Annotated in this window: 52 protein-coding genes (2 of these 52 cut by a window edge); 38 read left to right on the top strand and 14 right to left on the bottom strand. The window is 39.6% G+C overall.

Features of this window, described 5'->3' with window-relative positions:
* From bglX to mnhG, 9 genes are all read left to right on the top strand, one after another.
* Positions 1 to 1,877 carry the 3' portion of a beta-glucosidase BglX gene (gene bglX / locus R2Q84_RS16675; RefSeq protein WP_316817716.1) on the top strand. It extends 442 nt beyond the left edge of the window, so only the last 1,877 of its 2,319 coding nucleotides appear in the window; its start codon lies beyond the left edge, outside the window; it ends in the stop codon at positions 1,875 to 1,877.
* Positions 1,878 to 1,993: 116 nt separating this feature from the next.
* Positions 1,994 to 2,737, top strand: a complete 744-nt coding sequence (locus R2Q84_RS16680) for a prolyl oligopeptidase family serine peptidase (protein WP_316817717.1) — start codon at positions 1,994 to 1,996, stop codon at positions 2,735 to 2,737.
* Positions 2,738 to 2,899: 162 nt separating this feature from the next.
* The gene (locus R2Q84_RS16685) at positions 2,900 to 5,215 is read left to right on the top strand and encodes a putative monovalent cation/H+ antiporter subunit A (protein ID WP_316817718.1); all 2,316 of its coding nucleotides are present in this window, start codon (positions 2,900 to 2,902) and stop codon (positions 5,213 to 5,215) included.
* A gap of 2 nt (positions 5,216 to 5,217) precedes the next feature.
* On the top strand, positions 5,218 to 5,631 hold the full coding sequence (locus R2Q84_RS16690) for a Na+/H+ antiporter subunit B (protein ID WP_316817719.1): 414 nt from the start codon (positions 5,218 to 5,220) through the stop codon (positions 5,629 to 5,631).
* Positions 5,632 to 5,633: 2 nt separating this feature from the next.
* Positions 5,634 to 5,990: a Na+/H+ antiporter subunit C gene (locus R2Q84_RS16695; RefSeq protein ID WP_316817720.1), complete on the top strand. Its 357-nt coding sequence runs from the start codon at positions 5,634 to 5,636 to the stop codon at positions 5,988 to 5,990.
* Positions 5,987 to 7,489, top strand: a complete 1,503-nt coding sequence (locus R2Q84_RS16700; RefSeq protein WP_316817721.1) for a proton-conducting transporter membrane subunit — start codon at positions 5,987 to 5,989, stop codon at positions 7,487 to 7,489. The genes R2Q84_RS16695 and R2Q84_RS16700 overlap by 4 nt, the downstream gene beginning before the upstream one ends.
* 10 nt (positions 7,490 to 7,499) lie before the next feature.
* Entirely contained in the window at positions 7,500 to 7,976 is a 477-nt protein-coding gene (locus tag R2Q84_RS16705; protein ID WP_316817722.1) for a Na+/H+ antiporter subunit E, read from the top strand.
* On the top strand, positions 7,973 to 8,239 hold the full coding sequence (locus R2Q84_RS16710; RefSeq protein WP_316817723.1) for a monovalent cation/H+ antiporter complex subunit F: 267 nt from the start codon (positions 7,973 to 7,975) through the stop codon (positions 8,237 to 8,239). The genes R2Q84_RS16705 and R2Q84_RS16710 overlap by 4 nt, the downstream gene beginning before the upstream one ends.
* 2 nt (positions 8,240 to 8,241) lie before the next feature.
* Positions 8,242 to 8,586 (top strand): monovalent cation/H(+) antiporter subunit G, encoded by a 345-nt coding sequence (gene mnhG / locus R2Q84_RS16715; RefSeq protein WP_316817724.1) that lies wholly within the window; start codon positions 8,242 to 8,244, stop codon positions 8,584 to 8,586.
* 53 nt (positions 8,587 to 8,639) lie between these two features.
* Here mnhG and R2Q84_RS16720 read toward each other — a convergent pair whose 3' ends face one another.
* Together R2Q84_RS16720 and R2Q84_RS16725 are read right to left on the bottom strand one after the other, a co-directional pair.
* Positions 8,640 to 9,368, bottom strand: coding sequence for a YebC/PmpR family DNA-binding transcriptional regulator (locus R2Q84_RS16720; RefSeq protein ID WP_316817725.1), 729 nt, complete (start codon positions 9,366 to 9,368; stop codon positions 8,640 to 8,642).
* Positions 9,369 to 9,535: 167 nt separating this feature from the next.
* Positions 9,536 to 10,480 (bottom strand): NAD-dependent epimerase/dehydratase family protein, encoded by a 945-nt coding sequence (locus R2Q84_RS16725; RefSeq protein ID WP_316817726.1) that lies wholly within the window; start codon positions 10,478 to 10,480, stop codon positions 9,536 to 9,538.
* Between the two features lie 270 nt (positions 10,481 to 10,750).
* On the opposite strand from R2Q84_RS16725, the gene R2Q84_RS16730 reads away from it, so the two are divergent.
* From R2Q84_RS16730 to R2Q84_RS16800, 15 genes are all read left to right on the top strand, one after another.
* Entirely contained in the window at positions 10,751 to 11,386 is a 636-nt protein-coding gene (locus R2Q84_RS16730) for a gluconate 2-dehydrogenase subunit 3 family protein (protein ID WP_316817727.1), read from the top strand.
* Between the two features lie 20 nt (positions 11,387 to 11,406).
* On the top strand, positions 11,407 to 13,110 hold the full coding sequence (locus R2Q84_RS16735) for a GMC family oxidoreductase (RefSeq protein ID WP_316817728.1): 1,704 nt from the start codon (positions 11,407 to 11,409) through the stop codon (positions 13,108 to 13,110).
* Entirely contained in the window at positions 13,110 to 14,270 is a 1,161-nt protein-coding gene (locus tag R2Q84_RS16740; protein WP_316817729.1) for a Gfo/Idh/MocA family oxidoreductase, read from the top strand. The genes R2Q84_RS16735 and R2Q84_RS16740 overlap by 1 nt, the downstream gene beginning before the upstream one ends.
* 6 nt (positions 14,271 to 14,276) lie before the next feature.
* Positions 14,277 to 15,335 carry a sugar phosphate isomerase/epimerase gene (locus tag R2Q84_RS16745; RefSeq protein ID WP_316817730.1) on the top strand — a complete coding sequence of 353 codons (1,059 nt, stop codon included), beginning with the start codon at positions 14,277 to 14,279 and terminating at the stop codon, positions 15,333 to 15,335.
* Between the two features lie 8 nt (positions 15,336 to 15,343).
* Entirely contained in the window at positions 15,344 to 15,763 is a 420-nt protein-coding gene (locus R2Q84_RS16750; RefSeq protein ID WP_316817731.1) for a c-type cytochrome, read from the top strand.
* A 12-nt stretch (positions 15,764 to 15,775) separates the two neighbouring features.
* A complete protein-coding gene (locus R2Q84_RS16755) occupies positions 15,776 to 17,233 on the top strand; it encodes a Gfo/Idh/MocA family oxidoreductase (protein ID WP_316817732.1) in 1,458 nt (485 codons plus the stop codon).
* A gap of 72 nt (positions 17,234 to 17,305) precedes the next feature.
* Complete coding sequence (locus R2Q84_RS16760) at positions 17,306 to 17,998, top strand: DUF1080 domain-containing protein (protein ID WP_316817733.1); 693 nt, start codon at positions 17,306 to 17,308, stop codon at positions 17,996 to 17,998.
* A gap of 33 nt (positions 17,999 to 18,031) precedes the next feature.
* Entirely contained in the window at positions 18,032 to 19,264 is a 1,233-nt protein-coding gene (locus R2Q84_RS16765) for a nucleoside permease (RefSeq protein ID WP_316817734.1), read from the top strand.
* Between the two features lie 11 nt (positions 19,265 to 19,275).
* On the top strand, positions 19,276 to 20,157 hold the full coding sequence (locus tag R2Q84_RS16770; RefSeq protein WP_316817735.1) for a hydroxypyruvate isomerase family protein: 882 nt from the start codon (positions 19,276 to 19,278) through the stop codon (positions 20,155 to 20,157).
* A gap of 10 nt (positions 20,158 to 20,167) precedes the next feature.
* Positions 20,168 to 21,049 carry a sugar phosphate isomerase/epimerase gene (locus R2Q84_RS16775; RefSeq protein WP_316817736.1) on the top strand — a complete coding sequence of 294 codons (882 nt, stop codon included), beginning with the start codon at positions 20,168 to 20,170 and terminating at the stop codon, positions 21,047 to 21,049.
* A gap of 151 nt (positions 21,050 to 21,200) precedes the next feature.
* Positions 21,201 to 22,193 carry an aspartate-semialdehyde dehydrogenase gene (locus tag R2Q84_RS16780; RefSeq protein WP_316817737.1) on the top strand — a complete coding sequence of 331 codons (993 nt, stop codon included), beginning with the start codon at positions 21,201 to 21,203 and terminating at the stop codon, positions 22,191 to 22,193.
* 81 nt (positions 22,194 to 22,274) lie between these two features.
* Positions 22,275 to 23,687 carry a D-alanyl-D-alanine carboxypeptidase/D-alanyl-D-alanine-endopeptidase gene (dacB, locus tag R2Q84_RS16785; RefSeq protein ID WP_316817738.1) on the top strand — a complete coding sequence of 471 codons (1,413 nt, stop codon included), beginning with the start codon at positions 22,275 to 22,277 and terminating at the stop codon, positions 23,685 to 23,687.
* A gap of 52 nt (positions 23,688 to 23,739) precedes the next feature.
* Positions 23,740 to 25,704, top strand: a complete 1,965-nt coding sequence (locus R2Q84_RS16790; RefSeq protein WP_316817739.1) for a beta-N-acetylhexosaminidase — start codon at positions 23,740 to 23,742, stop codon at positions 25,702 to 25,704.
* Positions 25,705 to 25,717: 13 nt separating this feature from the next.
* The gene (gene truA / locus R2Q84_RS16795) at positions 25,718 to 26,527 is read left to right on the top strand and encodes a tRNA pseudouridine(38-40) synthase TruA (protein WP_316817740.1); all 810 of its coding nucleotides are present in this window, start codon (positions 25,718 to 25,720) and stop codon (positions 26,525 to 26,527) included.
* Positions 26,528 to 26,616: 89 nt separating this feature from the next.
* Complete coding sequence (locus R2Q84_RS16800) at positions 26,617 to 27,072, top strand: DoxX family protein (RefSeq protein WP_316817741.1); 456 nt, start codon at positions 26,617 to 26,619, stop codon at positions 27,070 to 27,072.
* A 16-nt stretch (positions 27,073 to 27,088) separates the two neighbouring features.
* On the opposite strand, the gene R2Q84_RS16805 is transcribed toward R2Q84_RS16800, so the two are convergent.
* The 4 genes from R2Q84_RS16805 to R2Q84_RS16820 are packed head-to-tail and all read right to left on the bottom strand — an operon-like array spanning position 27,089 to position 30,350.
* Positions 27,089 to 27,598 (bottom strand): shikimate kinase, encoded by a 510-nt coding sequence (locus R2Q84_RS16805; RefSeq protein WP_316817742.1) that lies wholly within the window; start codon positions 27,596 to 27,598, stop codon positions 27,089 to 27,091.
* Complete coding sequence (locus R2Q84_RS16810) at positions 27,599 to 28,654, bottom strand: ABC transporter permease (protein WP_316817743.1); 1,056 nt, start codon at positions 28,652 to 28,654, stop codon at positions 27,599 to 27,601. It abuts the gene before it with no gap.
* Between the two features lie 2 nt (positions 28,655 to 28,656).
* Entirely contained in the window at positions 28,657 to 29,808 is a 1,152-nt protein-coding gene (locus R2Q84_RS16815) for a BT_3928 family protein (RefSeq protein WP_316817744.1), read from the bottom strand.
* Positions 29,808 to 30,350 (bottom strand): DUF1599 domain-containing protein, encoded by a 543-nt coding sequence (locus R2Q84_RS16820; RefSeq protein ID WP_316817745.1) that lies wholly within the window; start codon positions 30,348 to 30,350, stop codon positions 29,808 to 29,810. The genes R2Q84_RS16815 and R2Q84_RS16820 overlap by 1 nt, the downstream gene beginning before the upstream one ends.
* Positions 30,351 to 30,420: 70 nt before the next feature.
* Between R2Q84_RS16820 and folP the strand changes: the two genes are divergently transcribed.
* From folP to R2Q84_RS16835, 3 genes are all read left to right on the top strand, one after another.
* Positions 30,421 to 31,278 carry a dihydropteroate synthase gene (gene folP, locus R2Q84_RS16825; RefSeq protein WP_316817746.1) on the top strand — a complete coding sequence of 286 codons (858 nt, stop codon included), beginning with the start codon at positions 30,421 to 30,423 and terminating at the stop codon, positions 31,276 to 31,278.
* Positions 31,279 to 31,351: 73 nt separating this feature from the next.
* Positions 31,352 to 32,143: a diadenylate cyclase CdaA gene (gene cdaA / locus R2Q84_RS16830; RefSeq protein WP_316817747.1), complete on the top strand. Its 792-nt coding sequence runs from the start codon at positions 31,352 to 31,354 to the stop codon at positions 32,141 to 32,143.
* A gap of 95 nt (positions 32,144 to 32,238) precedes the next feature.
* A complete protein-coding gene (locus R2Q84_RS16835; protein ID WP_316817748.1) occupies positions 32,239 to 34,602 on the top strand; it encodes an ATP-binding protein in 2,364 nt (787 codons plus the stop codon).
* Between the two features lie 56 nt (positions 34,603 to 34,658).
* Here the strand turns inward: R2Q84_RS16835 and R2Q84_RS16840 are convergent, their stop codons facing one another.
* The 4 genes from R2Q84_RS16840 to R2Q84_RS16855 form a co-directional block, all read right to left on the bottom strand.
* A complete protein-coding gene (locus R2Q84_RS16840; RefSeq protein WP_316817749.1) occupies positions 34,659 to 35,069 on the bottom strand; it encodes a BrxA/BrxB family bacilliredoxin in 411 nt (136 codons plus the stop codon).
* A 122-nt stretch (positions 35,070 to 35,191) separates the two neighbouring features.
* Positions 35,192 to 36,115, bottom strand: a complete 924-nt coding sequence (locus R2Q84_RS16845) for a metallophosphoesterase family protein (RefSeq protein ID WP_316817750.1) — start codon at positions 36,113 to 36,115, stop codon at positions 35,192 to 35,194.
* Positions 36,116 to 36,147: 32 nt separating this feature from the next.
* A complete protein-coding gene (locus R2Q84_RS16850; protein WP_316817751.1) occupies positions 36,148 to 37,938 on the bottom strand; it encodes a RagB/SusD family nutrient uptake outer membrane protein in 1,791 nt (596 codons plus the stop codon).
* Between the two features lie 35 nt (positions 37,939 to 37,973).
* Positions 37,974 to 41,201 (bottom strand): TonB-dependent receptor, encoded by a 3,228-nt coding sequence (locus R2Q84_RS16855; protein WP_316817752.1) that lies wholly within the window; start codon positions 41,199 to 41,201, stop codon positions 37,974 to 37,976.
* A gap of 187 nt (positions 41,202 to 41,388) precedes the next feature.
* Here R2Q84_RS16855 and R2Q84_RS16860 point away from each other — a divergent pair, with 187 nt between their 5' ends.
* Positions 41,389 to 42,015, top strand: coding sequence for a TetR family transcriptional regulator (locus tag R2Q84_RS16860; RefSeq protein WP_316817753.1), 627 nt, complete (start codon positions 41,389 to 41,391; stop codon positions 42,013 to 42,015).
* On the opposite strand, the gene R2Q84_RS25255 is transcribed toward R2Q84_RS16860, so the two are convergent.
* Positions 41,983 to 42,246 (bottom strand): CBU_0592 family membrane protein, encoded by a 264-nt coding sequence (locus tag R2Q84_RS25255; RefSeq protein ID WP_410478429.1) that lies wholly within the window; start codon positions 42,244 to 42,246, stop codon positions 41,983 to 41,985. The genes R2Q84_RS16860 and R2Q84_RS25255 overlap by 33 nt on opposite strands.
* A 91-nt stretch (positions 42,247 to 42,337) precedes the next feature.
* Here R2Q84_RS25255 and R2Q84_RS16865 point away from each other — a divergent pair, with 91 nt between their 5' ends.
* The 3 genes from R2Q84_RS16865 to ahcY all read left to right on the top strand — a co-directional run bounded on the left by R2Q84_RS16865 (position 42,338) and on the right by ahcY (position 44,880).
* On the top strand, positions 42,338 to 42,847 hold the full coding sequence (locus tag R2Q84_RS16865; protein WP_316817754.1) for a hypothetical protein: 510 nt from the start codon (positions 42,338 to 42,340) through the stop codon (positions 42,845 to 42,847).
* Positions 42,848 to 43,058: 211 nt separating this feature from the next.
* Positions 43,059 to 43,241: a hypothetical protein gene (locus R2Q84_RS16870; protein WP_316817755.1), complete on the top strand. Its 183-nt coding sequence runs from the start codon at positions 43,059 to 43,061 to the stop codon at positions 43,239 to 43,241.
* A 322-nt stretch (positions 43,242 to 43,563) separates the two neighbouring features.
* The gene (gene ahcY / locus R2Q84_RS16875; RefSeq protein ID WP_316817756.1) at positions 43,564 to 44,880 is read left to right on the top strand and encodes an adenosylhomocysteinase; all 1,317 of its coding nucleotides are present in this window, start codon (positions 43,564 to 43,566) and stop codon (positions 44,878 to 44,880) included.
* Positions 44,881 to 44,966: 86 nt separating this feature from the next.
* Here the strand turns inward: ahcY and R2Q84_RS16880 are convergent, their stop codons facing one another.
* Entirely contained in the window at positions 44,967 to 46,976 is a 2,010-nt protein-coding gene (locus R2Q84_RS16880) for a hypothetical protein (protein ID WP_316817757.1), read from the bottom strand.
* 319 nt (positions 46,977 to 47,295) lie between these two features.
* A complete protein-coding gene (locus tag R2Q84_RS16885) occupies positions 47,296 to 48,870 on the bottom strand; it encodes a mechanosensitive ion channel family protein (RefSeq protein ID WP_316817758.1) in 1,575 nt (524 codons plus the stop codon).
* Between the two features lie 24 nt (positions 48,871 to 48,894).
* Here R2Q84_RS16885 and R2Q84_RS16890 point away from each other — a divergent pair, with 24 nt between their 5' ends.
* The 5 genes from R2Q84_RS16890 (at position 48,895) to R2Q84_RS16910 (ending at position 54,407) form a co-directional block, all read left to right on the top strand.
* On the top strand, positions 48,895 to 49,614 hold the full coding sequence (locus R2Q84_RS16890; protein ID WP_316817759.1) for a pyridoxine 5'-phosphate synthase: 720 nt from the start codon (positions 48,895 to 48,897) through the stop codon (positions 49,612 to 49,614).
* A 17-nt stretch (positions 49,615 to 49,631) separates the two neighbouring features.
* Positions 49,632 to 50,195 carry a hypothetical protein gene (locus R2Q84_RS16895; RefSeq protein WP_316817760.1) on the top strand — a complete coding sequence of 188 codons (564 nt, stop codon included), beginning with the start codon at positions 49,632 to 49,634 and terminating at the stop codon, positions 50,193 to 50,195.
* A gap of 91 nt (positions 50,196 to 50,286) precedes the next feature.
* Positions 50,287 to 53,163, top strand: coding sequence for an aminomethyl-transferring glycine dehydrogenase (gene gcvP, locus R2Q84_RS16900; protein WP_316817761.1), 2,877 nt, complete (start codon positions 50,287 to 50,289; stop codon positions 53,161 to 53,163).
* A gap of 130 nt (positions 53,164 to 53,293) precedes the next feature.
* A complete protein-coding gene (locus R2Q84_RS16905; protein ID WP_316817762.1) occupies positions 53,294 to 53,881 on the top strand; it encodes a YceI family protein in 588 nt (195 codons plus the stop codon).
* A 133-nt stretch (positions 53,882 to 54,014) separates the two neighbouring features.
* Positions 54,015 to 54,407, top strand: a complete 393-nt coding sequence (locus R2Q84_RS16910; protein WP_316817763.1) for a response regulator — start codon at positions 54,015 to 54,017, stop codon at positions 54,405 to 54,407.
* A gap of 15 nt (positions 54,408 to 54,422) precedes the next feature.
* On the opposite strand, the gene R2Q84_RS16915 is transcribed toward R2Q84_RS16910, so the two are convergent.
* Positions 54,423 to 55,187 carry an MBL fold metallo-hydrolase gene (locus R2Q84_RS16915; RefSeq protein ID WP_316817764.1) on the bottom strand — a complete coding sequence of 255 codons (765 nt, stop codon included), beginning with the start codon at positions 55,185 to 55,187 and terminating at the stop codon, positions 54,423 to 54,425.
* A gap of 144 nt (positions 55,188 to 55,331) precedes the next feature.
* Between R2Q84_RS16915 and recJ the strand changes: the two genes are divergently transcribed.
* Both recJ and lptB read left to right on the top strand, forming a co-directional pair.
* The gene (gene recJ / locus R2Q84_RS16920) at positions 55,332 to 57,041 is read left to right on the top strand and encodes a single-stranded-DNA-specific exonuclease RecJ (RefSeq protein WP_316817765.1); all 1,710 of its coding nucleotides are present in this window, start codon (positions 55,332 to 55,334) and stop codon (positions 57,039 to 57,041) included.
* A protein-coding gene (gene lptB, locus R2Q84_RS16925; RefSeq protein WP_316817766.1) for an LPS export ABC transporter ATP-binding protein crosses the window boundary here: on the top strand, positions 57,042 to 57,671 show its 5' portion. It continues 105 nt past the right edge of the window; only the first 630 of its 735 coding nucleotides appear in the window; its start codon is at positions 57,042 to 57,044; its stop codon lies beyond the right edge, outside the window. It abuts the gene before it with no gap.

The raw sequence follows: 57,671 nt of genomic DNA on the forward strand, positions 1-57,671 counted from the left end.
CTCGCATTGCCGCCACCGAAGCTACTGCCGATGGGTTAAACTGGACATTCTCTCCTATGGTAGATATTTCCAGAGATGCCCGCTGGGGCCGTATCTCTGAAGGATCAGGAGAAGATACTTACCTGGGTTCGCAAATTGCAAAGGCAATGGTTAAAGGCTATCAGGGCGATGATTTGTCGAAATACAATACCATGATGGCCTGTGTAAAACACTTTGCCTTATATGGCGCCGCAGAAGCCGGAAGAGACTACAATACTACAGATATGAGTCTCGACAGAATGTACAATGAATACCTACCTCCTTATAAAGCAGCACTGGAGGCTGGTGCTGGCAGTATCATGACTGCCTTTAATGACATTAACGGTGTTCCGGCAACAGCGAACAAATGGCTGATGACCGACCTGTTGCGCAAGCAATGGAATTTTAAAGGTTTGGTTGTAACCGATTACACAGCTGTAAACGAACTGATAGACCATGGTTTGGGTGATTTGCAGGCAGTATCGGCACTATCATTAAACGCGGGTGTAGACATGGATATGGTAGGTGAAGGCTTTCTAACCACGCTTAAAAAATCTGTACAACAGGGAAAAGTAAAACAACAAAGAGTTGACGATGCTTGTCGACTGGTACTGGAAGCCAAATATAAGCTCGGTCTGTTCGAAGATCCTTTTCGTTACTGCAGCGAAGAAAGAGCTAAAACAGAAATCCTGAAACCAGAACATCTGGATTTTGCACGCAAAGTAGCGGGAGAATCTTTTGTACTTTTAAAAAACGACAACAATACCCTACCCTTAAAAAAAACAGGCACTATTGCTTTAATAGGTCCACTCGCAAATACAGGGACCAACATGCCTGGTACATGGAGCGTAAACAGTGACTTAGCCAATACGGCTTCCCTTTTACAAGGCATGCAGGCCGCAGCAGGCACAGATGTTAAGATTTTACACAGCCTGGGTTCTAATTTACTTGCCGACGCACAGTATCAGGAACGAGCAACCATGTTTGGTCGTGATATTCCGCGCGACAACAGACCGGAAGAAGAAGTTATTAACGAAGCATTAAAACTAGCCAACCAGGCAGATGTAGTGGTTGCAGCATTAGGCGAAAGCTCGGAAATGAGTGGCGAAGCCTCCAGCAGAACAAATATTGAAATCCCTGATGTGCAAAAACGATTGTTAGCAGCCTTGCTTAAAACCGGCAAACCGGTGGTATTGGTTTTATTTACCGGGAGGCCTTTAGCGCTGAAATGGGAAAGCGAAAATGTGCCTGCTATTTTAAATGTTTGGTTTGGCGGCACGAAAACGGCCGACGCCATTCCTGATGTTTTATTCGGCGCTGTAAACCCGTCGGGAAAACTTACAACAACTTTCCCTCAGAATGTTGGTCAGGTTCCGCTATACTATGCGCACAAAAATACGGGCAGACCTTTGGCCGAGGGCAAGTGGTTCAGTAAATTCCGTTCCAACTATCTCGATGTGAGCAACGATCCGCTATATCCTTTCGGCTATGGATTAAGCTACACCAGTTTTGCATACAGCAATTTAATACTCAACAAACAAAGCTTTAAAACCGGAGGATCGATTACGGCAAGTATCGATGTCAGGAATACCGGTTCCGTTGAAGGTAAAGAAGTGGTACAACTATACATTCAAGATCTTGTTGGCAGCTCTACCCGTCCTGTTAAAGAACTGAAAGGTTTTGAAAAGATTAGCTTAAAACCTGGGGAAAGTAAAACGGTCAATTTTAAAATCACAGAAGAGGATTTGAAATTCTACAATATGGCGCTAAAGTTTGTAGCCGAACCGGGAGATTTCAAAGTATATGTTGGCGGTAATTCAAGGGATGTAATGGAAACAACTTTTGCTTTGGTTAAATGATTAAGGTAAGATGCTTAGATTATCCAAATACTTTTCTTTTATTCTCTATAATTCGATAATTTAGCTGAATGAATAAGCTCAAATTGATATGCGCTTTAATCTTACTGTTTCACAGTATGAACGGTTTTACTCAGGATTTAAGTAAATACGAAAAAGGCAGCTTCGTAAAAGGGAATGACAGCATTAACTACAGAGTGCTCTTACCAGAAAACTTTGACGCGACAAAAAAATACCCGATACTTTTTTTTCTACATGGTGCCGGTGAAAGAGGAGACGACAACCTGGCGCAGTTAGGACATGGCGGAAGACTGTTTTTAAAGGAAGATATAAGAAAACGCTTTCCTGCAATTGTGATATTTCCTCAATGCAGTACCAACAGCTACTGGTCAAATGTAAATTTCGTAACAGATGCTAACGGAAAAAGAGAATTCATTTTTCAGGAAAAAGGCAAGCCAACTAAAGCCATGCATGCATTGTTAGGTCTGGTGGATAATTATTTAGAAAAACCTTACGTAGATAAAAAACGTGTGTACGTTGGTGGTTTATCCATGGGTGGTATGGGCACGTATGAATTACTCAGAACTAAACCCAATACATTTGCTGCCGCTTTCGCCATCTGTGGAGGCGATAATGTCGCGAATGTACAGAAGTACCAAAAAGTTCCACTATGGATCTTCCACGGAGAAAAAGACGATGTGGTACCAGTTGTTCTTTCAACTAGGATTGCAGATCAGTTAAAAGTGTTAAACAGACCCGTTAAATTAACTTTGTATCCAGAAGCCGGACACAATAGCTGGGACAATGCTTTTGCAGAACCAGAATTATTACCCTGGTTATTTTCACATCAGAAAAACAGATAAACCCCAATTAACCATATAACTTAAATGCGGTTTTCTGAAAAATGACTTCTTCAGAAAACCATCATTTTTTTAAGAAAATCGCATCTTTTTCAAAGAAAAACTAGCTTTTCTGTATATTCTTGCCTATTTTGGAGACATTGCCTACAAAATAAACAAGATTAAATGCTATTTATTGTACTGTCAGGAATAATCACTTCATCTCTTTTAATTCCTTTTGGAAAATTTTTCCGATCTAAATGGAGTGCCGTATTTTCTATTTTGCCGATACTGTTATTTTGCTATTTCGCAAGTTTCATCCCTGATATCAAAGCGGGAAAAGTACTATTCGAATCCTATGAATGGGTCCCTTCACTACACATCAATTTTGATTTCAGGTTAGATGGGCTCTCACTCCTTTTTAGTTTGATGATCACCGGTATTGGCTCCCTGATCTTTATATATGCCAGCTCCTACCTGAAGGGCCATAAATACCTGGATCGGTTCTATGGCTATTTATGCCTGTTTATGTCGGCCATGCTAGGTGTTGTACTCTCCGACAATATCCTTCTCCTTTTCGTATTTTGGGAACTGACCAGCATCAGCTCGTTCTTCCTGATTGGATTTAATAATGACAATAGCGACTCCAGAAAAAGTGCGATAACTGCGCTGAGTATAACCGGACTTGGCGGTTTTTTTCTATTGGCTGGATTGATACTCCTCAGTCAGATTACAGGAACCTATTCTATACAACAACTGATCCTCCAAACAGACAACATTACCAATCATAGTCTTTACCCCGTAATACTGGGACTCGTTTTTATCGGTGCTTTCACCAAATCCGCCCAGTTTCCCTTCCATTTTTGGTTGCCTGGCGCGATGAAAGCACCCACCCCTGTATCGGCGTACCTCCATTCTGCAACGATGGTGAAAGCAGGAATTTTCCTGCTCGCACGTTTCACCCCAATTTTGGGTGGCACACCAGAATGGTCAAACACCTTAATGATCGTCGGCGGAATTACCATGCTCTATGCAGCCATACATTCCTTATTCCGTACCGATCTGAAGGGTGTACTCGCCTACTCCACCATTTCAGCACTGGGCATATTGACTTTTTTAATCGGACTGGGTACCGAAGCTGCACTGATTGCAGCCGCAACATTTATACTCGTACATGCTTTGTATAAAGCTGCACTGTTTTTGATCACAGGTATCATCGACCATGAAACCGGAACACGGGACCTGACAAAACTATCGGGACTCCGGATCGTACTGCTTCCTGTTTTTATCGCAGGGCTCCTTGCAGCTCTGTCCAGTGCCGGACTGCCCCTTTCTTTTGGCTTTATCGGTAAAGACCTCATTTATGAAGCGACCTTACACGCCGATCAAAAGATCGCATTGTACCTTACCGCAGCAGCCGTATTAACCAATATCTGCCTGGTTGCAGCAGGCTTTCTTGCAGGTATCAAGCCCTTCACCGGAAAGTTAACCCCCGGTTTCGAAAAGGTACACCTGCCCTACAAATCCATGTGGGTTCCTCCTTTAGTGCTGGCCGTTCTTGGCTTTGTATTTGGCTGCTTCCCCGGAATCATTGGAGACTACATCATTTCACCTACAGTCCACACATTAGCAGGAAATGGAGTGAATGTACATCTAAAAATATGGCATGGCTTTAACACTGTACTTATTTTAAGTCTGGTAACGCTTGTCGCAGGTTCAGCGCTATATTTTGCAAACAAACCCAGCAATCAAAAAATGGTGTTCATAGAACGGTTCAACTCCATTTCTCCCCATGCTATTTTTAACAAATTGTCCGATGTTTTTATACTGCTTTCCACCTGGTATTCGGGAATTATGCACAATGGCTTCCTTAGATCTTATCTGCTTAAAATCATCATATTCGCCGAAGCACTACTCATTTATGAACTCATTATTGGTGATCCCATCTATATTGACTACAGCAAATTATCGGCGGTCAGTGTTTATGAAGCCGTAAATGTATTCATCCTTATCGCCGCAGTGTTCCTTACCTTACGGACTTCATCCAGGCTTACAGCTGTAGTAAGCACAAGTGTGATTGGCTATGCAATTTGTTTGATGTTTGTTTTCTATAGTGCACCCGATCTGGCCATCACACAATTTACGATTGATACCCTAACGGTAGTGCTCTTTGTATTTGTACTGTTCAATCTACCTCCTTTCCTGAACTTCCCTACCAATAATAAACTAACCCTCACCCGCGACGCTTTTGTAGCCATCACTTTCGGCGCACTATTGTCGGTTATTGCCATGAAAGTGTTGCAGGTACCCACCGACATAGCAACCAGTGACTTCTACGGGAAGTATGCTTACACGCTGGCAAAAGGTAAAAATGTGGTCAATGTGATCCTGGTAGACTTTAGAGGTTTCGATACCATGTTTGAAATTATTGTATTAAGTATTGCCGCTTTAGGTGTATACAGTTTAATAAAATTGAGGCTAAAACCATCAGAAAAGGAATAATTATGAGAAGTACCATTTTACAGACCGCATCAAATTATCTGCTCCCGATCTTGTTGTTATTTTCCATCTTCCTGCTTCTCCGCGGCCATTATTATCCAGGCGGGGGCTTTGTAGGCGGACTGGTCGCTTCTATTGCTTTTGTACTACATAGTTTTGCTTATGGAACCGACAACACCTTAAAAATACTTCGCTATAAGCCTTTATCGCTGATCCCTACTGGACTGATCATAGCCACACTAAGTATGTTCCTGCCTGTATTATTTGGGTATCCGGTGATGACAGGGCTTTGGATCGAGCAGCCTATTCCGGTCATCGGAATGATCGGCACCGCCTTGTTTTTTGACTTAGGAGTTTACCTGGTGGTCATTGGCGTTGTATTAACCATTTTATTCACTATCTCATTAGAAAGCCACTAATTATGGAACTCATACTCGTCCTGCTTATTGGCGTCCTATACGCCGCCGGAGTATATCTGATCTTAAGAAGAAGTATGGTACGCCTGCTTCTGGGAATCATTCTTTTGGGCAACGGCACCAACATACTCATTTTTTTACTGGGTAATATTACCAAAGGCAAACCACCCATTATTGCCGCAGACCTGAAAACTTTTGCAGATATCTATGCCGACCCCATTCCTCAGGCACTGATCCTTACCGCCATTGTAATCAGCTTCGGCCTCACCTCCTTTGCTATTGTTTTATTAAAACGTGTATACGCCTTATTGGGCTCTGATGACCTGGATGACTTAAACACACCGGAAGAAGAAGATTTATGATTGACAACCAGATTATTGCCACTGTAATTATCCATTTATTTACGGCCTTACTGCAACTTGCATTTTGGCGAAAAACTGTTACGCAGCGTGTACTGAGCATTGCCGGAAGTTTTATCGGATTTTTGTTCTCCATCCATTTATTCTTCAAAGTACTTAACGGAGGTATATTGACCATGAATGCCGCCAACTGGGAAGCTCCTTTTGGGATTGTATTTGTAGCCGATCTGTTTAGCATCACAATGGTACTGCTAACCTCTATTGCCGCTCTTGCCATTTCTTTATTCTCTGCTGAAGGTGTCGGCCGGGCCAGAATGCTCTACGGCTATTTCCCGATTTTTCATTTTCTGATCATGGGCCTCAATGGCGCATTTCTGACAGGTGACATCTTCAATTTGTACGTATGGTTTGAGGTAGTCATCATCTCCTCTTTTGTCCTGCTGACGCTTGGGGGACGCAAGTCTCAATTGGAAGGTGCTGTAAAATATATGGCCATGAATATCCTGGCCTCTACCTTCTTCTTAACAGGGATTGGCATTCTCTATGGGATCACCGGCACTTTAAACATGGCCGACCTATCGCTAAAAATCCCACTGGTAGAAAACCAGAGTATCGTTAACCTGACCTCCATGTTCTTTCTGATCGGATTCGGAATCAAATCGGCCGTTTTCCCACTCTATTTTTGGCTACCGTCTTCTTATCATACTCCTCCTTCTGCTGTTGCAGCTGCCTTTGGCGGACTACTCACCAAAGTAGGGATTTATGCTTTGTTTAGAGTATTTACCTTGATTTTTGCACCCAATGAATTTATAAAAATCTTGTTTATCGCGATGGGAATCATGACCATCCTGACCGGAGCCTTTGGCGCAGTGATCAAGGACAATATCCGACGCCTGTTCTCTTACTTAATTGTTTGCCACATCGGGTTTATTATCGGCGGACTAGGTCTTTATACCAAGCTTGCCTTTATAGGTGCTGTTTTTTACCTGATTCATGATATCATCGTTAAGACCAATCTCTTCCTGATATCGGGACTAATCCGGCAATTGCGTGGTACCATGAACATATCTAAACTTGGCGGTCTGTATAACGAGTATCCAAAGCTCTCCCTATTGATTGCCATCGTGCTCTTTTCACTGGCCGGCATTCCTCCACTGTCAGGCTTTTGGCCTAAGATTTATCTGATCGAAGCTGCCTTTGGAAGCGAAAACTACTTTCTTATTGCAAGTATCATCATCGGTAGTTTTGTTACGCTTATTGTAATCGCTAAAATGTGGTCCGAAGTATTTTGGAAAGATTCGCCTACAGAAACACAGCTTATAGACAGCTTCAAACCACTAAACAAATTAAAAAAAACCATGCTGGTACTCCCTATCGGATTACTGGCCATGACAACCTTGTTTATCGGCCTCAATGCCGAAATGATCATCAGAGTTGCAGAACAAATAGCAAATGAAATGTTGGACACCGGACCTTACATAAAGGCAGTACTGGGAAAATAAAATCGACGATATGATTAAACATTTTTTGATGAACCTATTGCTTTCCTTTATATGGGTCGCGCTAACGGGTTCTATGTATTACTCCAATTTTGTATTTGGTTTCATCCTGGGTTTTTGTATCCTATGGATCATGAACCGAAATGAAACAGACCAGCGTTATTTTTCGCGTGTGCCTAAGACTATCGGGTTCTTACTGTTCTTTCTTTATGAAATGATAGTAGCTAATATACAAGTAGCGTATGATGTAATCACCCCAAAATACTTTTTTAAACCAGGCATTGTACGCTACCCTTTGGATGCTACTTCTGACCTGGAAATTAACTTGTTGTCCACCGTCATCTCGCTTACGCCCGGCACACTCATCCTTGACATCAGCGAGGACAAAAAATCGTTATACATCCACGTGATGTATATGAAAGATAGAGCGCAGTTCATTGCCCAGATCAAAAACGGGTTTGAGAAAAAATTATTAGAGCTATTACGATGACATTAAACATTTACTTAGACTACGTGATTTTACCAATATTGACAATATCTGTCATATTGGTGTTTATCAGATTATTTAAAGGTCCGGAAGTAGTAGATCGCGTGATCGCACTGGATTTGATCATTACCATTGGTATTGCTTTCATCACGGTATACAGCATCCGTACGCTGGAGCCTATTTTTCTGGATGTGGCTATGATTTTGGCCCTGATTGCTTTTCTGGGCACCATTGCTTTTTCATTTTATTTAGACAAGAAAAAATAGTTATGACTGATATTTTAATTGCAGTATTAAGTACCATTGGCGCCCTGGCTATATTATTTGCCTCAATAGGGATCATAAGAATGCCAGATTTCTATTTGCGCCTTTCTGTAACGGTAAAAGCTGCTACCCTGGGTGTAGGGTTGTTTTTAATCTGCGCCGCCATAATATTTCCCGATGTATCGGTCACTACAAAAGCAGTAGCGATTGTGTTTTTCCTGGTGCTAACGGCTCCGGTAGCAGCACACATGATTGCCAGAACCGCTTACCACACAGGAATTCCTACCTGGAAAGATACGGTAATGGACGAGTTTGAAAAAGAACCAAAACAAGAAGAGCAGGAAAAATAAATATCCTGCTCTTTTTTGTTTTGATTTTTCGATCCCAGGAAAACCCAGAGAAACTATTCTGCCATATTGTGATATACAGCCTGTACATCATCGTCTTCTTCTAACTTATCAATCAGCTTCATTACATCAGCAGCTTGCTCTTCTGTCACTTCATGGTACGACAGAGCAATCCGTTCCAGCTTAGCACTCTTTAATTCAATGCCTTTTTCTTCCAATGCTTTTTGCAGGGTTCCAAAGTTTTCAAAAGGTCCTTGTGCTACTGCTATATCATTTCCTTCTTCATCAGCCTCCACATAAAGCTCTTCGAGTCCGGCATCAATCAATTCAAACTCGAGTTCTTCCAAATCCAGATTTTCTGCTGGTACAAACCTAAATATTGATTTTCTGTTAAACACAAAGTCAAGTGAACCTGTTTTACCTAAGGTACCATTTGTTTTATTGAAATAGCTACGCACATTCGCAACAGTCCTGTTGGTGTTATCGGTAGCCGTCTCAACCAATACAGCTACACCATGTGGAGCATATCCTTCATAAACGATCTCTTCATAATTGGCCAAACTTTTATCAGAAGCCCTTTTTATAGCTGCTTCAACACGGTCTTTTGGCATATTTACTGCCTTCGCATTTTGTATTGCCGTACGCAAACGTGAATTCGTTTCCGGATGAGGTCCAGCGTCTTTCACCGCCATCACGATATCTTTACCTATCCTGGTAAACTGTACGGCCATTTTAGCCCAACGTTTAAATTTTCTTTCTTTTCTAAATTCAAATGCTCTTCCCATTTTCTTGTTTTAGTTTATTTCTTTTTGTCGTCATCCTGAATTTATTTCAGGATTTTGGACATCTCAGGCCATCTTTCTCTTCCGGGATCCTGAAATAAATTCAGGATGACGGCTCGATAACTGAATAAGGTTATACAGCATGATTAAGAAGCTGGCGTCAAAACTAGTTATTTTTTTAAATTCTTTAACATATCCGTCGTCAATTTAGCCAGATCAAATTCAGGCTTCCATCCCCAATCTTTAGTTGCATAACTATCGTCAATTGAATGCGGCCAGCCGTTCGCAATATGCTGACGCGGATCATTTTCGGTGTAAGTTAACTTAAATTCTGGAATATGTTTTCTGATTTCTGCAGCGAGTATTTCCGGAGTAAAGCTTACACCAGTTAAATTATAGCTGGAACGGATAGTGATTTTAGCAGCGTCAGCATCCATCAACTCAATGGTCCCGCGTATTGCATCGTCCATATACATCATTGGCAATTCAGTTTCTGCATTTAAAAACGAAGCATAGCTTCCTTTTTTCAATGCGTCATGAAAAATATGAATGGCATAATCCGTTGTTCCTCCTCCTGGAGCAGCTTTCCAGCTGATCAATCCCGGATAACGAATACTACGCACATCCAGGCCATATTTTTGGAAGTAATATTCGCACCAACGTTCCCCAGCCATTTTACTGACACCATATACCGTATTCGGATCCATTACACAAAACTGCGGTGTAAGATCTTTTGGTGAATTCGGTCCAAATACAGCAATGGAACTAGGCCAGTAAACCTTAGCCGTTTTATAAGTAATTGCCAGGTCTAAAATGTTCAGCAGGCCGTTCATATTTAAGTCCCAGGCTAACTTAGGATTTTGTTCCCCTGTAGCCGATAACAAGGCTGCAAGTAAATATACCTGTGTAGGCTTATATTTTTGAAAGATATCGTTTAAGGTATCCTTTTCGAGTACGTTTACAAATTCAAAAGGACCAGAGTTCTTGATATCGTAATCAGGTCTGCGGATATCACAGGCAACTACATTATTTTCACTATAAATTTTGCGTAAGGCGGTTACCAGTTCTGTGCCGATCTGGCCATTAGAACCTAATACTAATATTTTTTCAGTCATAAATAAGTTACGAATTTGGGCAAAGGTAAATAAACGAACAAACCTATTCAAAAATGTTCATAGCGACCAAAAATTACGAACGATTATTATACACTTTTCCGAATTCATTTTTGAATTAGTCAGTTTGTTAAATGTTAAAAAATTGATTTAGTAACAAAAACATTATATATTTACTTTATGGTGTATTTATGACACTAACTACTTTATTTTGCTTAATATTACAAAACGAAACACACTTTAAACATACAATAACAACCTTAATAACCGAATATGAACAGAAGAGAAGCGGTAAAAAACGTCGCCTTTTTAATGGGTGGCGCGCTATCAGCAACTACAATCGGCGTATTTCTGGAAAGTTGCAATTCAACATCCACTAAAGCAAAGGGTAGTTTATTTACCGATGATCAGCAAGAACTGATCACGGAAATTGCTGACATCATTATCCCTACAACAAGTACCCCCGGTGCAAAAGCCGCAGGTGTTGGACCATTCATTTCCATGATGGTAAAAGATTGTTATCCGGATGATGCACAGAAAGCTTTTGTAAAAGGGCTGGATGATCTGGATAAGCAGGCAAAGGACGAATACAAAAAGAGTTTTATCAACCTCAGCGTTGCCGAACGTCAGGAATTACTAGGCAAGCTTAGAGATGAAACTGTCGCTGCTACTAAAGTAGAAAAGGAAAAGCTTGCGGAACAGGACAAACAGAAACCAGTTACAACGTCTATCTTACCAAAAGATAAGCCGAAAATGGAACCTCGTTTCTTCGCTATCATTAGAGATTTGACTTTATTGGGGTATTTCACTTCAGAAATTGGCGCTACACAGGCTTATGAATTCGTAGAAATCCCAGGTCGTTACGACGGCTGTATGGATATGAAGCCAGGTCAAAGAGTTTGGGCATAAACCTTTTATATCAAAAATAAATGAGCAATTTAAATGTTAAAGCAACAGCGCAAAACACTTATGATGCGATTGTTGTAGGGTCTGGAATTAGTGGTGGCTGGGCTGCAAAAGAATTAACAGAAAAAGGTTTAAAAGTTTTACTACTCGAAAGAGGCAGAAACGTTGAGCATATAAAAGACTATACCACGGCGATGAAAAAGCCATGGGAGTTTGAGCACAGAGGTAGATTGACCGAAGCGCAAAAAGAAACTCATCCGGTACAAAAAAGAGATTACCCATATCAGGAATTTAACGAAAGCTTTTGGGTAAATGATCTTGACTGCCCATATACAGAAGTAAAACGTTTTGACTGGTATCGTGGCTTTCATGTTGGTGGTAAATCACTCATGTGGGGCAGACAGAGTTACCGCCTTAGCGACTTGAACTTTGAAGATAACCTTAAAGATGGGCACGGTGTAGACTGGCCGATCAGATATAAAGACATTGCACCATGGTATGATTATGTAGAGAAATTTGCAGGCATCAGCGGACAAGCAGAAAACTGGCCTGCCTGTCCGGATGGTCAGTTCCTTCCCCCAATGGAAATGAACTGTGTGGAGAAAGAAGTTAAAAAACGTATTGAAGCCAAGTGGAATAAATCAAGAATCATGACCATTGGTCGTACAGCCAATTTAACTGTTGAGCATGGCGGCCGTGGAAAATGCCAGTACCGTGACCTTTGTAGCAGAGGTTGCCCCTTTGGCGCTTACTTTAGTACACAATCTTCTACCCTTCCTGCAGCAGTAGCCACAGGTAATTTAACCTTACGCCCTTTCTCGCTCGTAAATTCTATCATTTACGATAAAGAAACTCAAAAAGCCAAAGGCGTAGTGGTAATCGATTCTGAAACAATGGAAAATATCGAGTACTTTGCTAAAATTGTATTCGTAAACGGATCGACTCTGGGCAGTACCTTCGTTTTATTAAATTCAGTTTCTGATGAGCACCCTAATGGTTTAGGTAACGGCAGTGGACAACTAGGCCATAACTTAATGGATCATCATTTCCGTTGCGGTGCAAATGGTAGAATGGAGGGCTTCGATGACAAATACACCTACGGAAGAAGAGCCAATGGTATTTATATTCCAAGGTACCAGAATATGGGCAATGATAAAAGAGATTATCTGAGGGGCTTTGGCTACCAGGGTGGTGGAAGTCGTGGCAACTGGCATGCTGATGTAGCCGAACTGGCCTTTGGTGGTGAATTTAAAGATCAGATGACTGTACCTGGTGCATGGAACATGGGACTTGGTGGATTCGGTGAGGCATTGCCGTATTTTGAAAACAAAGTTTATATCGATAAAAGCAAGAAAGACAAATGGGGACAACCGGTATTGGCTATTGATTGCGAGTTTAAAGATAATGAACGAAAAATGCGTGTGGACATGATGAATGATGCCGCAGAAATGCTGGAGGCTGCAGGTGCTAAAGATGTTAACACTTTTGATGCTGGTTCTGCTCCAGGTATGGCGATCCATGAAATGGGAACTGCACGTATGGGACACGACCCTAAAACATCGGTTTTAAATAAATGGAACCAGATGCATGAAGTAAAAAATGTTTTTGTAACTGATGGTTCATGCATGGCTTCAGCCGCATGTCAGAACCCATCATTAACGTATATGGCTTTAACTGCCAGAGCGTGTGACTTTGCTGTTAGTGAATTAAAAAAAGGTAACCTTTAATGGAAAATAGAAAAATTAGAATGGGCATGATTGGTGGCGGTAAAGATGCATTTATCGGCGCCGTTCATCGTATAGCTGCGAATATTGACGGACAGGTTGAATTCTGTTGCGGAGCATTAAGTATCAATCCGGAAGTAGCCAGGGAATCGGGCAAATTATTGTTTCTTCCCGAAGACAGGACTTACTTAAATTATGAAGAAATGATTACCGCGGAGAGCAAATTACCTGCTGATAAGCGAATCGACTTCGTAACCATTGTAACACCTAACTTTGCGCATTTTGCACCTGCAATGATGGCTTTGGATCATGGTTTTAACGTGGTGATTGAAAAACCAATTGCGCTGTCACTTGATGAAGCGAAACAATTACAGCAAAAAGTTAAAGAAACTGGTTTAACGTTATGTTTAACGCATACATATTCTGGTTATCCAATGGTAAAGCAGGCGAAACACATGGTTGCTGCCGGCGAATTAGGTGCCATCAGAAAGATTATGGTTGAGTATCCGCAAGGATGGTTAAGTACGCTTACTGAACGTGAGGGCAATGCTGGCGCTGCATGGCGTACTGACCCTGCGAAAAGCGGAAAAAGTGGTGCAATGGGTGATATAGGAACACATGCGGCACAATTAGCCGAATACATTTCGGGTTTAAAGATCAGTAAACTTTGTGCCGACCTGAACATTGTTGTTCCCGGAAGAGGATTGGACGATGACGGAAACGTATTGTTGAAATTTGACAATGGTGCAAATGGTATTTTAGTAGCTTCACAAATTGCTGCTGGTGAAGAAAATGCCTTGAAGATTAAAATATATGGTGAAAAAGGCGGTATGGAATGGCACCAGATGGAACCAAATACGCTGATCGTGAAATGGCTAAATCAACCGGCGCAGATTTATCGTGCAGGTCAGGCTTATTTGTCGGACGTAGCCAAACACAATACCCGTGTTCCCGGTGGACACCCTGAAGGTTACCTGGAGGCTTTCGCCAACATTTATAGAAATTTTGTACTTACTTTAAGAACAAAGCTGGAAGGCGGTACCCCTACTGAAGCAATGCTTGACTTCCCAACAGTTGAAGACGGTGTACGTGGAATGGCATTTATTGAAAACGCAGTGGCCTCGAGCCAGTCGGATCAGAAATGGTTTGATTTTAAAATATAACTAAGCATGACAACAATTAAAGGACCAGGCGTTTTTTTAGCCCAGTTTATTGGAGATGAAGCCCCGTTTAACTCTCTTGACTCCATTTGCGAATGGGCAGCAGGGCTAGGATTTAAAGGAATACAAATGCCTACGCTTGATGCAAGGTTTATCGACCTGCAAAAAGCGGCCGAAAGTAAAACCTATGCGGATGAGCTGAAAGGAAAAGTTCAGTCGTACGGATTGGAGATTACAGAGCTATCGACCCATTTACAGGGACAACTGGTTGCTGTAAACCCGGCTTACGACCTCGCTTTTGATGCTTTTGCACCCGATGCATATAAAAACAACCCTAAAGCCAGAACGGAATGGGCGGTACAACAAATGAAGTATGCAGCTAAAGCTTCACAAAATCTAGGCTTAAATGCACATGCTACTTTTAGTGGTTCGCTGTTATGGCACATGTTCCATCCATGGCCTCAACGCCCGGAAGGATTGGTAGATGCAGGATTCACTGAACTTGCAAAAAGATGGATGCCTATATTAAACGAGTTTGACACTTGCGGTGTAGATGTTTGCTATGAAATACATCCCGGTGAAGATTTGTTTGATGGAATCACTTATGAAATGTTCCTGGAAAAAGTGAACAACCACCCACGTGCCTGCTTACTATATGATCCTTCACACTTTGTATTGCAGCAACTGGATTACATTCAATACATAGATTTTTATCATGAGCGCATCAAAGCGTTTCACGTAAAGGACTCTGAGTTTAATGCAACAGGTAAACAAGGAACCTTTGGTGGTTATCAAAGCTGGGCAAACCGTGCCGGAAGATACCGTTCACCAGGTGATGGACAGGTAGATTTTAAAACCATTTTCAGCAAACTGGCACAATACGATTATACCGGATGGGCTGTTATGGAATGGGAATGCTGCATAAAAGACGCACAGGTTGGCGCCAAAGAAGGTGCTGAATTTATTACAAAAAATATTATCAAAGTAACAGACAGGGCTTTTGATGATTTCGCCGCTTCCGGAGGAAATGCTGATTTCAACAATAAGATCCTCGGTCTAAATCAATAAACACAATAATGAAAAAAACACTATTTATTCTGGGTTGTTATGTTTTGGCGATGGCCGCTTGCGCAAGTCCTGAGGAACGTGCCGCTGCTTCAAATAACACTACAACTGAGGCGCCGGCAACAACTACAGAAGCTACAACTACAGCAACTCCTGCTCCTGCCAGTACAGTTAAAAGCGATGGAGAGAAATTAATTGCAAAATCAGACTGCATTGGCTGCCATAATAAAGTGCAGAAAGTAATAGGGCCTGCTTACGTAGACATTGCCGCTAAATATCCGTTAAATGATGAGAATATAAACCATCTTGCCGATAAGGTTATTGCCGGTGGTAAAGGTGTTTGGGGAGAAATCCCGATGACACCTCATGCGTCTTTAAGCAAAGACGATGCGAAATCAATGGTGAAATACATCTTGTCGCTCAAAAAATAACAATACACACAAATGGGAGAAATTAACAAGAATCAGGAAGCGACGTCAAGACGTAACTTCTTAAAAACAACGGCGATCGCAGCCTCGGCTTTTATGATCGTTCCACGCCATGTTTTAGGCGGGCCGGGTTTTTTAGCGCCGAGTGATAGGTTAATTATCGCAGGTATTGGTGTTGGAGGCAAAGGACAATCAGACATTGCCAACCTGGCGAAAAGTGGAAAGGCAGATATCGGTTTCCTTTGCGACGTACACGATAGCAGAGCTGCAAATAGTATAAAAGCATTTCCTAAAGCAAAATACTATCGGGACTATCGGGAAATGCTGGATAAAGAAGCGAAAAACTTCGACGCAGTTTCTATTTCTACGCCAGACCATAGTCACGCTATACAAGCTATTGCAGCCATGCAGTTGGGCAAACATGTATATGTTCAGAAACCATTAACCCATGATATTTATGAAGCGCGTGCATTAACTGCTGCTGCCGACAAATACAAAGTAGTAACCCAAATGGGCAATCAGGGAGCGTCTAACGACGGGCCAAGGTTAATGAAAGAATGGTATGATGCTGGCTTGATTGGTGATGTACATACGGTTTATGCGTGGACAGACCGACCGGTATGGCCGCAGGGTATTCCATGGTCGGCCAATAAAGCCGCTGTACCAGCAGATTTAGATTGGGACCTCTGGTTAGGCACAGCTCCTTATAAAGATTATGTAGACAAACTGGTTCCTTTTAACTGGCGCGGATGGTGGGATTACGGCACTGGCGCATTGGGCGACATGGGCTGTCACCTATTAGAAGCTCCTTTCAGTGTATTGAATTTAAAATATGCAACAGAGGTTCAGGCTAGTGTAGGTAGTGTTTATATAGACGAATTTAAAAGAGGATATTTCCCTGATAGCTGCCCTCCCTCAAGTCACGTGACCTTAAAGTTCCCTAAAACAAATAAAACCAAAGGTGATATTGTGGTACATTGGATGGATGGAGGCATACAGCCTGAAAGACCGGAAGAGTTAGCCGCAAATGATTCGTTTGGGGATGGTGGTAACGGCACCTTGTTTATTGGAACAAAAGGTAAAATGATGGCAAATACTTATGGAAAAAACCCACGTTTACTGCCTTTAAGCAGAAATAAGGACATTAAAGTAGCCAAGAAATTTGCACGCGTTGAAGGAGGAGAGGAAGGTCACTACGGACAATGGGTTGACGCTTGTATTGCCGGTTATGGTAAAAAAGAAGTAAGCTCTCCGTTCTCCATTGCCGGGCCACTTACAGAATCTTTATTAATGGCTAACCTTGCGATCAGAGGAACAGATGTACAACGCAGAAATGCAGAAGGAAAAGTAAAGTATCCTGGAAGAAACATTAAATTACTTTGGGACAACGCCAATATGAAAATCACCAATTTTGATGAGGTGAATCAATTCGTAAAACGCGAATACCGTAAAGGTTGGTCACTGGGAGTTTAGGAAAAAAGAACAAAGAGCAAGGATTAAAAGACCTTGCTCTTTAACTATAGAAAATAATCATAAAAACAGAACATGAAAAAATACATTTCGGCAATTCTATTAACAGCGGTTATGACTGGCGGTGTTGCGACAGCTCAATCGAGTAAAAAAGGTTTCACCAAAATATTTGATGGTAAAACGACCAAAGGCTGGCATACCTACGGCAAAACAACTGCAGGTTCAAAATGGACAGTTGAAGATGGTGCATTGCGTTTTAATCCTGATGGGGATAAAAACGGTGGTGGTGATTTAGTGACGGACAATGAATACAGCAATTTTCATTTAAAGATAGACTGGAAAGTTGCTCCTAAAGCAAACAGCGGAATCATTTATTATGTAAAAGAAGAACCGGCAAAATATCACCAGACTTACAGTACCGGTTTAGAAATGCAGGTACTGGACAACGAAGGTCACCCTGATGGAAAAATCACTAAGCACCGCGCTGCTGATTTGTATGACATCATCAAAAGTACATCTGAACCTGTAAAACCTGTTGGAGAATGGAATACTGCTGAAATCATTTGTAAAGATGGAAAACTGGAACACTACCTTAATGGTGTAAAAGTAGTATCTACAACATTATGGGATGACAACTGGAAATCGCTGGTTGCTGGCAGTAAGTTTGCAAACTGGCAGGATTGGGGTACTTTTAAATCGGGAAAAATAGCACTTCAGGATCATGGAGACAGCGTTTGGTACCGTAACATTATGATTAAAAAGCTTTAAACTAAAAGAAGAAATAAGAAATAAAAACCAAAAATGAATTTAAATAACCGCATCAAATTATCAGTCATGATGTTCCTGGAATTTTTTATCTGGGGCGCATGGTTTGTAACACTGGGAACCTTCCTGGGCAGTAACTTAAAAGCCACAGGCGCTGAAACAGGTTCTGTATTCTCTACACAATCATGGGGTGCAATCATTGCACCGTTTATCATCGGACTGATTGCAGACAGGTATTTCAATGCTGAAAAAATCCTGGGTATTCTCCACATCATTGGTGCGTTTTTAATGTACCAGATGTACAATGCTACAGACATTACAGTATTCTATCCTTATGTGCTGGCTTATATGATCTTGTTCATGCCCACGCTGGCATTGGTCAACTCTGTTTCTTTTAACCAAATGAAAGATCCTGAAAAGGAATTCTCTACGATCAGGGTATTTGGAACAATCGGATGGATTGTTGCAGGTCTTTCGATCAGTTTTGTATTCCACTGGGATTCACCGGAAGGCATATCTGCAGGATTGTTGAAAAACACATTCCTGATGGCTGGCGTTACCTCTCTGATCTTAGGCTTATTTAGCTTCACTCTTCCTGCAACGCCACCAAAGGTGGCTAAAGGTGAGAAAATCAGCATCAACGAGATTTTAGGTTTAGATGCACTTAAACTATTAAAAGATAAAAACTTTGCGATATTCTTTATCTCCTCTATCTTGATCTGTATTCCACTGGCATTCTACTATCAGAATGCAGGTGTTTTCCTTGCGGATATAAAAGTTTCAAACCCTACAGGCAAAATGGCTATCGGACAAATCTCTGAAGCCCTATTCCTGTTAGCTATCCCGGTATTCTTCGCTAAATATGGTTTCAAAAAAACCATTTTAGTGGGCATGATTGCATGGGCTGTAAGGTATGTGCTGTTTGCCTATGGCAACGCAGATAACTTAAGCTTCATGTTGATTATTGGTATTGCTTTACACGGTGTTTGTTATGACTTTTTCTTCGTATCAGGACAAATCTATACCAATTCAAAAGCAGGTGAAAAATTCAAAAGCTCTGCTCAGGGTATGATCACTTTAGCAACCTACGGTGTGGGTATGTTAATCGGATTTAAAGTTGCTGGTTTAGTAACCGACATGTATAAATCTGGCGGTATTACAGACTGGAAAATGATATGGATCATTCCGGCCGTTATTGCAGTAGTGGTTTTCTTACTGTTTACAGTACTCTTTAATGAGAAAAAGAAAATTGAAGCCAGCGCGATTTAATAAGATATAGCATGAATAAAGATGTGAGCAGAAGAACTGCATTAAAAAGTATTGTTGCCGGAACCGCCGCTTTAGGCGTTTCGGCTGCAATACCTGCTTTTGCACTCGAACAACCAACTTCAACAATGTTAAAAGGAAATGTAAACCATTCGGTATGTCGCTGGTGCTTTGGAGATATATCCCTGGATGAGCTATGTATTGAAGCAAAAAAGATTGGCATCAAGGCCATCGATCTGGTAGGTCCTAAGGACTGGCCGGTACTTAAAAAACATGGTCTCTATTCGTCGATGTGTAATGGCGCAGAAATTAACCTGGTAGATGGATGGAATGATCCTAAGTTTCATGCCACACTAATAAAGAACTATACAGAGATGATCCCTAAAGTTGCGGAAGCGGGTTATACCCAATTGATATGCTTTAGCGGAAACAGACGGGGGAAAGACGATGAAACTGGACTTAAAAATTGTGTTGAAGGTCTAAAAAAGGTAATTCCACTAGCCGAAAAACATGGTGTAGTATTGGTAATGGAACTATTGAACAGCAAAGTTGACCATACAGATTACCAGTGTGATCATACTGCATGGGGTGCTGAACTGGCAAAAAGGTTAGGCTCAGAAAACTTTAAACTGCTTTATGACATCTATCACATGCAGATTGACGAAGGTAACCTGATCAGTAATATCCAGGCTTTTCATCCTTACATCTCCCATTATCATACTGCCGGTGTACCGGGAAGAAATGAAATTGACGACACTCAGGAGTTATTTTACCCTGCAATTATGAAAGCAATACTCGCTACCGGCTTTAAAGGTTATGTGGCACAGGAGTTTATTCCTAAATATGCGGATAAAATTAAATCATTAAGAGATGCCGTAAATATTTGCGACGTTTAATTCAAATCATATGAACTCGAGAAGAACTTTTATCAAAAACGCAGGTCTGGCAGCAGCCGGAGCTATGTTGTTACCTTCTTTTGCCTGCACTACAGCTGCAGCAAAAAGAAAAACCGGTATACAGTTGTATACCCTTAGAGAGCAGATTCCTCATGACGTAAAAGGCGTAATTGAGAAAATTGCGAAAACAGGATATAAGGAAGTTGAAACTTATGGTTTCAATGCAGCGAATGGTTATTGGGGAATGGATCCAAAGTCCTTCAAAAATTTACTTACGGCCAATGGACTAACTTCACCTAGTGGGCACTTTGTAATTGACGACTTCATCACCAGCGGTAACAAAGAGCTTTTAAAACCATTGATAGAAGGTTCTGCCGCTATTGACAACCGTTATTTCACCATCGCCTGGATGGGCGAACCATTAAGAAAAACACTTGATGGATATAAAAAAGTTGCAGAACGTTTAAGTGAAGCTGCAGAACTGGTGAAACAATCGGGGATGAAACTAGCCTATCATAACCATGCTTTTGAGCTCGACAAACATGAAGGTGGTGCTACAGGCTATGAAGTAATGCTGAACGGCACAGATAAAAGCATGATTAGTTTTGAAATGGACCTTTACTGGATTGTGCGTTCAGGAAATGACCCTGTTGCTTTTTTCAACAAGTATCCGGGACGCTTCGTGATGTGGCATGTAAAAGATATGGACAAGACCAACAATGCGATCAATACCGAAGTGGGTTCCGGAACCATAGACTTTAAAAATATTTATAAGCATGCGAAACAGGCAGGGCTTGAGCACTTAATTGTGGAGCAGGAGAACTTTGCCATGGATCCATTTGCCAGCATCAAGCAAAGCTATGAGTATGTAAACCGGGAACTGATTAAGTAAGCACAGCCTTACAAAATTACAAGGGATTGGTTACTAAAAGCCAATCCCTTTTTTTATGAGTAAAAAAATGCCCATATTTGAGGGCTTATTATTTCACCATAAATACAATTGATAAATAATTAAAAACAAGTAAAACAACAAATTAGAAAAAATGAAGATTGCAGTAGTAGGAGCCACCGGCCTGGTAGGCACCGTGATGTTAAAAGTATTAGAAGAGCGTAACTTCCCGTTAACCGAATTGATCCCTGTAGCCTCTGAAAAGAGCGTTGGTAAGGAAATCTCATTCAAGGGTAAGAAGTACGCTGTTGTAAGCATGGATACTGCGATTTCGATGAGACCTGATATTGCGTTGTTTTCTGCAGGTGGCAGCACATCGTTAGCTGAAGCCCCTCGTTTTGCTGAAGTAGGTACTACAGTAATCGACAATTCATCTGCATGGCGCATGGATCCGTCGAAAAAGCTGGTTGTACCGGAAGTAAATGCAAGCGAATTATCTGCTGATGATAAAATCATTGCCAACCCGAACTGTTCAACAATCCAAATGGTAGTGGCTTTAAAACCACTTCATGATAAATATAAGATCAAACGTGTAGTAGTTTCAACTTACCAGTCTGTAACCGGAACTGGCGTTAAAGCTGTTGAGCAAATGATGAATGAGCGTAAAGGTATTACAGACGGCCCTATGGCTTATGCCTACCCTATCGACTTAAACGTAATCCCTCAGATAGATGTTTTCCAGGATAATGGATACACTAAAGAAGAGATGAAAATGATATTGGAAACCCAAAAAATTATGGGCGACAACAGTATTAAAGTTACTGCAACAACAGTGCGTATCCCGGTAATGGGTGGTCACTCTGAATCAGTGAACATCGAGTTTGAAAATGATTTTGATGTAACTGAAGTAAAAGACCTGTTAGCCGCTACAGAAGGTGTAATTTTAGTGGATGATCCTGCAAACCTTAAATATCCTATGCCTAAAGATGCGCATGAGAAAGATGAGGTATTTGTTGGAAGAATCAGACGTGATGAGTCTTTACCAAACACATTGAACATGTGGATTGTAGCAGATAACCTTCGTAAAGGTGCTGCAACAAATGCGGTTCAGATTGCTGAATACCTGGTAAAAAACCAGTTGGTATAATTTAATCCGGGCAATCTAATAAACTACGGCCATCATCCTGATACGAATTCAGGATGACGGCCGTTTTAATTTTAAAAGCATATGTCTAAAAGATTAGTACTTCCCTTTTTACTCTTTCTGCTAACCGGCAGTTTCTCCTTTGCTCAAACGCCTATACAAAAACTGGAAAGAGCTTACAATTCTTTTTTAGCTGATCCTCAAACCAAATATGCCATTACTTCCCTCTGCGTGCTTGATGCCAATACCGGCATCCCTTTATTTATGCACAATGAACAGGTGGGGCTGGCCACAGCATCAACCTTAAAAGTAATTACGGCAGCAACTGCTTTCAGCATGCTGGGTAAAGAATTTCAATTTCAAACTACCTTAGCCTACGCAGGAAGTATTACCGCGGATGGAACTTTGAAAGGGGACCTGGTCATCATTGGTAGTGGTGACCCTACATTAGGGTCCATGCGATACCAGAATAAAGAAACGGTAGTATTAACAGAGTGGGCCACAGCAATAAAAAAAGCGGGTATAAAAAAGATAGAAGGTGCCATAATAGGTGACGACCGTATTTTCGGCACACAAATAACGCCTATAGGCTGGACCTGGCAGGACTTGGGAAATTATTTTGGCGCAGGCGCTTCGGGATTATCCTGGAGAGACAACCAATTCGATATCTACTTAAAACCTGGCACGAAACAAAATGAAGCAGCCAAAATGATTAAAACTGCTCCTGATATGTCTTACTTAAAGATTATGAACGAGCTGAAAACAGGAGCATCAGGCACTGGCGACAACGCTTATGTATTTCTGCCTCCTTATGGCAATACTGCATATTTGAGAGGGAGCTGGGGTTTGGGAATTGGTAAAAACAGCATTTCCGCGGCATTACCTGACCCTGCTTATGATTGCGCATATCGCTTGCAGGATACCCTGAAACGACTGGGAATTCAAACTACACAACCTGCAACAACAACACGTGTAATGGCTTTAAACGGCTTGTCACTTAATGCCGAAACAAAAAAAATCAGCACAACAAGCTCCCCTACCTTATCTGAAATCAGTTTCTGGTTTTTAAAGAAGAGCGTCAATTTATATGGTGAAGCCATGCTTAAAACCTTAGCATTAAAATCAGGTAAGGAAGCAAGTACAGAAAATGGTGCAGAAACAGTAATTAATTTTTGGGCAGCTAAAGGAACAGACAAAAATGCGTTAAATATTATAGACGGTAGCGGATTATCGCCGGCAAACCGGGTAACCACAAGAGCTATGGCTAATATCTTATTCCAGGCACAAAAGGAAAGCTGGTATACCGATTACTATAAAGGCTTTCCTGAAAACAATGGGATGAAAATAAAAAGTGGAACAATAAACAATGTGTCAGCCTTTGCTGGTTACCATACGAGTAATGCAGGAAACAAATATATTATTGTCATCAACATCAATAACTATTCAGGTTCCGGCATCAACAAGAAACTATTTACCGTATTGGATGCATTAAAGTAATTGGTAAATTGCAGCCGTTTTCCAGAACTATAATTCGATAAGCATTTATTACATGAAGATTTTTCTTTCTACCCTATATTTTTGCCTGATCAGCTGTGCTGTTTTTGCACAGAATTCAATTCCACAGTCTGCCGTTACGATCGAAAATACAAGTTCGTCAAATATCCCCGCTGAAATTGCAATTATCCCCGAACCCGTAGAAATCGTAAAAAGCGAAGGCTATTTTGTTTTACCTGCCAATGTAACCATACAGTGTGCAGCAACACCAGAAACACACCAGGTGCTTACCTTTTTACAAGAAAGGCTCTCTGTACCTAGCGGCAGTTATGTATCTTCGGTAACAGGAAAGTCGGAAACTGCACAGATCAAACTTCTATTAAATGACAAAGCAAACCACAGACTTGGAGACGAAGGCTATCAGTTAACAGTTACGCCAAATCACATTACTATAACAGCCAATAAAGCGGCCGGTCTTTTTTATGGTGTTCAGAGTTTACTTCAGTTATTTCCTGCAGCTATTGAAAGCAAAGAAGCTGTAGAAGGAATTGAATGGAAAGCTCCCTGTGTTTCCATTACCGACTATCCACGCTTAGGGTGGAGAGGCTTGATGTTTGATGTTGCCCGTCATTTTTTCACTAAAGATGAGGTAAAACAATACATAGATGCCATGGTGCGCTATAAATATAATATCCTTCATTTACACCTAACAGATGATGAAGGCTGGAGGATAGAGATTAAAGGTTTCCCTAAACTGACTGAAGTAGGCGCCTGGAGTGTAAAAAAAGTAGGTGATTTTGGAACCTTTCCCGCTCCAGCTGCTGATGAACCACGTAACTATGGTGGATTTTATACACAGGAAGACATTAAAGAACTGGTACAGTATGCAAAAGAACGTTTTGTAAATATCCTGCCGGAGATTGATGTCCCTGGTCATAGTCTGGCTGCAATCAGTTCTTATCCCGAATTATCATGCACCCCAGGTGCAGAAAATTATAAGGTACGTTCTGGAGAACGTATTATGGACTGGTCAAGAGGTGCCCCACCTTTAGCCTTGGTAGACAATACCCTTTGTCCCGCTAATGAAAAAGTATATTCCTTTTTAGACACGGTAATTACACAGGTTGCTGCGTTATTCCCATTTGAATATATGCATATGGGTGGTGACGAAGCACCGTTCAATTTCTGGGAGAAAAACGATGCCATCAAAGCACTAATGCAGAAAGAAGGTTTAAAAGATATGCACCAGGTACAAGGTTATTTTGAAAAGCGCGTACAGAAAATCGTCGAATCAAAAGGAAAAAAATTCATCGGTTGGGATGAGATATTAAATGGCGCTATGCCTCCTGATGCAGCAGTTATGGCTTGGCGTGGCACCAAATATGGTGTTGCCGCAGCGAACATGAAACATCAGGTCGTGATGAGTCCTACAGAATTCGCTTACCTTGATTACATGCAGGCTGATGCGATTACCGAACCTCGGGTATATGCTTCGCTCCGTTTAAGTAAAGCGTATCAATTTGAGCCTATACCAGCAGGCGTTGATCCAAAATACATTAAAGGAGGTCAGGCCAACTTATGGACAGAGCAAGTGTACAATATCCGTCAGGCAGAATATATGACCTGGCCGAGAGGCATGGCTATTGCAGAATCAGTTTGGTCGCCCGCCGACAAAAAGAACTGGCCAAACTTTTTTGGCAGAGTAGAACAGCATTTTAAGCGCATGGACATCGCTGAAACCAAATATGCACCTAGTGTATATGATCCTATATTTAAAGTCAGCAGATCTGCGGATAGACAACTGTTAATAGAATTGGGTACTGAAGTAGATGGTCTCGACATTTATTACAGCTTTGACAACTCCTTTCCTGATCGCTTTTACCCGAAATACAAGGAGAAAATAACGCCTCCAAAAGACGCGACGATGTTGAGGGTAATCACTTATCGCGGAAAAAATCCAATTGGCAGAATGATGAATATGCCAATTGAAGAATTGAATAAAAGAGCGGGAAGAAAATAACAACAGAAAAAAATTGAGGTACTTTGTTCACATAGGTTACAACGGATTAAATTATAGTGGCTGGCAGAAACAGCCAGGGGTGATGAACGTACAGGGTATTTTAGAAAAAGCATTAAGTTCAGTCTTAAAGACACCTGTATTTATCATTGGTTGCGGTCGTACCGATGCACAGGTACATGCCAGTCAGTTCTTTTTCCATATGGATGTGGAGCAGGCTTGGGACTTCGACCTGATGTTCAGGTTAAATAAGCTGCTTCCTGGCAATATCGCTGTTTTTGACATCATACCTATGGATGGAATGCAGCATGCCCGTTTTGACGCAGTGCAGAGATCTTATGACTATTTTATCCATACTTATAAGAATCCTTTCCTGAACGGATTGAGCTCATTTTACCTGGTTGACCACCTGGACTTTGATAAAATGAAACAAGCTGCAGCACTATTACCAAACTACAATGACTACAGGTCTTTTTGCACCAGTCCGGATAAATACGAACATACGCTTTGTTATGTTAAATCCGCCAGCTTATCAGTTGATGAAAGTGGAGATCACCTTCGTTTCCAGATTTCCTCTAATCGTTTCCTGAGTAAAATGATCAGGATCATCATGGGACAATTGTTAAAGATTGGCAAGGGAGTATTGAGTGTAGACGAGTTTGAAAGCTACCTGATCGATAAAAGAACGCCTGAGTTAATTACGCCGGCACATCCACAGGGACTTTATTTATCAAAAGTAACCTACCCTTACTTAAACCTTCCGCCAAGACAGCAGTTTTCGGCGATCTTACAGAAGCAGGCAGACACCTCCTGGCAACGCCTTTAAATAACTTACTGTTAACAATTTACTATTGTTTGTCTCATTAGTTTTTATTAACTTTAATAGAGGACTTCATTAAAAAGAAGGCATTCTGTATGACAGTAATTCAAAAAATTGAGCACTGGGGCGATGTCCATCATGCCAAATGGCTTGATGTTATCCGTATCGTATTAGGTGTACTTATCTTTAGTAAGGGTATTGCAATTGTGAGCAATACTGCAGCACTTCAAGACATGTTAATACAAAACAACACATGGGGCTTCTCCGGCTTTATGTCTAGCCTGGGTTTACATATTGTTGGCTTTGTACACCTGGTAGGTGGCCTTTTAATTACTATTGGTCTGCTTACACGGTTTGCAGCAGTCATTCAGATCCCAATATTGATTGTTGCCGTTTTCTTTGTGAACCTGTCACGTGGATTCTCGGTACTTAACAATGAACTTTGGCTATCAATCCTGGTATTGTTACTACTGGTTTTATTCTGGGTAGTAGGCTCCGGCCCCTTCTCTGTAGACCAGATGATGAAGAAAAGACCCAACATCTATAGATAAACAAACACTGAGCAGGCTATTGTCTGCTCAGTATTAATGCCCTCATTGCATCAGCAGTGAGGTTTATTCCACTTATAGTAAGGAGTGCACGTTTGTAAAAAATATCGCGCTCGGTAAGTTTCTTTTCTATAAATTCAATCATCTGTTCCTCATTCAGATCTCTAAGCAAAGGTCTTTTCTCTTTACCGTTTTCCAATCGTTTGGCTAATGCTGCAGCAGACATTTCTATATACATAGACAATCCGTTCTCATTCATCCAGTCCATATTGTCAAAAAAGCATGGAGCACCTCCCCCTGTTGCTATTACCGTATTCGCCGGATAATCAAAGTTTTTTAAAGTTTCACTTTCCAGTTTTCTGAAAGCAGCCTCACCATGCGTAGCGAAATATTCGCCTATGGTGGTCCCAAGACTTTTTTCTATCTGATGGTCAAGATCAATAAATATATAGCCCAGTTTTTGAGCTAATTTTTTTCCCATTGTACTTTTACCACAGCCCATAAAGCCGATCAGAAATATCTTCATCATTTATGCTAGTTTTACCCTTGGATCTGCAAAGGCATATAATACGTCTACTAAAATATTAATTATTACGAATACAAATGCGATAAAAAGGATGGAGCCCATCACCACTGGAAAATCAGCCATCTCCAGTGCATTTACTGTAGTCCGACCAAGTCCGTTATACCCAAATATGTATTCAACAAAAAAGGAGCCTGCCAACAACGAAGCAAACCAACCCGATATAGCAGTAATAACCGGGTTCAAGGCATTTTTTAATGCATGTTTATAGATTATAGTATTACGACTTAAACCTTTAGCCCTTGCTGTTCGGATATAATCCTGGGCCAATACATCCAACATCGCACTACGTGTTAACTGCACAATGATAGCCAATGGCCTTAAACCTAAAGTAACCATGGGTAACCATAAGTTTTTCCAGGTCATGATTTCTCCTTTGAAAGGATCATAACTGTATAAACTCCCAGACATGTTGAGACCTGTATAATCACTCAATACAAAACCAAACAGCCAGGCAATGATAATTCCGGCGAAAAAGGAAGGTGCTGAAATACCCAGTATAGCAAATGAATTTGCTGCTTTATCTATCCAGGTATCTTTATTTACTGCTGAAACTATCCCCAGAAATACACCGATTACAGTAGCAAATACCATAGCTGTAAAAGCCAGAATAAAAGTATTGGGCACTGTTTCCGATAAAATACTGGTTACATCACGTTTTGTTTGATAAGAACGCCTTAAATATGGCCATTTAAGGGCGAGTACTTGATCCCCTATGGTAATCATTTTTAAATAATGATACTTCTCTTTGTTTTCTGCAGTATTTTCATGAAAGCCTATCGGCGATAGGTCGTTCAGGTACAAAAAAAACTGCGTAGGCTTAGATTTATCCAGTCCAAATTCCTTGCGCACAGCTTCAAGGGACGACACATCAGCACGTTGCCCCATCGTCATCCTTGCAGGATCACCGGGTAATATATTAAACAGAATAAACACCACTACAATTACGCCAGCCATTACGGCAAATCCATATAAGATTTTTTTGACGGCGTATTGCAGCATATCTACTTACTAAAATATTGATCAGCCAGTTTATCAAATGAAGGTACTGTATTGTAATGCCATTTATTGATCACTACACCATTTTTAAGCAATAATACACCAGGATTAGATCTGACCATACTTTTTAAAGGTACCGCATCAGCATAAAACACCTCGGCAAACAACTTCATCCTTTTGCTGAACAGATCAGCATCACTTGCCGAGTTAGAAGTTAACAAGACAGTCCTGATGTTAAATTGTTCAGTAGCATTTAGGGCTAATGCATTTAGGTTTGCAATGGCATTTTCATTTACATCCTTAAGGTTGTAAGCTACAATGATCAGATTGTAATATGGATTTTCTATTAATTCTTTAGTATAATCCGTACCTGAAGCGTCACTGATCAGCAGATCTTTTATTTTAGGTTCGTAACCTTTTTTTACCAGAACTTTATCCGGATCACCTACAATCTCCCAGTTGTCATCTTTCCAGATTTCTGTTTTCAGGTAGTCCTTATCACTCATCACCTTTTTCTCTCCGGTTTTTTTATTGTGCATATTGTACATAATAGCATACTCATCACCTTTTTCACCTTCCGGAATTTTCATCAGTTCAGGTATGTTCCCTCCTATTTTGTACGGCAAGAAGTCTAAAACCGGTAGTGTTGAATACGTATAAATGCCAAATAAGGTTGATGTCAGTGTTACCAATACCAATAGTGCCTGCTGTAGCTTTCCATTCTCAGTTACTGGTCTGATCAGACTGTGATTGATAAATAGATAGATGATCAGCACCAGCAAAACCAGGTCTTTAGAGAACGACTGCCAAGGTGTCAAAGGAATTGCATCACCAAAACACCCGCAAGAAGTAACCACCTTAAATGCCGCGGAAACAAAAGTTAAAAAGGTAAAGAATATAATGACTCCTAATAATCCTCCTGTAACTTTTTTGCTCCAGAAACCAAACAGTAACAATGCACCGAGAACAATTTCGAACACACAAAGTAATATGGCAATCCCCGTAGCCATGCCACCCAGAAATGACATGTGGAATACTTCAAAATACTCCTGTAGTTTGTAACCAAATCCAAGTGGGTCATTGGCTTTTATTAACCCTGAAAATATAAAAAGAACACCAACAAATATTCTTGCAAAGTTTAATGTGATCTTCTTCATTACTGAACCTCCAATTTGATCAATGCGAAAACTGCGTAATTCAACATATCCTGGTAATTGGCCTTTATACCTTCGGATACGACTGTTTGCCCCAGATTGTCTTCAATCTGTTTTACGCGAAATATTTTCATCAGGATCAGGTCCGTTAATGAACTTATCCGCATATCACGCCAGGCTTCGCCATAATCATGATTTTTATTGAACATAAGCTCTTTATTCTCATTTACCAACTCAGTATATTTAGCTTCCACTACCGCCAGTTCCATCTCCAGGGGATCCTGATCATTCAACTCCAGCTGCATCATAGCAATGACACAGTAGTTAATGATACCGATGTATTCGGGAATAATACCTTCTCCTACTTTAGAGATTTTCTTTTCTTCCAGTGTACGGATACGCTGAGCCTTTATAAAAATCTGATCGGTAATAGATGCCGGCCTTAATATGCGCCAGGCTGTACCATAGTCTTTGGTTTTCTTTAAAAAAAGCGATTTACAAACCGCTATTACAGCGTCGAATTCCTGAGATGTATTTGTTGCCAAAACAATTAAAATAATAAGTTCAAACCCGTTTTAATACCATTCCTTTTTTATCTAAGTTTGCATTAAAACAATGGCTAAAGATACATTTTTAAACCGAAAGACCACACTAAACGTAAAAGGTAGACTGATTGATTTAAGTAGTCCCTGTGTAATGGGTATCTTAAATCTTACTACAGATTCCTTTTACAGCAACAGCCGTATCAGTTCTGTTGAGCTGGCTTTACAGCGTGCTAAGGTTATCATTGATGAGGGTGGAAAATTCATAGATATTGGAGCATATTCATCCAGACCTGGAGCAGACGATGTAACCGAGCAAGAGGAAATTGACAAGATGGTTCCTGTGGTTGAAGCCATTACCCGCAATTTTCCTGATGTTTTAATTTCAATAGATACTTTTAGGGCTAAAGTTGCCCGCAATGCGATTGAGGCCGGTGCGCATATAATCAATGATATCGCAGCAGGTAATATGGACGAAGCAATGTTCCGGACTGTAGCAGATTTAAAAGTACCTTATATCATTATGCACATGAGGGGCACTCCTCAAACTATGCAGCAAAATACAGATTATCAGCATCTGATGCTGGAAATGGCTAATTACTTTTCTGCCAAAGTAAGCGAACTTAAAAACCTCGGGATAAACGATATTATTCTGGATCCGGGATTTGGCTTTGCCAAAACTATGGATCAGAACTATGAAGTCCTACGACACATGGAAGATCTGGATATTTTTGAACTTCCCCTTCTTGCCGGACTTTCCAGGAAATCGATGATTTATAAGTTCTTGGGTGGCGGACCAGAGCAGGCTTTAAATGGCACAACAGCATTAAATACTATCGCTTTACTAAAAGGAGCAAACATTTTACGGGTTCACGATGTAAAAGCTGCTGCCGAGTGCATTGCTTTAGTGACTAAGATGCAACAGCAATAATATGGCTAAAAAATTCCTAACTTGGCGAGAATTAAACAGATGCAGGCTTTGCCGGTACAATAATTAAACATAAGTGAAAACATTAGAATTTGATTTCTTAAAAGTAACAATTACTGATGCGGTAGACATTATTCTTGTCGCACTCATTATATATTACATCTACAACCTTATAAAAAACACACTAGCCGTAAACCTTTTACTGGGTATGGTTATTATACTGGTTATCCACTGGGTTGTAGATGCCCTGGATATGAAATTGCTTTCGACCATCCTTAACCAGTTCATGAGTGTTGGGATCATTGCATTGATTGTAATTTTTCAGCCGGAGATCAGAAGATTTCTTTTGTTAATCGGTAAGAATACCTTTTTGCAACAAAACAAAGCCTGGTGGGGTTATTTATTTGGCAGCAAGAATATTGAACAAAACAACCTGATTAGAATTAAGCCGATTATTGATGCCTGCAAAAGCATGAAAAAATCAAGAACCGGTGCACTCATCGTTTTTGTTAAATTTTATGATGATCAGCTTTTTGCCAATAGTTGTGAATTGATAGACTCTAAAATCTCCAAACGTTTACTGGAAAGCATTTTCCAAAAATATAGTCCCTTACATGATGGAGCAGTGGTTATTGCAGAGAATAAAATTAAAAGTGCAAGCTGCATTCTCCCTTTAACTGATAATGATAAATTGCCACCACAATTCGGCTTGCGCCATCGTGCAGGAATTGGCGTATCGGAAACCACTGATGCTGTTGCAGTTATCATTTCAGAAGAGACCGGAGAGATTGCTTATGCCAAACAAGGCAGAGTAAGAATGAATGTTTCCTTTGGAGAACTTGAAAAATTACTGAACAAGGATTTTTAATTTCATTACTTAATAACTTAGCATATATTAGCGCAGAAATTAAAATCATTAATTGATTAGTGCTGCGTATTAATCAAGTGTTTTGGTAATTACCAATGGGGTTAAATAAGTGTTTTTACGGCGCACGGCTAATACTATGCTGCTTTACAAGTTATAGTTTCGCTAATGCTAATGCAACAGTACCAGTTGCAAAAAATGGCATTATAGATCTGCGCAACCAATTACTCGATCAAAAAATCCCACTAGATGGGGAATGGTTTTTTTATTGGGATCAGCTCATCAGTCCTAATGATCTAAAACGCCATGAAGGAATAATTGTAAATTTCCCTTACAGATGGACAGACGAAATAAATGGTAAAAGCTTTCCGGCAAAGGGTTACGCTTCTTACTCGCTCACTGTTTTACTCCCAAAAACAAATGATTATTTAAGGATTTCGATGCCGGAGGTGTACTCGGCTTACAAATTATACATAAATGGCTATAAGGTTGCATCGAATGGAACAGTAAGCAAAACTGCCAACGGCTTTGTCCCCTACTGGGAAAGTAAAATCTTAGAAATACCAAAGGGTACAGACACACTAAACATATTATTACAGGTAGCAAACTTTACCCATAGCAAAGCGGGGGTAAAAAAATCTTTATGGATAGGAAATAAAGCGAACATCATATTAAAACGTAAACAGGCTGAAGCGATAGACCTTTTGTTGACAGGCTGCTTGATTATGGGCGGCTTCTTTTTTCTTGGTCTGTACCTGATGGGGAACCGTGACAAAGCCATATTGTTGTTCGCCTTGTTCTCCATAATTTACAGTTATAGGATTATGGGCATAGACAATTATGTGCTGCATAGCGTGATACCTAACATGGACTGGTACTTTACAATCCGTCTTGAATATTTAAGTTTGTTCATAGGCATTGGTTTGTTTGCACTGTACACTCGCTATCTCTATCCCAACGATGTAAATATGATGGTGATCAACACAATCGGATGGCTGTGCTTCGGTTTCGCAACAGCTACCATCATACTTACGCCTTACTATTTTACACAGCTGATGAACCCTTTTTTGATAGTTATGCTTTTCTGCCTGGTATACGTACCTTATGTTTATGCATTGGCTTACATCAGAAAAAGACCTGGGGCAATTTATGCCCTGTTAAGTTCTTTTGCATTAATGCCAGTATTTGCCATCTCCTTACTCCATTACTGGTCTCTCGTTCCGCCATTCCAATTGTTGAGTTTCCTTTTTTATGTAAGCTTTTTCTTTCTTCAATCCCTTATTTTATCTCATCGCGTATCTTTTGAACTTAAAAAGGCAAGAGCTGAAGCCGAACAGGGGTTAATTGCTAAAAGTGAGTTTTTGAGTACGATGAGCCATGAGATCAGAACCCCATTAAATGCTGTTATTGGCATGAGCCATCTTCTGTTGAAAAACACACCGAGAAACGATCAAAAAGAACAGCTGGACGTCATGTTGTTTTCTGCGAACAATCTGTTGTCGATCGTAAATGATATTTTAGACCTGAATAAGATTGAAGCAGGAAAAGTTACATTCGAACATATTGAAATGGATGTTACTTCTATTGCGAACAATATCGTTTCGGGAATGCAAAGCGCCGCACATGACAAGGGAATAGGCCTGACACTTCATGTTGATGATCAACTCAACAATAAATTACTTGGCGACCCTACGCGTTTATCTCAGGTAATGACCAACCTGGTTCATAATGCCATAAAGTTTACAAACGATGGTTTTGTGCAGGTTGGCGTTATTGTTACTGCGCAAACAGAGACTACCATTACTTTAAATATTGAAGTCAAGGACACAGGTATCGGAATTTCGAAAGATAAGCAAAAGCTCATTTTTGAACGATTTACACAGGCAGACTCCTCAACTTCCCGTGGCTTCGGTGGAACTGGATTAGGCCTGGCCATCTGTAAAAGGATATTGGAACTCCAAAACTCATCATTAAACTTATTTAGTGATGAAGGTAAAGGCTCTACGTTTTATTTCATACAGACCTTTGAAAAAAGTATAAAGACCCTGGAGTATAAAAAGCAGGACCAGTTGCCTTCAGAAAGCGACAAACCACTTACCGGAGTAGACATTTTATTGGTTGAAGACAATCTGATGAATGTACTTGTGGCGCAACGGTACCTGGAACGTTGGGGAGCTACGATTGAAGTTGCCCTAAACGGGCAGGAGGCGCTCGACAAATTAGATGTAAGCAGGCACAAGCTGATATTAATGGATTTGCACATGCCTATATTAGATGGTTATAAATCGAGTATGAAAATGCGACAAAACGGCGTCACTATTCCAATAATTGCACTTACAGCCAATCTACCAGAGGAGATTGCAGATAGGGTTACCTCAGCTGGAATTGACGACATTGTGATTAAGCCGTTTTTGCCTGATGAGCTGTACAGTAAAGTGCTATATCATATCTCATCAAAATAAAAAAGGAGGTTATCTCTTCAGATACCTCCCTTTCATAATTATTTTCTCGCTATAAATTAACAGTACTGATCAAATGCACCGATTAAACTGTCAGCAATCATTTGAGCCGGACGTCCTTCAATTTGGTGGCGTTCTATCATATGCACTAGCTTACCATCTTTAAATAAAGCCATTGCAGGTGATGATGGAGGAAAAGGCATCATATAACCTCTTGCTCTGTCTACCGCTTCTTTTTCCATACCAGCAAAAACTGTTACCAATTTATCAGGGTGTTTTTCATTAGCTGCTGCCAATCTTGCTGCCGGACGCGCATTTGCAGCGGCACAACCACACACAGAGTTCACAACTACAAATACAGTTCCCTGACCAGTGATCGCATTGTCAACATCTTCTGCAGTTTTTAATTCTTCAAAACCTACTTTAGTAAGTTCTGCACGCATTGGTTCTACTAAATATTCTGGATACATATGCTTTTATTTCTTTATTAATTTCTATTTGAATATACAAATGTACAGCACTTGTTGTTAGCATCAAAGGTTAATGGACATTAAGCGCTTAGTTTTTACGTAGAAACCAGAATTCGATCTTATTAAAACGTATGCGGAAAATATTCATTCTCAACTGTTCCATCTTCGTATAAACTCAGCATTGCATAGCCTGGAGGGGTTTCCAAGTAATAGCCAGGTCCTGCAGATTCAGCATCCCCTTTACCCCACCAGAAACCGCTCATTGCACCATTGCAGCAATACAAAACATCATTATAATGAGTATTGTCGGATAAATGATTATGTCCGCTTAAGCAAACCCTCACTTTATCGCGATGCTTGTGAAAAAGATCCTTTAGCTTTTTACAGTCAGAGTGGCCTCCGCCTACAAGAACCTGGGTAGTTCCCAAAATTGGATAATGTGACATGAGCAATGTTGGCGTAGATGCAGGTAGTTTCTCCAGCTCCTTTTCCAACCATTCGTATTGTTCCTGATCTAATGAGATGTTGCTATTGTTTCCGTCAAGCACAATAAAATGCCAGTTCTTTTTTGAAAAACTGTAGTATCTGTTGGGAATTTTCAAGCGCTTAACCACATAGTTCTTACCATACATCTCATGTTCTTTAGATGGCGCTTTCCACCATGAATCATGATTACCGATGCAACTATGCACTTCGTATTTATCCAGGGTTTTTATACAATCATCCCAAATACCCCACTGCTTAATTACCTGATCGTATACAACATTGTCGTACGATGCATCACCAATAGAATCACCACCATTCAGGAAGAAATCAGGTTTATGTTTAGTAATGATATGCTTTAAGCATTTTTTAAATCGTTCAGGGGCATTTTCACCTTCTCCAATGTGTACATCGGTTATATGCGCTACAGAAAGTGCCAGTTTTTTAGTTTTCTGATCTGGTTTCTCAGGATTGGAAGTAAAGGCCGACAGGCCGCTGGTTGCTACAGCACCAACGGCTAATCCTGCTGCCTTTAACAAAGACCTTCTTTTTAATATTGTCATCTCGTTTTTTTGCTAAATAGACTTGTTGGTTATTACCACCCGAATATCTGTTTTAGGTTCTTGTTTAATACAATTTGTTGTTGTGGAATTGGACGATAATAATATTTAGGCTCTTCAAATTTACGAACAGCCGTTTCCGTTACAATGGCTCCGCCATTGGCACCATTTTTTAAATACACGGTAGCGTCGGAGCCTATCACGCCGGTACGGTAATAATTAAGTACTACCCCTAATGAATTCTTTTCTTTATGTTCTGCATCCGGAATGGTAAGCGATCTATCTATTAAAATGATGTCTTCGATTCCGTCTCCAGTTAAGTCATATTTTCCTAAACCTGGGAAATACATTCCTTCGGGACTTTTAGTGAGTAATTTTCCAGCTTTCCATCTCATCAAATCATCGTATCGCGTATTTTCGAAAACGAACTCTACCCTACGCTCTCTTCTTATTTCGAAGATCACGCCCTGGTTTGACACCACATTGTTAAATTCTTGCTGTAAAATGAGATCAGGAGATGCATTTGCCTGAGCTAAATTGAGATCCGGCATACCTGCTCTTCTTCTAAGCAAATTAACAGATTTGTCGAGCTGCGTTTGGTTAAGCGTACCCAGTTCTGCTAAAGCTTCAGCATAATTCAACAACACTTCTGCGTAACGATAAACGGGAAAATCAACACTGTTTAAAATTGCCTGATCATTACTGTTCACATACCCTTTTAATTGGTGATAGCCTGTAAAGTTTTTATTAAGACTTTGAACGTAGGGTTTTGTATTAGGAACACTAATCCAGCCCGGATAAGCAATGGTTTGCGCTAAACGTGGGTCACGGTTTTCAAACTCTTTTACAAAACCAAATTTATCATAATTCGGCAATGCTGTAAAACGGCTACCGTCCTTCATTAAATAGGTCTGGATAAGATCCCTTGCTGGCGCTTGTTCATAATCGCCAAATACAACACCATTTACATTTTGTGTTACATTCTTAGCCTGATCAAAAACATTGACCAATATAACTTCTTTATTGCTACTTAAATCCTGACTTGAAAACAAAGCTGCATAATCCTGATCAGGTAGTCCTCTATTAAAAATTGAGAATCCTCCTTCCTTCATTATTTCATCACTTATCTTAACGGCAGTTTCAAGAAAAACATTTGCTGTTGTTGTCAAATTTAACTCAGGGTGATACTTACGAAAAGTCCCTTCATAAAGCGCTGCCCTGGAATAAAATGCAGCTACAGCCCACTTCCCTGGCGTTCCGAAAGGCACATTTGTTTTAACATGTTTATAGGCAAAATCAAGATCAGCCATTACACTATCTATAACCAGTGCACGACTATCCCGTGGATTAAACAATTCTTTATCATCAGGGTTCAAGGTTCCAGAATACCATGGCACATCGGAAAAGCGTTTTACCTTATCCAGGTAAAACTGGGCGCGATAGTACTTTGCTAAACCAACATAATGTTCCTTTATTTCGGTACTAATCTTTGCTTTATTATAATTTTCTAAAAAATAATTGATATTCCGTAACCTGGCCCAGGTCCAGCCTCCAACTATATTTTGTGCATTGACATCACCTCCCATTACATTCTTTACTTCTACAGCAGCAGTAGTAGCTACGTTATCACTACTTTGATCATCCAAATAACTTCCTCTGTCGGGCATTGATAATAATCCGTTAACATATAAAGCAAGATCTTCTTCTGTATTAAAGAAAACGTTTGGAGATATTTGTGTTTCCGGAAAACGATCCAGATCTCCCTTTTTGCAGGCAGTGATCAAAACTGCGATTGTTGCAAACAGGATGTATATATTCTTTTTCATAACTGTTTTTTAAATGATGATTAACTTCCCGATGATTAAAAGTCCAGATTTAAACCAACTGCATATCGTCTTTGGTATGGATAGGCCCAAGCACTATATCCCTGGTTTACAGCCTCAGGATCTATGTATTTTTTAATGGAAGAAAATTCATAAAGATTCTCTCCGGTAACAAATACACGGAGGCGGTTAACTTTAAAACGATTGGTTAACTTAGCTGGCAAAGTATAACCAAGGGAGACATTTTTGATTCTCAGATAAGCACCATTGAGCAAATATTTAGTTTGCGGGATATCTAAACCTGAGCCATAATTTGCATCCGCCAACCATGATTGCAACACTGGGAAATAAGAGTCCGTATTTGCATCAGCCAATCCCGCAGCTATATAAGAAGCTGAGTGTTTTGCCCTTTGTTCAGGGGAATCCGCTGCGCCTCTGTAAAAATCCAGGTTCCAGGGGTATACATTAGCATAAGGTTGCTGATAAGGTCCCCAGAACAAATAATGACGAGGATAAAAATCTCTTTTCAACACTCCTTGAAGGAATACAGAAAGATCAAATCCATTCCAGTCCATATTCATGTTAACACCAACACTATACCTATCCGTGGTATTGCCAATAACTTTAAGATCTTTTGGATCATCAGAACTTAATCCTTTTTCTATTTTTTTGTTCCCATCCAGATCTTTGTATTTAGGCCAGCCCTGAATAATGTCAAGGGCTCCCCATGGAATGATACTTGATTCATCAAGGGCATCGATTTCAGCTTGACTTTGGAACAAACCATCATTTTGCAGTCCCCAAATCTCGCCTATAGTCTGTCCTACACGGTAAGTAGATAATAAGTTTTGATCATTCTTGAATTTTGTAATCTCGGCACGAGAATCGGAAATGAAGAACTTCGTGTCAAAATTAAATGGTTTAGAGCCCAAATCAAACCGATCTCTATAAGTAACAGACAATTCCCATCCCTTTGCCCTAAGATCGGCAGCATTTTGTTTAGGCACAGCTGTTCCTAATACACCTGGTAATTCCTGCCCGCCAACAAGCATGCCTGTTGTATTGCGTATAAAATAGTCAAAAGTGAATGACAACTTATCGCTGAATAAGCCGATATCAGTACCCACATTAAGTGTAGAAACCCGCTCCCAGGTATATGTCCGGGGATCAACATACAATGGTGGGGCAGACTGAATAATCTGTTTTCTTTCTCCACCGATCAGGTATGGAGAAGTCCCTGTCGGCATAGTCTGTATGTAACCATAATCGCGATAAAATGCTCTTGAATCTGCCGCCTGATTACCCAAATCACCGTATGATGTACGAAGCTTAAATGTGGATACAACTGGAGCCAGCGGTTTAAAAAACTCTTCTCCACTGGCAACCCAGGCCACAGAAGCTGAAGGAAAAAATCCCCATCGGTGGGTTATAGGAAATCTGGAAGATCCATCATATCTTCCGGTAGCCTCTAAAATATAGCGGTTTTTATAAATGTAATTTAACCTACTGAAAACACTTGTAGAAGCATATGCAGTATAATCCGGCGAAAGTGCGATCTCACCTGTAGTTAAACTAAGATAAGGTAGAGAGGAAGAAATAAGATTATCTCTCCGGACATTAACGTTGGAATAACTATAGTCTTCGGAATTATAGCCCACCATCGCACTCAGGAAATGATCGCCAATGGTTTTTTTATAAGTAGTATATAAGTTAAATGCATTATTGAACAAATAGCCGTTATCCTCACGTGCAAAACCATTACCACCTTCTTCCCTGATGTCAGTTGGGCCAAAGCCAATTTTGTACTTCTTCGAATTGCTATTAGACTTCCATAGCTCACGCTTAAAGGAAGCATCGCCATTTACCTGGAGGTCACCATTTAAAAATGAAGCAGTTGCTCCTGTTATATTATGAAAACCAAACATCGATTGAAGATTATCCCCACCATCAACCAATCTGGCAGCAAGTCTGCCGGTCGCCGTGTTTGCCCAGGTTCCGTCAGGATTTTTCGCGACATCCGTTGGCTGCAGGTAATAAAGATCGGTGATACTAGCGTTTGGAAGTGCCTTTTTAGTTTGATAGATGTTAAGATTGTTATCTATTTTTAACCAGGATAAAGGAGAAAAACCGACTCTTGATCTTAAACCATAGCGGTTCCAAAAATCAGGAGCAAGCTTATTCAGTCCGTTTTCTTTTGTATAATCAGCAGATAAATAATAAGTCAATGGAGCTTTATTAACCTGAGCTCCTCCAGAAAAAGTCAGTGTATGACTTTGGGATAAACTGGCCTTGTTAAAGAAGAAATCATACCAGTCGTTATTCCCCATATATTGCCATCTGTTTTTATTTGGATCAGTTGGATCAATACGTGTATCGGGAAGTGAAGGATCATCGGATCTCTCTTTAGCCCACTTGTAATACTCATCAGAAAAATTCACATAATCCCATGGCGTATTGTTAGTAGAAGTCTCTAAAACTCTTGAAAAGATGTATGGATCTGTTACCGGTTCCGGAAGTACTGTCGGCTTACCCCAGGTTGTTAACGCGTTATAGCTAACTACGGTACGACCTTCTGCTCCTTTTTTAGTAGTAATTAGAATTACGCCAAAAGCAGCCCTTGCACCATAAATAGCCGCAGATGCAGCATCTCTTAATACGGTAAATGAAGAAATATCAGAAGGCGTTAACCTCAGCATATCATCATTACTTGCTGCCGGAATCCCATCAATTACGATTAAGGGCGAACCTCCGTTTATAGAGGTAAATCCCCTGATGTTTATAACAGGTACAGTACCGGGAGCACCGCCTCCATAAGTGATATTTAAACCCGGACTAAGTCCTTGTAGTCCTTGCATTACATTGGCAACTGGTCGTGATTCCAATTGTTTACCGGAAATCTGATCTATTGCACCAGCAATATTAATCTTCTTCGCCGTACCAAAACCAACGACCACTACCTCCTGGAGGTCGCCCAAATCAGGAGATAATGTTACATTTAATTGCGTTTTCCCTTCCAGCTTAATTTCCTGAGGCTTATATCCCAGGTAAGAAAATACCAGAGTCGCCTTAGCATTTACATTTGTTAAGGTGTAAATACCATTTGAGTTTGTTGAGGTCCCATGTTTCGTCCCCTTTACGGTGATGCTAACTGATGGGATTGGCCCTTTAGTTTCGGCATCCAAAACCTCACCTTTCACGGTGATATTTTGGGCAAAACCCTTTGCTACAAAAAGCATGAAGCAAATTAGTAGTAGCTTTTTTTTCATAATTGCATTGAGATTTAGTTTAATTTGGTTTGTTATGTTAATCTAACAAGCTCGGCAAACATCGGTTAGTTAGATTAACATTAGGTTAGAACTAAATTAATAAATTAATTGAACATACATTCAATTAATAAAAATAAATTCAAGGATTAAGATTATTTTTGATTAATTTCAAAGCTTAAATTTTATCATGGGTAGAAAAAGTATTAAAGAGGCAAGACAAGTAGAAATCATCAAGGTATTTTATAAAGTAGCGAAAACCGAAGGCTATGAGAATACCTCTATAGCCAAAATTGCGAAGGTTATGGATATAAATCCTAGTCTCATTATTCACTACTTTGAAACAAAAGAAGACCTTACTTATGGACTTATTGACTATATACTTGAGCGATATTTGTTAATCTATACAATTAAGAACAAAGATGGAGTTACGCTTTCAGACTTAAGTAAAACGATTGACATGCTCTTTTCAAAAAAATGGAACTTACTATTTGACGACGGACTGTTCTACACCTTTTATGCTTTGGCGTTCAGACAAAAGAAAATCAAAGCTAAATATAAGACTATACTAGACTCACTTCGCTTTGCACTTGCTTCAATGATAGAACGATGCAATGAGCAAGATTTCATACAGGTTCAGGATCCAAAAGCAGCAGCTGACTTAATTTTTGTACTGGTTGATGGCGCCTATTTTTACCTTTCCTTAGAGGATGATAAAAAGATTTATGCAGAAAGATTGGATTACTATAAAGGTAAAGCCTATCAAATTTTGGGCATCAATAATTTAGTCCTTTCCGACGTTCCCTTGAGTTCTTAACCGGCGGGTCAAACCGTACACCCCAATAAACGTCCAGAGCAGGTTAGCCATAACATTAGGCATATCACTGTTTTCAAGTGCTATCGTTACTAAACACAACCCGCCCATGACATTAATGAGCTGGAAAATGCGCGATTCGGCAGTTAAAACTTTTATACTCAGTAAAAAATAGCCTCCCGTACATAAAATCACACCTAACCAACCAATACCTGATATTATAATTTCCTGCATATTTATTATTCCTGTAAAAGTTAAATGCAAAATTGCTTTTTTTTTTGTAACGGCCTAATTTGATGTTAGTCTTTCCTATATTATTTATTATTTGACCCTTTGTCTCGTACCGAATTTACTGTCAAATACCTGGAAAAACTTAATTTTCACTTCCGGCGATGGAATTAGGGGCATTGATGGCACAAAAATCAAAATTACATTTAAGCAGTATTTTGACACCATAAACGGTATTGATGATGCCGCATTCGGACTGGAAAACTCCATAGCACTTTTAGCGAACTCAAACTATTTTGCGAGAACTATGGAGATTATGCACGTGGGGGAAGTTAAAGATTGTGTAATTGAACCTGCAGAGGCATACATGTTTAACACTCTCCCATATAAATACTTCATACCCGTTATAGCTACAATAAAAGGAATCTTGCCGAAAAAAGCTTCGTATCTTATAGATCAGATGCCGCTTAGCTTCGTTTCATTCAAATGGAAAACCGCCACGTTGAGCGGTTACATAATCGAATTATCAGTTGATTTAGCCAGAAACACAGATAACGAAATAAAGCTGTTACTAACCTCACGGAGTAATCTACTTAATATGGTATAAAATCAATAGTTCAGCAATATTTATTAATATTGCTGAACTAATTAACATAATCAAAATGAACGCCGGGAAGTACATACTTATCGCATTAGCTATATTTTTCGTGATTAAGAGTCTATCAGACGAATCAAACGCCGCTCAAATCCAGAACGACTATTCTTCGAATTGGTTATCTCCATCCAGAGCCGAAACGGGCATAATCTTGACTACTCTTATGAAAAACAATGTATCTGGCTGTGGAGAGTTCTTTATAAAGAAGAAAAACAGAAGCAGTTCTACATATGCTGTAGCTTGTACTTCTGATGGAAAAACCTTTAATTACTATCTGGTTTGGCCGAATATCGAAGAAGTGATGCCAATAGAGGATGACGGAATAACTAAGCCACATGCCAGGTAAGCATCTTAGATATTTACAATCGTCAGACTTCATCATCAGATAATGAACGGAATCATAAATAGTCCTAAAGTTGAAAATTCAACTATCGCAATTATCAAAAAGACATTTGATAATTTCAATTCCTGACACACCTACTTTGATCTGATTACCTGACTCTAAATATCAGTTCCTGGCATAACCTATCTTTTGAATTTAGCTAAACTAATGTGTAAATTTGCATCAGGAAATACAGAGATATTTACTAAAGGTGTGCAAATAGCGTGCAAGCTAAAACCACAATAAATACAAATAACTGTAATTCAAACACTTAAAAATAAAAAATATGTCATCAGTAGAGACAACTTACGTTCCTTATAAAGTTAAGGACATTTCACTGGCAGAATGGGGCCGCAAAGAAATCGGATTGGCAGAGGCAGAAATGCCGGGATTAATGTCATTACGTGAAGAGTTCGGACCTTCAAAACCTTTAAAAGGTGCTCGCATTGCAGGATGCTTACACATGACCATCCAGACTGCGGTTTTAATAGAGACATTAGTAGAACTTGGTGCAGAAGTTACCTGGTCTTCATGTAATATCTTCTCCACACAGGATCACGCTGCTGCTGCGATAGCTGCTGCTGGTATTCAGGTTTACGCCTGGAAAGGCTTAGACGAAGAGAGCTTTGACTGGTGTATTGAACAAACTTTACACTTCGGCCCTGATCGTCAGCCTTTAAACATGATCCTTGATGACGGAGGTGATTTAACAAATATGGTATTTGACAGGTTCCCTGAGCTGATTCCAGCAATTAAAGGTTTATCTGAAGAAACGACTACAGGTGTACATCGTTTATATGAGCGCATGAAAAATGGCACATTGCATTTGCCTGCAATCAATGTAAACGATTCTGTTACCAAATCTAAATTTGACAATAAATATGGTTGCCGTGAGTCATTAGTTGATGCGATCCGCCGTGCTACAGACGTAATGATGGCTGGTAAAGTTGCTGTTGTTGCTGGTTATGGTGATGTAGGTAAAGGTTCTGCAGAATCTTTAAGCTCACAAGGTGTACGTGTTATCGTTTCTGAAATTGATCCGATCTGTGCATTACAAGCTGCAATGGAAGGATATGAAGTAAAGAAATTTGCTACGGCGGTTAAAGAAGCTGACATCATTGTAACCACTACTGGTAACTGTGACATCGTTCGTGCTGAGCATTTCAAAACAATGAAAGACAAGGCCATAGTTTGTAACATCGGTCACTTCGACAATGAAATTGACGTTGCCTGGTTAAACAAAAACTATGGTGATACTAAAGTAGAGATCAAACCTCAGGTTGATAAATATACAATTGATGGTAAAGACATCATCTTACTGGCTGAAGGCCGTTTAGTAAACTTAGGCTGTGCAACTGGTCACCCAAGTTTTGTAATGTCAAACTCATTTACAAACCAAACTTTAGCCCAATTAGAACTTTGGACTAACACGGATAAATATGAGAACAAAGTATATGTTCTTCCTAAATATTTAGATGAGAAAGTTGCGCGTTTACACTTAGCTAAAATTGGTGTTGAACTTGATGTATTAGATCAGCACCAGGCTGATTACATTGGTGTTCCTGTTGAAGGTCCGTTTAAGCCAGAAGCTTACAGATACTAATCATTACTACAGATAAAAATCTGTTTATAAGAAAAAGGGATGCAGTTTTTAAATTGCATCCCTTTTTCTTATAAATTATTCATGAATTAAAAGCTAGCATTTATAGCTACTCCAATCGTTTTAGAAAGCGTATAATCGTTAAGATTCTTTTTCTTTTGAGTCAGATTCCTGGCAACAAAACTGACATTAAGGTTCTTTAATGTAGCTCCTCCACCGAGCTGCTCTTTAAAATTATAACCAAAGGACAGATAATTTAGATTAATGAAAGAGGCCTTTTCCAGAATTCTATTTCCATTAATAGGAGCTGAAAATACCGGATGGTTAAAATAAGCAGCAGTATTGGTACGCAGAGAAAAGTTTGCATAAAAAAGGTTCTGTTGCATTCCTGTCTGAGTAGCAGCTTTAGACTCTATAACATCTGAGTCTGTAATAGATTCAGTACCTGACGGAGCTCCAATTTTCACATTATCCCTGAACACATTCAATCCTGCATCCCATTTAAATTTCTGGTTTCTAAAAATTTCCGCATCACTCCATATCCTCCAACCCTTATAGTCAACAGGGAAAAGCGACGAGTAATTCCCCTGTGGCATAACCAAAGAAATATAAACATAGTTATCATTCTTATACCAATCTCCAGCAAGATTTATCTTATCAAAAAACCTGGTCTTTACACCATAGTTCTGCATCCTCATTTTATCATTTTCTACATTAAAAGCTCCACTATAAAATGCCTGTCCTTCCAGTACTCCGGTTTCTGAAAGATTTTGCGAAATCATATTAATTTCAGAACGATATTGCCCGTAAGAACCAAAAAGAAGCACTTCATTTATCGCAGCTACATCTTTCATCAAAAGACCTTTTAAACTTAAATCTGCGTAATAATATGGTGCATAAAAAGCTCTCCTTTCATCATTTTTATAGTTATCTCTTCTTATACCTCCCTGCACTGATAAGATGTCATAAAAATTTACAGAAAGATCCCCGATGAAAGTATAAGCCTTCGGGCTGAACTCGAACCAGGACTTAGCTAACGACTGTTGGCTTGTCACATCTCCACCACCAATAATGGTTCCTTGCTCTGTATACCCTTTCGTTTTCTGATCATTATACTGAAAAATACCTGTCGTTTTAAACTTAATTCTATCTTCATTTACACTAAACTGATAGTTCAAGTCGTTCAGGATAGCGAAATTACTGTAACGAAGATTCGTAAGCAGCTCACTATAAGCCGGCGTACCACCATTATAACCAGACACATACGACAAGTAACTATCATTATCGGATACCAAATTACTTTTTAAAATCCTTGTTTCATTTGATAATCCCTTTAAAGGCTTAACCTTTACATAAAAAGCACCATTCCAATTTTTCTGTTTATCTTTAGATTGACGCTCAGTTAAATAAACGGGATCCTTTTTAATCGGAGAATCCCCTTTTAAAGGTGCATAATTCACATCTATTCCTAAATCCACCCATTTTAAAGGGCTAAATCTAATATCTCCATTCAACTGAAACTGATGCGTAAAATCAAAGTGATTTAGATTTCTTATATTTTTATTATAACCAACAGCGGCACGCCAGGAGAATTTATCTAGTCCTTGCGCCAAAGTAACATGATAGTTTTGAAAAGTAGATTGATCTTTATCATTTTCTTTGTCGAGATTATTACTTCCCACCATCGCATTTACAGTTGCACTTAAAGGCTGATTAAACTTAACAGTTTTAGTAGTGATGTATAAAACACCTCCGGGACTACTATTCTGTACACCAAGTTTACTGTTAAGTCCACCACGATAATAAGCCACCTCTTCAATTAAATTAATATTAAGGGCATCAATAACTGGCCAAACGAAACCATCAACAATAAAAACAACTGGGATTTGATCAGAAGCAATCTGCTCAAGCCCTGGTATCCGTCCCATTAACATTTCAATTAATTGACCACCAGGAAAGTTTTTCAATTCTTCGCCCTTAATAATTATGTCAGGACGACTATTCCAGGGATTTTGAGTAGATGAGGGCAAAACAGGATTCTGCGCAAAAGTAATTGCAGAAAATAATACTGCAGCGGAAAGCAAGAGCGTTCTCTTCATAAAAATATTTTTTTCTATAAAAATAAAAATATTTTCACCAATCCATAAATGGTTTTTTTTCGGATCCTTCATGCGACGAATAAACCAATCGCAAATAGGATTAATATCCTACCCTTTTTCTATTACTTTCTATTGATATTCTACCGAACAAAGTCGAACGAAACCCGAATGAGGTCCCTCCCAAAAACGACTTTATTATCAAGTTTAACCAGGGCCTGCTTTAACCCCGACAAAGATCTAAAAAACTGCTTGAATATATTTCCGGATAGAATAATCCGCTTTCATTCTATAAATATACGTGCTTTACATGGCTTACAAATTACAAATTTACAGAATTGGCAACTGTACTTGCATTCCCGTCCCTGATGGCCTGGTAATGCGGCGACATAATCTCAACACCTGCTGCATCAAACACGATGTGAATGTTTTTGTGAATTTCAGAATAAATACGTGGCATTTTCTCCGGGGTATTCACATAAGCATTTAGCTGATAAGTTACATACCAATCCTCCAGACTAGTTTGTAACACAAACGGTGGTTTTTCTTTAATCACCCCATCCGATGCTATTGCTGCACTTATTAACAGTTCATACACCTTTTCCCATGGAAGATCGTAGCCTAGCGTTACCGAAGTATGAACTATCAGTTCGTTCTGACTGGCCATACTGCTATAATTTACGGTATTACCACTTAATATTGCACTATTAGGAATGGTAATTACCTCATTTTTAAACGTTAGAACACGTGTAACCAACAATGACTTTTCCTGTACGGCACCGGTCACATCACCAATCTTAACAATATCTCCAATTTTAAAAGGACGCATATAAGTGATCACCATGCCAGCAACACCATTACTTATGGCAGAAGATGACCCAAATGAAATGAGTAGTCCCAGGAATACAGAAACCCCTTTAAATATTCCAGAATCGGAACCCGGTATAAAAGGCCATATCACCACAAGCATAAATGCATTTAATATCAAGCGAACAATATTAAAGGTCGGCTTTGCCCAATCGGGATAAAAACCATTAATCGTTAACTTCTCTGCTTCAATTTCATTCGCCAGGTACTTAATAGCCTTTTTAATATAGTGAAATACAAAAACAATAACTACTATGGTAATCAAATCTGGAATAAAGTCAATAATTCCACTAAATATGTTTTTAAGTGGATTAAGCACGAAACCTATCAGACTGTCGCTCCACGGTTTTGTCCATGGAAAAAGACGGAATATGATTGGAAGTGTCAGATAAACAAGAATAAATATCACAAATATCTTGACGAGGTTAAGTACTTTCCGAATCAGCATCAGTTCATCTTTACGATTGATCAAGACGTAATTCTTAATTTTAAGTCCCGAAATCTTTTCATGTAGCTTTATCCTCAGCCAGGCATTAAAACGGTTAGAATATTTGTTTAGAAAAAAAATACACACCCCCAGGATAAACACGATAAGTAAACCGAGACCTGCACGTTTTAACAACTCCGTTAAGTTGGTTTCTTTTTTATAGGTATTGATATTACCAAGGATGATTTCCTGGTAAGCTTTAGCCATTACCTCTTTGTCCATTTTCACAGAATCAGCATCTGCATTGGATAGGCTCAATAATACATCCCCCTTATAAACAATGGCTACAAACGCGGAATCCTTTTCCGTAACCAATGAATCCGCTACAAAAAGTAGATCCTCAGCCAGGGCCTCCACTTTTGCAGATGTCCTTAGGGATCTTTCTGCGGCAGATAAAGAGCCTAGCTTATTTTTAATATAAAACAAGGTATCTGAATGTGCAATTACGGGGTAACCTTTAAAACTCTGGACCGTATCCTGCGCATAGGAAGAACTGAAAATGCCAATTAAGGCTACAAAAACAAATAGAGATCGTATCGACATAGGTTATTTATTTTATATTTGTGCATGGCACATCTATCTGTAAATATCAATAAAATAGCTACGCTTCGCAATAGCCGTGGCGGGAATAATCCGGACCTTGTAAAAGTAGCTTTAGACTGTGAGCGCTTTGGTGCTGAAGGAATCACCGTACACCCTCGCCCAGATGAAAGACATATCCGTTATCAGGATGTTTATGATTTAAAATCAGTAATTGCTACAGAATTTAATATTGAAGGCAACTGCAGGGAGCAGAAATTCGTTGATCTCGTTTTAGCCAATAAACCTGCACAAGTTACCTTGGTACCGGATGCAGATGGACAAATCACATCCAATCATGGTTGGGATACGATAAAACATACAGATTACTTAAAGGAAATGGTTAGCCTGTTTAAATCTGCAGGAATAAGAGTTTCAATTTTTGTAGACCCCGTTGTCGAGATGATTGAAGCCGCAGTACTTACAGGTACAGACAGAATCGAATTGTATACCGAAGCGTATGCGCACAACTACTATAGTAACAGAGAAAAAGCTATCCTGCCTTATGTTGCAGCAGCGCATAAAGCAAATGAACTTGGAATTGGTATCAATGCCGGACATGATCTGGATTTACATAACCTGAAATACTTTGCACAAAGTATTCCGGGCTTGCTTGAAGTGAGTATTGGACATGCACTGGTTAGCGATGCACTGTATTTAGGTTTAGAAAATACCATACAAATGTATTTACAGCAGTTGAAACATTAAACCCGTTAAAATCCCCTATGAAAACACATATCTCTTTATACTTTTTATTATTGGTTCTTATAACAGGCTGTGGCAACAATGCAGCGCTGGATCAATCTTCAGCGGCAGATCTTGTTGTTAATTACTTAAAATCAAACCCTGTATATGAGACAGAAAAAATAGAACTTGGCGAGCTAAAATTCAAAAGCAATTCTGATAAGGAAGAACTGGCAAAGTTTAAGGAACTGGCCGACAAGGGATATGTAGAGCTGCAATTGAAGCAGCAAAAGAAAAAATTCCTGTCAAAGGATAGTAATTATGTTTACCTCATTACCCTTACGGATAAATCAAAACCTTACATCATTAAACAAGAGCAAAATAAAGCAACTTTAAAAGTAATGGAGTATGCGCTTGATGACGACAAACCTGCTACGCTTGATAAATCAGGAAATAAAACGGCTAAAGTAACTGTGATGCTTAAAAAAGTACAAAATGCCTTTACTCTTTTTTACAATGATAAAAACAATAGTAGTAATTTCATTACCAAAACATACAAACTAAAATACAATAAAGAAGCCGGCTGGATAGTAGCCGGCAATTAAGTCCTATATTCTGACAAGTTTATGAAGTCTTTTTAACTGAAGCTAAGGGTATTTTTTATTACCTTTGCGCAACTTTTTATTCATACACTTCATGAGCTTAAATATTCATTACAAAGAGGACTTTAAAGACCGTCATATTGCACCTAATACACAGGATACCAATGCAATGTTAAATACCATTGGGGTAAACTCTGTGGACGAACTGATAGAACAAACTGTTCCACAATCCATCAGGTTAAAACAACCTTTGAATTTACCGAAGGCTAAATCGGAAACAGATTATCTTGCAGCATTAAAACAAACTGCTTCTTTAAATAAAGTTTTCAAATCTTATATCGGTCAGGGTTACTACGATACCATTACCCCGGGCGTGATATTACGTAATGTAATGGAAAACCCAGGATGGTATACACAATATACACCATACCAGGCTGAAATTGCACAAGGTCGTTTGCAGGCATTGTTAAATTTTCAGACGATGGTTATCGACCTTACAGGTATGGAAATTGCAAACGCATCCTTACTTGATGAAGGTACTGCTGCTGCTGAAGCTATGTTTATGCAATATAGTCTGCGCAAGAACCAATCGGCAACTCAATTTTTTGTTTCCGAATTGTTGTTCCCGCAAACGATTGACATTTTAAAAACCCGTGCCAATCCTTATGGCATAGAGTTGGTTATTGGCGACCACCAATCATTTGAACTTTCTGAAGAGTTCTTTGGCGCCATAATCCAATACCCTGCAGGTAACGGTGAAGTATTTGACTACACTGCTTTTGCTCAGAAAGCACACGATAAAAACGTAAAAGTTACTGTTGTAGCCGATCTGTTAAGTCTTACTTTATTAACTCCTCCGGGAGAATGGGGTGCCGATGTTGTAGTGGGTACCACTCAACGCTTTGGTGTACCAATGGGCTTTGGTGGTCCTCATGCAGCTTATTTTGCGACTAAAGATGAATACAAACGTTCAATCCCTGGTCGTATTATCGGTGTAACCATCGACAGTAACAACAATTATGCATTGCGTATGGCATTACAAACCAGGGAGCAGCATATCCGCAGGGATAAAGCGACTTCGAACATTTGTACTGCACAAGCTTTGTTGGCTATCATGGCTGGTTTCTATGCTGTTTACCATGGTCCTAAAGGCTTAAAACTAATTGCTGAACGCACACATGGTTTAGCCGTTACCCTTGCTAACTCGTTAGAGAAATTAGGCTACAAACAATTGAATAAAGCTTATTTTGATACTATACAGTTAGATTTAGGTGATTTAACAGACTCTATACACAGTGAATGTCTAAACAACGAGCTGAACCTACACTATAATGGTAGTCTGGTAACCATTGCTTTAGATGAGACCACTACTGTAGAAGACATTAAGTTGCTGACTAAAATCTTTGCAAAAGTAAAAGGCATTGCAGCTGATGCAGTTGAAATTGACGATAAGCATGTTGAATCGGTAATTCCTGCGGCACTACACCGTACATCTGAATATTTAACACATCAGGTATTTAATACGCACAGTTCTGAACATGAAATGTTGCGTTATATTAAATCTCTGGAGACTAAAGATCTTTCACTTTGTCACTCTATGATTGCTTTGGGTTCGTGTACAATGAAACTTAATGCGACTACAGAAATGATTCCGGTGACCTGGCCAGAGTTTGGTAAGATCCACCCATTTGCTCCTTCCGACCAGGTATTGGGTTATTACACAGTATTCAATGAACTTGACAGATGGCTAAGTGAAATCACAGGCTTTGCAGCTATGAGTTTACAGCCAAATGCTGGTGCTCAGGGTGAATATGCTGGTTTAATGGTAATCAGAGCTTACCATCAGGACCGTGGTGATCACCACCGTAACATCGCATTGATCCCTTCTTCTGCACATGGTACAAACCCTGCTTCAGCAGCAATGGCCGGAATGAAAATCATCATTGTTAAATCTTTAGAAAACGGAAATATTGATGTTGAAGATTTAAGAGCAAAAGCGGAGCAAAACAAAGAAAACCTTTCTTGCTTAATGGTAACTTACCCTTCTACACATGGTGTATTTGAGGAGAGTATTATTGAGATCTGTAATATCATCCATGAAAATGGCGGACAGGTTTATATGGACGGAGCAAATATGAACGCACAAGTTGGTTTAACCAGTCCTGGTCATATTGGTGCTGATGTTTGTCACTTAAACTTACATAAAACGTTCTGTATTCCTCACGGTGGTGGTGGTCCAGGTATGGGCCCTATCGGTGTTGCAAAACACCTTGTTCCTTATTTACCAGGACATGCTGTGGTAGATATCAACCATGATAAATCTATCCATGCGGTATCTTCTGCGCCATGGGGTTCAGCATCTATATTAATCATCTCTCATGCTTATATTGCAATGATGGGTGGTGACGGATTAACCAAAGCAACAAGATATGCTATATTAAACGCCAACTATATGAAAGCGCGTTTAGAGCAGCACTACCCAGTATTGTATTCAGGAGCTAACGGACGTTGTGCACATGAGATGATCCTGGATTGCAGAGGCTTTAAAAACTTTGGAATTGAAGTAGTTGACATTGCAAAACGTTTAATGGATTATGGCTTCCATGCACCTACAGTATCATTCCCGGTAGCTGGAACTTTAATGATTGAGCCTACGGAGAGCGAACCGAAACATGAACTTGATCGTTTCTGTGATGCTTTAATCGCCATCAGAAAAGAGATCTCAGCAGTTGAAAGTGGTGAACTTGATAAAGCAGACAACCCATTAAAAAATGCGCCACATACTGCTACGGTAGTTACAGGTGATGAGTGGAACCATACTTATAGCAGACAAACAGCTGCCTTCCCGTTACCTTATGTTGCAGCCTATAAATTCTGGCCATCAGTAGGTAGAGTGAACGATTCATATGGTGACAGATCATTGGTTTGCGCTTGCCCGCCAATCGAAAGTTACGAGGAGCATTTTGCTTAACAATATAGTAACAAAAAAAACACATCATAAATCATTTTAACCAGTTAAACCTTTTGATACATTTGTCTTCTATACAATGTATCAAAAGGCTAAGACTGGTTCTTAGTTTAACCACTAAATTATGACAACAATGAAATTGAAACTAACCTCATTAGCACTACTTTTAGTAGTCATCGTGTCAACAGCATTTAAAGCACCGGTGAAACCAATTACTTACAAAGTAGATGTAGCACAATCCACCTTAACCTGGTTGGGTAAAAAAGTAACAGGTAGCCATAACGGTTCAATCGCACTTCAATCAGGCAACCTTTTATTTGATGGTAAAAAACTATCAGGAGGAAACTTTGTGATCGATATGACCACGATTAAAGATGCCGACAAAAGTGCAAGACTTGAAGGCCATTTAAAAGCTGACGACTTTTTTGGTACTGATAAGTTTGCCACTTCAACTTTTGTAATCAAAAAAATTGCAGCAGCAGGCACACAGGTGAATGTTACTGGCGACCTGACAATAAAAGGAGTTACCAACTCTATTACTTTTCCTGCAAATGTAGTATGGAATGCAGATGGCTCTATAACTGCAACAGCAGATAAAATTATAGTTGACCGTACTAAATATGGCATTAAATACAGATCTAAAGGCATGTTCCCAGACGTTGGTGACAAAATGATTTACGATGATTTTGAACTGGCGATAAAACTGGTAGCAAAAAAATAATTAAGCAAAAAAGCCATTATTAGTAATGGCTTTTTTTATTCTTAAAATAAAAGTTTATTAGTTAAAACTATTTTCACACATATTTCATAACTTTATATTAACACCAATTTTTGGGTAGGGGCCAAACAACTTTATGATGGATAATAAAATTAACCTTCTCGTTATTGACGATGACGACATTAACATCTTTATCATCAAAAAGATTGTTGAAAAAACAGGTTATAACGTTAATATGGTTTCTAAAGCAAATGGTTTGTTAGCGATTAACCATTTAAAAGCCACGTTAGGCCAGGAAGATTTTCCAGATCTTATTTTGATTGATATCAATATGCCTGTACTCAATGGCTGGGAATTCCTGGATGCTTATGAAGAATTGAATATCTCCCAAAAAGTAGATATGTATATGTTATCGTCCTCAGTTTACGAAAATGACATTGAAAAAGCTAAAACCTATGAGAAAGTAAAAGGCTTCATTTCGAAACCTTTATCAATAGATAGATTAATTGAACTTTTTAATGACCTTTAAGTAATTGTTGAAATACTAAGTAATTTTAAATTGCCCATCTGTTAAACTTACAAATCCGGTTGCTTTATTTTTTCCATGATAAAACAGGCAGTTCCAGTTTTCGGCTGCTGCCCTTTTACCAAATTCTTCCCGCAACTCCATTGCCTTTCTTCCATCAAAATCATACTTCGCAATAAACTTCCTCAATAGTTCCTCCGGCTCAGGTAAAACATCACCTCCAAAAAACACTTTATCAGTCCCATCATCCAGTAAATAAACCTGGTGAAAAGGCGTATGTGCTCCTGTTAGTTCATAACTAATTTCATCCGTTAACTGTCCGGAACCTTCGATAAAAGTAAGTTGCGCATTACGCTGTAAAAAGTCGAATATCTCTGTTTTATAAGAAGACGATTTATTGGTAAAGGCACTCTCCCACTCTCCACGTTGAATTACATAATTCGCATGAGGAAAGCTTAGTTCTATCTGGTTGTCAACATGATGAATCATACCACCAGAATGATCGAAGTGTAAGTGCGACATCAATACCATATCTACATCATCCGGATCAAACCCTGCCTTTCTAATGTTCTCGTGTAAAATCAATTGCCCTTTATCGTTGCTATAGCCAAGTCCGGTATCAAACAATATCAAAGACTTCTCCAGCTTAACGAGAAATGGCTGAATATGAACAAACAATGATGCCGGACGACTTTTAGGGTCATCTGTTTCTGGGTTAAAAGGAATAAATTTCTTATCAGCAGCAACAGAATAAGATCCTTCGTATAAAGTGAAAACTTGCAATGGCGTAGTTATTAGTTAGCAAAAATTAAATGATATATTTACGAATCATTGCAAAGATATGGAACCTGCATGAACTTATAGCGCATAAATGGCAGCAATAAAGTCATACAAAATCCATAACAATTGATAAACAAATAGATAACAATGAAGAAAAGATGGGTGCAAACAGTTCGGGCCAATCCGGATACCATAGATCTGCTTGCACAAAAATTAAATATAGATCACAGCTTAGCTCAAATTCTGGCACAAAGAGGTATTTCGTCTTTTGATGAAGCACGTGAATACTTCAGACCGCAAATGGAAAAATTACATGACCCTTTTTTAATAAAAGACATGTATAAGGCTATTGAGCGCATTGATATTGCGCTAAAAAACAACGAAAAAATACTGGTTTATGGCGATTACGATGTAGATGGCACCACTTCTGTTGCCTTAACATTCAGCTTTTTCAGCCAGTTTACCAATCAAATCGAGTATTATATCCCCGACAGACATAAAGAAGGATATGGAATATCTACGGCAGGTATCGACTATGCCAAAGCTGGAAATTTCAGCCTGATCATAGCCTTAGACTGTGGAATAAAGTCAATTGATAAAATTGCCTATGCGAATGAGTTATCAATTGATTTCATTATATGCGACCATCATTTACCGGGAGAAGAGCTACCAGCGGCTGTAGCAATTCTGGATCCAAAACGAAGCGACTGTCCTTATCCTTTTAAGGAACTGGCCGGCTGTGGTATTGGTTTTAAGCTTGCTCAGGCCTATTGCCTTAGTCATGATCTACCTGCAGAACAGTACGAGCGGTACATTGACCTGGTTATGGTGAGCATTGCAGCCGATATTGTACCCGTGGAAGATGAAAACAGGATTTTAGCTTACCATGGTCTCGTTAAGCTAAATACGAATCCTTGCATGGGATTGAAAGCATTAATGGACATCTCCGGAAAAAACAAAGACTATACCCTTACTGATGTTGTATTTACGCTTGCTCCACGTATCAATGCCGCCGGAAGGATGGACCATGCGAACCAGGCAGTGAAAATGTTACTGTGTACAGAAAATGACCTTGCACAGGAACAAAGCTTACTGATCAATCTTCAAAATACAGAACGTAAAACCTCAGACCAGAATATAACTGCTGAGGCATTGGCCTTAATTGGCGAATGTGATATCCTGATCAATAAAAAAACGACCGTTGTATACCATGAAGAATGGAACAAAGGTGTAATTGGGATTGTGGCTTCCAGGCTAACTGAGAAATATTACCGCCCTACCATTGTCCTTACCAAATCAAACGGTTTGTTAACCGGCTCTGCCCGATCTGTTGCAGGCTTCGATCTTTACGAAGCTTTACTAGGTTGTGAAGATCTCTTAGTACAATTCGGAGGACACAAGTTTGCAGCCGGCCTGACGATGAAGCCCGAAAATATAGACTCTTTTGCGGATCGATTTGAAGAGATTGTCAAGGCAACAATTACCGAGGACCTACTTAGTCCGGAAATCAGGATCGATAACGAAATCAGTCTCTCACAAATAGACGGTAAATTTCAACGTATTATCGCTCAAATGGCACCTTTTGGGCCTCATAATATGGCACCTGTTTTTGTGAGCAACCAGGTAACTTTTGTAGGCCGCCCCTTTGTTGTTGGGACAAAACATTTAAAATTATCCATAAAACAACAAAATTCACCTATTTTTGAGTGCATTGGATTTGGCATGGCAGAAGAATATATAGAGCTATTACAACCAAACCAGCCTTTTTCTATCTGTTATACAATTGAAGAAAATGTGTGGAAAGAACAAAAGCGGTTGCAGTTGAATATTAAAGGAATTAAACTAGCGGGAGAATAAATGATATTAAGAGCTGAACATCTAATCAAAAAATACAAACAACGTACGGTTGTTAACGACGTTTCATTTAGTGTTAGCCAGGGAGAAATTGTGGGTCTGCTGGGACCAAACGGGGCTGGAAAAACAACTTCATTTTACATGATTGTTGGTCTGATCAAACCCAATGAAGGAACTATCTTTCTAAATGACCAGGACATCACCAAAGATCCAATGTACCGCAGGGCACAAAAAGGAATTGGCTATCTGGCACAGGAAGCTTCTGTTTTCAGAAAGTTATCCGTTGAAGACAATATCATGGCTATCCTGGAAATGACCAGTATGAGTAAAGAAGAACGTCATGAGCAACTCGAAGAACTAATCACCGAATTTAGTTTACATAAAGTACGAAAAAACCGTGGAGATTTACTCTCCGGAGGAGAAAGAAGAAGAACAGAAATTGCAAGGGCGCTCGCAGCAAATCCGAATTTCATACTACTTGATGAACCCTTTGCAGGGGTAGACCCAATTGCTGTTGAAGAAATCCAAACCATTGTAGCAAAACTGAAACAAAAGAACATCGGCATTCTGATTACTGACCATAATGTTCAGGAAACTTTATCCATTACCGACAGGGCCTACCTGCTTTTTGAA

Origin of the sequence: Pedobacter nyackensis (assembly GCF_032678475.1) — a bacterium.
Lineage (GTDB): Bacteria > Bacteroidota > Bacteroidia > Sphingobacteriales > Sphingobacteriaceae > Pedobacter > Pedobacter nyackensis_A.

Bases quoted from the DNA above. Each gene is read 5' to 3' on its own strand.
- R2Q84_RS16680 (WP_316817717.1), top strand. From the start codon at position 1,994: ATGAACGGTTTTACTCAGGATTTAAGTAAATACGAAAAAGGCAGCTTC.
- R2Q84_RS16685 (WP_316817718.1), top strand. From the start codon at position 2,900: ATGCTATTTATTGTACTGTCAGGAATAATCACTTCATCTCTTTTAATT.
- R2Q84_RS16690 (WP_316817719.1), top strand. From the start codon at position 5,218: ATGAGAAGTACCATTTTACAGACCGCATCAAATTATCTGCTCCCGATC.
- R2Q84_RS16695 (WP_316817720.1), top strand. From the start codon at position 5,634: ATGGAACTCATACTCGTCCTGCTTATTGGCGTCCTATACGCCGCCGGA.
- R2Q84_RS16700 (WP_316817721.1), top strand. From the start codon at position 5,987: ATGATTGACAACCAGATTATTGCCACTGTAATTATCCATTTATTTACG.
- R2Q84_RS16705 (WP_316817722.1), top strand. From the start codon at position 7,500: ATGATTAAACATTTTTTGATGAACCTATTGCTTTCCTTTATATGGGTC.
- R2Q84_RS16710 (WP_316817723.1), top strand. From the start codon at position 7,973: ATGACATTAAACATTTACTTAGACTACGTGATTTTACCAATATTGACA.
- mnhG (WP_316817724.1), top strand. From the start codon at position 8,242: ATGACTGATATTTTAATTGCAGTATTAAGTACCATTGGCGCCCTGGCT.
- R2Q84_RS16720 (WP_316817725.1), bottom strand. From the start codon at position 9,368: ATGGGAAGAGCATTTGAATTTAGAAAAGAAAGAAAATTTAAACGTTGG.
- R2Q84_RS16725 (WP_316817726.1), bottom strand. From the start codon at position 10,480: ATGACTGAAAAAATATTAGTATTAGGTTCTAATGGCCAGATCGGCACA.
- R2Q84_RS16730 (WP_316817727.1), top strand. From the start codon at position 10,751: ATGAACAGAAGAGAAGCGGTAAAAAACGTCGCCTTTTTAATGGGTGGC.
- R2Q84_RS16735 (WP_316817728.1), top strand. From the start codon at position 11,407: ATGAGCAATTTAAATGTTAAAGCAACAGCGCAAAACACTTATGATGCG.
- R2Q84_RS16740 (WP_316817729.1), top strand. From the start codon at position 13,110: ATGGAAAATAGAAAAATTAGAATGGGCATGATTGGTGGCGGTAAAGAT.
- R2Q84_RS16745 (WP_316817730.1), top strand. From the start codon at position 14,277: ATGACAACAATTAAAGGACCAGGCGTTTTTTTAGCCCAGTTTATTGGA.
- R2Q84_RS16750 (WP_316817731.1), top strand. From the start codon at position 15,344: ATGAAAAAAACACTATTTATTCTGGGTTGTTATGTTTTGGCGATGGCC.
- R2Q84_RS16755 (WP_316817732.1), top strand. From the start codon at position 15,776: ATGGGAGAAATTAACAAGAATCAGGAAGCGACGTCAAGACGTAACTTC.
- R2Q84_RS16760 (WP_316817733.1), top strand. From the start codon at position 17,306: ATGAAAAAATACATTTCGGCAATTCTATTAACAGCGGTTATGACTGGC.
- R2Q84_RS16765 (WP_316817734.1), top strand. From the start codon at position 18,032: ATGAATTTAAATAACCGCATCAAATTATCAGTCATGATGTTCCTGGAA.
- R2Q84_RS16770 (WP_316817735.1), top strand. From the start codon at position 19,276: ATGAATAAAGATGTGAGCAGAAGAACTGCATTAAAAAGTATTGTTGCC.
- R2Q84_RS16775 (WP_316817736.1), top strand. From the start codon at position 20,168: ATGAACTCGAGAAGAACTTTTATCAAAAACGCAGGTCTGGCAGCAGCC.
- R2Q84_RS16780 (WP_316817737.1), top strand. From the start codon at position 21,201: ATGAAGATTGCAGTAGTAGGAGCCACCGGCCTGGTAGGCACCGTGATG.
- dacB (WP_316817738.1), top strand. From the start codon at position 22,275: ATGTCTAAAAGATTAGTACTTCCCTTTTTACTCTTTCTGCTAACCGGC.
- R2Q84_RS16790 (WP_316817739.1), top strand. From the start codon at position 23,740: ATGAAGATTTTTCTTTCTACCCTATATTTTTGCCTGATCAGCTGTGCT.
- R2Q84_RS16800 (WP_316817741.1), top strand. From the start codon at position 26,617: ATGACAGTAATTCAAAAAATTGAGCACTGGGGCGATGTCCATCATGCC.
- R2Q84_RS16805 (WP_316817742.1), bottom strand. From the start codon at position 27,598: ATGATGAAGATATTTCTGATCGGCTTTATGGGCTGTGGTAAAAGTACA.
- R2Q84_RS16810 (WP_316817743.1), bottom strand. From the start codon at position 28,654: ATGCTGCAATACGCCGTCAAAAAAATCTTATATGGATTTGCCGTAATG.
- R2Q84_RS16815 (WP_316817744.1), bottom strand. From the start codon at position 29,808: ATGAAGAAGATCACATTAAACTTTGCAAGAATATTTGTTGGTGTTCTT.
- folP (WP_316817746.1), top strand. From the start codon at position 30,421: ATGGCTAAAGATACATTTTTAAACCGAAAGACCACACTAAACGTAAAA.
- R2Q84_RS16835 (WP_316817748.1), top strand. From the start codon at position 32,239: ATGGGGTTAAATAAGTGTTTTTACGGCGCACGGCTAATACTATGCTGC.
- R2Q84_RS16840 (WP_316817749.1), bottom strand. From the start codon at position 35,069: ATGTATCCAGAATATTTAGTAGAACCAATGCGTGCAGAACTTACTAAA.
- R2Q84_RS16845 (WP_316817750.1), bottom strand. From the start codon at position 36,115: ATGACAATATTAAAAAGAAGGTCTTTGTTAAAGGCAGCAGGATTAGCC.
- R2Q84_RS16850 (WP_316817751.1), bottom strand. From the start codon at position 37,938: ATGAAAAAGAATATATACATCCTGTTTGCAACAATCGCAGTTTTGATC.
- R2Q84_RS16855 (WP_316817752.1), bottom strand. From the start codon at position 41,201: ATGAAAAAAAAGCTACTACTAATTTGCTTCATGCTTTTTGTAGCAAAG.
- R2Q84_RS16860 (WP_316817753.1), top strand. From the start codon at position 41,389: ATGGGTAGAAAAAGTATTAAAGAGGCAAGACAAGTAGAAATCATCAAG.
- R2Q84_RS25255 (WP_410478429.1), bottom strand. From the start codon at position 42,246: ATGCAGGAAATTATAATATCAGGTATTGGTTGGTTAGGTGTGATTTTA.
- R2Q84_RS16870 (WP_316817755.1), top strand. From the start codon at position 43,059: ATGAAAAACAATGTATCTGGCTGTGGAGAGTTCTTTATAAAGAAGAAA.
- ahcY (WP_316817756.1), top strand. From the start codon at position 43,564: ATGTCATCAGTAGAGACAACTTACGTTCCTTATAAAGTTAAGGACATT.
- R2Q84_RS16880 (WP_316817757.1), bottom strand. From the start codon at position 46,976: ATGAAGAGAACGCTCTTGCTTTCCGCTGCAGTATTATTTTCTGCAATT.
- R2Q84_RS16885 (WP_316817758.1), bottom strand. From the start codon at position 48,870: ATGTCGATACGATCTCTATTTGTTTTTGTAGCCTTAATTGGCATTTTC.
- R2Q84_RS16890 (WP_316817759.1), top strand. From the start codon at position 48,895: ATGGCACATCTATCTGTAAATATCAATAAAATAGCTACGCTTCGCAAT.
- R2Q84_RS16895 (WP_316817760.1), top strand. From the start codon at position 49,632: ATGAAAACACATATCTCTTTATACTTTTTATTATTGGTTCTTATAACA.
- gcvP (WP_316817761.1), top strand. From the start codon at position 50,287: ATGAGCTTAAATATTCATTACAAAGAGGACTTTAAAGACCGTCATATT.
- R2Q84_RS16905 (WP_316817762.1), top strand. From the start codon at position 53,294: ATGAAATTGAAACTAACCTCATTAGCACTACTTTTAGTAGTCATCGTG.
- R2Q84_RS16910 (WP_316817763.1), top strand. From the start codon at position 54,015: ATGATGGATAATAAAATTAACCTTCTCGTTATTGACGATGACGACATT.
- recJ (WP_316817765.1), top strand. From the start codon at position 55,332: ATGAAGAAAAGATGGGTGCAAACAGTTCGGGCCAATCCGGATACCATA.